At 63.2% G+C, this 57,671-nt stretch carries 43 protein-coding genes (2 of these 43 running past the window's edge); 15 read left to right on the top strand and 28 right to left on the bottom strand.

Translation table 11 applies throughout. The features are described 5' to 3' along the window. Positions 1 to 850 carry the 5' portion of a CHASE2 domain-containing protein gene (locus EKO19_RS28585; RefSeq protein ID WP_157995477.1) on the bottom strand. 437 nt of this gene lie to the left of the window's left edge, so only the first 850 of its 1,287 coding nucleotides appear in the window; its start codon is at positions 848 to 850; its stop codon lies off the left edge, out of view. A 106-nt stretch (positions 851 to 956) separates the two neighbouring features. After that, positions 957 to 2,450 (bottom strand): M23 family metallopeptidase, encoded by a 1,494-nt coding sequence (locus EKO19_RS39585; RefSeq protein WP_175597231.1) that lies wholly within the window; start codon positions 2,448 to 2,450, stop codon positions 957 to 959. Between the two features lie 167 nt (positions 2,451 to 2,617). On the opposite strand from EKO19_RS39585, the gene EKO19_RS28575 reads away from it, so the two are divergent. The 6 genes from EKO19_RS28575 to EKO19_RS28550 all read left to right on the top strand — a co-directional run bounded on the left by EKO19_RS28575 (position 2,618) and on the right by EKO19_RS28550 (position 10,060). Beyond that, on the top strand, positions 2,618 to 3,736 hold the full coding sequence (locus tag EKO19_RS28575; protein ID WP_175597230.1) for a pentapeptide repeat-containing protein: 1,119 nt from the start codon (positions 2,618 to 2,620) through the stop codon (positions 3,734 to 3,736). Between the two features lie 8 nt (positions 3,737 to 3,744). Continuing rightward, entirely contained in the window at positions 3,745 to 4,455 is a 711-nt protein-coding gene (locus tag EKO19_RS28570; RefSeq protein ID WP_129780791.1) for a hypothetical protein, read from the top strand. A 406-nt stretch (positions 4,456 to 4,861) separates the two neighbouring features. After that, a complete protein-coding gene (locus EKO19_RS28565; RefSeq protein ID WP_129780790.1) occupies positions 4,862 to 6,028 on the top strand; it encodes a hypothetical protein in 1,167 nt (388 codons plus the stop codon). A 17-nt stretch (positions 6,029 to 6,045) separates the two neighbouring features. Next, on the top strand, positions 6,046 to 7,494 hold the full coding sequence (locus tag EKO19_RS38950; RefSeq protein WP_217705670.1) for a cell wall hydrolase: 1,449 nt from the start codon (positions 6,046 to 6,048) through the stop codon (positions 7,492 to 7,494). A gap of 9 nt (positions 7,495 to 7,503) precedes the next feature. Continuing rightward, entirely contained in the window at positions 7,504 to 9,267 is a 1,764-nt protein-coding gene (locus tag EKO19_RS28555) for a peptidoglycan-binding domain-containing protein (protein WP_129780789.1), read from the top strand. Between the two features lie 31 nt (positions 9,268 to 9,298). Further along, complete coding sequence (locus EKO19_RS28550; protein ID WP_175597229.1) at positions 9,299 to 10,060, top strand: M15 family metallopeptidase; 762 nt, start codon at positions 9,299 to 9,301, stop codon at positions 10,058 to 10,060. 17 nt (positions 10,061 to 10,077) lie between these two features. On the opposite strand, the gene EKO19_RS28545 is transcribed toward EKO19_RS28550, so the two are convergent. The 5 genes from EKO19_RS28545 to EKO19_RS28525 form a co-directional block, all read right to left on the bottom strand. Further along, entirely contained in the window at positions 10,078 to 11,679 is a 1,602-nt protein-coding gene (locus EKO19_RS28545; RefSeq protein ID WP_217705669.1) for a carboxylesterase/lipase family protein, read from the bottom strand. Positions 11,680 to 11,729: 50 nt separating this feature from the next. Continuing rightward, a complete protein-coding gene (locus EKO19_RS28540; RefSeq protein WP_129780786.1) occupies positions 11,730 to 13,004 on the bottom strand; it encodes a spinster family MFS transporter in 1,275 nt (424 codons plus the stop codon). Beyond that, on the bottom strand, positions 13,001 to 15,004 hold the full coding sequence (locus tag EKO19_RS28535; RefSeq protein ID WP_129780785.1) for an acetoacetate--CoA ligase: 2,004 nt from the start codon (positions 15,002 to 15,004) through the stop codon (positions 13,001 to 13,003). The genes EKO19_RS28540 and EKO19_RS28535 overlap by 4 nt, the downstream gene beginning before the upstream one ends. A gap of 7 nt (positions 15,005 to 15,011) precedes the next feature. After that, complete coding sequence (locus EKO19_RS28530) at positions 15,012 to 17,234, bottom strand: TonB-dependent receptor (RefSeq protein WP_175597228.1); 2,223 nt, start codon at positions 17,232 to 17,234, stop codon at positions 15,012 to 15,014. Between the two features lie 129 nt (positions 17,235 to 17,363). Beyond that, a complete protein-coding gene (locus tag EKO19_RS28525) occupies positions 17,364 to 18,488 on the bottom strand; it encodes an AraC family transcriptional regulator ligand-binding domain-containing protein (protein ID WP_129780783.1) in 1,125 nt (374 codons plus the stop codon). 134 nt (positions 18,489 to 18,622) lie between these two features. Between EKO19_RS28525 and EKO19_RS28520 the strand changes: the two genes are divergently transcribed. Further along, positions 18,623 to 19,486: an alpha/beta fold hydrolase gene (locus tag EKO19_RS28520; protein WP_129780782.1), complete on the top strand. Its 864-nt coding sequence runs from the start codon at positions 18,623 to 18,625 to the stop codon at positions 19,484 to 19,486. A 132-nt stretch (positions 19,487 to 19,618) separates the two neighbouring features. Next, entirely contained in the window at positions 19,619 to 21,889 is a 2,271-nt protein-coding gene (locus EKO19_RS28515) for a TonB-dependent receptor (protein ID WP_129780781.1), read from the top strand. A gap of 51 nt (positions 21,890 to 21,940) precedes the next feature. Here the strand turns inward: EKO19_RS28515 and EKO19_RS28510 are convergent, their stop codons facing one another. After that, positions 21,941 to 23,275 (bottom strand): serine hydrolase domain-containing protein, encoded by a 1,335-nt coding sequence (locus EKO19_RS28510; protein WP_129780780.1) that lies wholly within the window; start codon positions 23,273 to 23,275, stop codon positions 21,941 to 21,943. A 163-nt stretch (positions 23,276 to 23,438) separates the two neighbouring features. Here EKO19_RS28510 and EKO19_RS28505 point away from each other — a divergent pair, with 163 nt between their 5' ends. Both EKO19_RS28505 and EKO19_RS28500 read left to right on the top strand, forming a co-directional pair. After that, complete coding sequence (locus EKO19_RS28505; protein WP_129780779.1) at positions 23,439 to 25,766, top strand: TonB-dependent receptor; 2,328 nt, start codon at positions 23,439 to 23,441, stop codon at positions 25,764 to 25,766. Between the two features lie 60 nt (positions 25,767 to 25,826). Further along, entirely contained in the window at positions 25,827 to 26,507 is a 681-nt protein-coding gene (locus EKO19_RS28500; RefSeq protein WP_129780778.1) for a GntR family transcriptional regulator, read from the top strand. A gap of 39 nt (positions 26,508 to 26,546) precedes the next feature. Here EKO19_RS28500 and EKO19_RS28495 read toward each other — a convergent pair whose 3' ends face one another. From EKO19_RS28495 to EKO19_RS28465, 7 genes are all read right to left on the bottom strand, one after another. Beyond that, a complete protein-coding gene (locus EKO19_RS28495; protein ID WP_129780777.1) occupies positions 26,547 to 27,599 on the bottom strand; it encodes a hypothetical protein in 1,053 nt (350 codons plus the stop codon). Between the two features lie 223 nt (positions 27,600 to 27,822). Continuing rightward, a complete protein-coding gene (locus EKO19_RS28490; protein WP_129780776.1) occupies positions 27,823 to 29,544 on the bottom strand; it encodes an AMP-binding protein in 1,722 nt (573 codons plus the stop codon). Between the two features lie 7 nt (positions 29,545 to 29,551). Next, the gene (locus EKO19_RS28485) at positions 29,552 to 31,999 is read right to left on the bottom strand and encodes a TonB-dependent receptor (protein WP_129780775.1); all 2,448 of its coding nucleotides are present in this window, start codon (positions 31,997 to 31,999) and stop codon (positions 29,552 to 29,554) included. A 17-nt stretch (positions 32,000 to 32,016) separates the two neighbouring features. Beyond that, positions 32,017 to 32,553, bottom strand: coding sequence for a DUF1254 domain-containing protein (locus EKO19_RS28480; RefSeq protein WP_129780774.1), 537 nt, complete (start codon positions 32,551 to 32,553; stop codon positions 32,017 to 32,019). Further along, positions 32,550 to 33,140 carry a DUF1214 domain-containing protein gene (locus tag EKO19_RS28475; RefSeq protein ID WP_129780773.1) on the bottom strand — a complete coding sequence of 197 codons (591 nt, stop codon included), beginning with the start codon at positions 33,138 to 33,140 and terminating at the stop codon, positions 32,550 to 32,552. Before EKO19_RS28475 ends, EKO19_RS28480 begins: the two co-directional genes overlap by 4 nt. Further along, positions 33,137 to 34,699 carry a carboxylesterase/lipase family protein gene (locus EKO19_RS28470; protein WP_129780772.1) on the bottom strand — a complete coding sequence of 521 codons (1,563 nt, stop codon included), beginning with the start codon at positions 34,697 to 34,699 and terminating at the stop codon, positions 33,137 to 33,139. Before EKO19_RS28470 ends, EKO19_RS28475 begins: the two co-directional genes overlap by 4 nt. A gap of 38 nt (positions 34,700 to 34,737) precedes the next feature. Further along, complete coding sequence (locus EKO19_RS28465) at positions 34,738 to 35,496, bottom strand: GntR family transcriptional regulator (protein WP_129780771.1); 759 nt, start codon at positions 35,494 to 35,496, stop codon at positions 34,738 to 34,740. Between the two features lie 324 nt (positions 35,497 to 35,820). On the opposite strand from EKO19_RS28465, the gene EKO19_RS28460 reads away from it, so the two are divergent. Continuing rightward, positions 35,821 to 37,926 (top strand): PAS domain-containing hybrid sensor histidine kinase/response regulator, encoded by a 2,106-nt coding sequence (locus tag EKO19_RS28460; protein ID WP_175597227.1) that lies wholly within the window; start codon positions 35,821 to 35,823, stop codon positions 37,924 to 37,926. A gap of 202 nt (positions 37,927 to 38,128) precedes the next feature. Here EKO19_RS28460 and EKO19_RS28455 read toward each other — a convergent pair whose 3' ends face one another. The 8 genes from EKO19_RS28455 to EKO19_RS28420 form a co-directional block, all read right to left on the bottom strand. After that, positions 38,129 to 39,769, bottom strand: a complete 1,641-nt coding sequence (locus tag EKO19_RS28455; RefSeq protein WP_129780769.1) for an N-acyl-D-amino-acid deacylase family protein — start codon at positions 39,767 to 39,769, stop codon at positions 38,129 to 38,131. Between the two features lie 6 nt (positions 39,770 to 39,775). Continuing rightward, entirely contained in the window at positions 39,776 to 40,102 is a 327-nt protein-coding gene (locus tag EKO19_RS28450; protein ID WP_129780768.1) for a LysR family transcriptional regulator, read from the bottom strand. 11 nt (positions 40,103 to 40,113) lie between these two features. Continuing rightward, complete coding sequence (locus tag EKO19_RS28445; protein WP_129780767.1) at positions 40,114 to 41,310, bottom strand: serine hydrolase domain-containing protein; 1,197 nt, start codon at positions 41,308 to 41,310, stop codon at positions 40,114 to 40,116. A gap of 2 nt (positions 41,311 to 41,312) precedes the next feature. Next, the gene (locus EKO19_RS28440) at positions 41,313 to 42,554 is read right to left on the bottom strand and encodes an amidohydrolase family protein (RefSeq protein ID WP_129780766.1); all 1,242 of its coding nucleotides are present in this window, start codon (positions 42,552 to 42,554) and stop codon (positions 41,313 to 41,315) included. Next, a complete protein-coding gene (locus EKO19_RS28435; protein ID WP_129780765.1) occupies positions 42,551 to 43,942 on the bottom strand; it encodes an amidohydrolase in 1,392 nt (463 codons plus the stop codon). The genes EKO19_RS28440 and EKO19_RS28435 overlap by 4 nt, the downstream gene beginning before the upstream one ends. Positions 43,943 to 43,948: 6 nt before the next feature. Next, the gene (locus tag EKO19_RS28430; protein WP_175597226.1) at positions 43,949 to 46,693 is read right to left on the bottom strand and encodes a TonB-dependent receptor; all 2,745 of its coding nucleotides are present in this window, start codon (positions 46,691 to 46,693) and stop codon (positions 43,949 to 43,951) included. 69 nt (positions 46,694 to 46,762) lie between these two features. Then, complete coding sequence (locus EKO19_RS28425; RefSeq protein ID WP_129780763.1) at positions 46,763 to 47,836, bottom strand: FecR family protein; 1,074 nt, start codon at positions 47,834 to 47,836, stop codon at positions 46,763 to 46,765. Beyond that, positions 47,823 to 48,362: an RNA polymerase sigma factor gene (locus EKO19_RS28420; protein ID WP_129780762.1), complete on the bottom strand. Its 540-nt coding sequence runs from the start codon at positions 48,360 to 48,362 to the stop codon at positions 47,823 to 47,825. Before EKO19_RS28420 ends, EKO19_RS28425 begins: the two co-directional genes overlap by 14 nt. A gap of 178 nt (positions 48,363 to 48,540) precedes the next feature. On the opposite strand from EKO19_RS28420, the gene EKO19_RS28415 reads away from it, so the two are divergent. The 3 genes from EKO19_RS28415 to EKO19_RS28405 all read left to right on the top strand — a co-directional run bounded on the left by EKO19_RS28415 (position 48,541) and on the right by EKO19_RS28405 (position 51,923). Beyond that, the gene (locus EKO19_RS28415) at positions 48,541 to 49,638 is read left to right on the top strand and encodes a dipeptidase (RefSeq protein ID WP_217705668.1); all 1,098 of its coding nucleotides are present in this window, start codon (positions 48,541 to 48,543) and stop codon (positions 49,636 to 49,638) included. 108 nt (positions 49,639 to 49,746) lie between these two features. Continuing rightward, positions 49,747 to 50,787 carry a serine hydrolase gene (locus EKO19_RS28410; protein WP_129780760.1) on the top strand — a complete coding sequence of 347 codons (1,041 nt, stop codon included), beginning with the start codon at positions 49,747 to 49,749 and terminating at the stop codon, positions 50,785 to 50,787. Beyond that, positions 50,784 to 51,923, top strand: coding sequence for a DEAD/DEAH box helicase (locus EKO19_RS28405; RefSeq protein ID WP_129780759.1), 1,140 nt, complete (start codon positions 50,784 to 50,786; stop codon positions 51,921 to 51,923). The genes EKO19_RS28410 and EKO19_RS28405 overlap by 4 nt, the downstream gene beginning before the upstream one ends. A 4-nt stretch (positions 51,924 to 51,927) precedes the next feature. Here EKO19_RS28405 and EKO19_RS28400 read toward each other — a convergent pair whose 3' ends face one another. The 3 genes from EKO19_RS28400 to dbpA form a co-directional block, all read right to left on the bottom strand. Continuing rightward, positions 51,928 to 53,187, bottom strand: coding sequence for a DEAD/DEAH box helicase (locus EKO19_RS28400; protein WP_129780758.1), 1,260 nt, complete (start codon positions 53,185 to 53,187; stop codon positions 51,928 to 51,930). A 29-nt stretch (positions 53,188 to 53,216) separates the two neighbouring features. Beyond that, entirely contained in the window at positions 53,217 to 54,383 is a 1,167-nt protein-coding gene (locus EKO19_RS28395; protein WP_129780757.1) for a hypothetical protein, read from the bottom strand. Between the two features lie 122 nt (positions 54,384 to 54,505). Beyond that, positions 54,506 to 55,876 (bottom strand): ATP-dependent RNA helicase DbpA, encoded by a 1,371-nt coding sequence (dbpA, locus tag EKO19_RS28390; protein WP_129780756.1) that lies wholly within the window; start codon positions 55,874 to 55,876, stop codon positions 54,506 to 54,508. 55 nt (positions 55,877 to 55,931) lie between these two features. Here dbpA and EKO19_RS28385 point away from each other — a divergent pair, with 55 nt between their 5' ends. After that, positions 55,932 to 56,492: a DUF1415 domain-containing protein gene (locus tag EKO19_RS28385; protein WP_129780755.1), complete on the top strand. Its 561-nt coding sequence runs from the start codon at positions 55,932 to 55,934 to the stop codon at positions 56,490 to 56,492. A gap of 20 nt (positions 56,493 to 56,512) precedes the next feature. On the opposite strand, the gene EKO19_RS28380 is transcribed toward EKO19_RS28385, so the two are convergent. Continuing rightward, the gene (locus EKO19_RS28380) at positions 56,513 to 57,262 is read right to left on the bottom strand and encodes a 3-keto-disaccharide hydrolase (RefSeq protein ID WP_175597225.1); all 750 of its coding nucleotides are present in this window, start codon (positions 57,260 to 57,262) and stop codon (positions 56,513 to 56,515) included. A 102-nt stretch (positions 57,263 to 57,364) separates the two neighbouring features. After that, positions 57,365 to 57,671, bottom strand: the end of a protein-coding gene (locus EKO19_RS28375; RefSeq protein ID WP_129780754.1) for an AAA domain-containing protein. It continues 4,286 nt past the right edge of the window; only the last 307 of its 4,593 coding nucleotides appear in the window; its start codon lies off the right edge, out of view — the gene reads right to left on this strand; its stop codon occupies positions 57,365 to 57,367.

Genomic DNA, 57,671 nt, shown 5'->3' with positions numbered 1-57,671 from the left:
GCTCGTGCGCGGGGATCGAACGAAACGGCGCGCATCGATTGGCCGCCTCGTCGTCGATCTCACCCAGCGAGGTGATGATCCGCAGCGCGCGTTCCCAAGCGATCGTCGCCGGGCGTTCCGAAACATTGCAGGCAGCTTCCGCCCCTCCGACCGTCGGCCACCTGAGCAGCATGGGCGTCGTATCCGGTTCCGTCGGAAGTTTCGGGCACCGCCTGCTCGCGCAGTAAGTATTGGCGAGCTCGAGTGCCACGGTCGGTCGGGCATTTCTGTCTTTGTCCAGCTCCCACAAGGAGTACGCGCCTTCACGCCGGCTCAGATTCGTTTCATTGACGACGAACAGATCGCGCACGCGTGGCGGCGGGGCGAGCACGGGATGAGCGGCCGTCCCATTGCCGATGAACACCGGGACCGGACCAGGAATTTCCGCGCCGTCCAGACTGACGCCTCGCCGCAACGCTTCGGCCGCCGCGATCACCTCGGCATCGGCACCGTCATTGCTCAGCGAGGTATTGAGAAATACAGCCGTTGCACCAATCCGGCTCGCGGCATTGAGCAGTTGCACGAGGTTGCGCGGCGGGACTTTACTGAAGTGGCTGACCTGCCAGCGTCTCAATGTTTCTTCGTCGATCAGAATCAGACCGATCCGGTCGCGCGCGGCTGCCGGATAGAACGGCGCTGAAACATAGTCGTAGCTGTCCGCTACCCCGCCGCCCAGCAGCGTTTCATAAGCGAACAGCAGCAGAATGAGCAATGCGAACAGCACGCCCCGCTGCGATCGCTCCTTGAGGAAAGCGGCAGCGGAGGACGCGCCGGCGATGGACTGCACAGAGGTTCCCTGAGCTTGCGCCATCGCCCTCTCCCTGTCATTTTTTTGAAATATTCCAGGACGCGTCCGAGATTGCGAAATGGAATCTATTGGCTGGCGCGGCGCACTGTCAACGCCCGCTGTGGCGAGCTCACTTCTTTTCGAACTTGACGATCTCCCCATCCGCCGGGATCGCGAGAGTGCGCGTCTCGGACTTGCCGAGCTGCGCCTTGATCTCCTCGCCTTCTATTTGCGTAGAGCCCTGCACTTCGAAGCTGGGCAAGGCATAGGGAAAGCCTTCGGCCGCCAGCGGCTCGGGAGAATTGGACAGGTGGAAATGCAGATGCGGCTCGGTGGAATTGCCGGTGTTGCCGACCAGACCGATCACCTGGCCGCGGCGGACTTTGTCACCAACTTTGACCCGCAGCGAACCCGGCTGCAGATGCGCGTAGAACGCATACAGCCCGCCACCCACGTCGAGCTGGACGAAATTGCCGCCGACATTCGCGAGCGTGATGGGCTGAGCGCGCGAGTCGATGCCGGGCACATTGTTCGGAATACCATCCAACACCGCCGCGACGACGCCATCGGCGACGGCCAATGCGTCATGACCGAAGGCGTAGTAGTTCTTGTTGTCTTTCGGATCGCCGCTGTAGGTCTTGCCGTCCTTGCCCACCTGCACCCAGTCGATGGCAAAGCGCTGCGCGATGGCGGCGTGACCGTCGATCGGGATCAACGCGCGACGGTGACCGGACGTATTGGAGGGACCGTTGGCCGCCACCCAGTGATCGCCGCTCAACGGCGCGCTGATCAGCAACGAATTTCTGGCCACCGCCAGCGGACGCAGCTGGACGTCGAGCGCCTCCGGGTAGTCGCCCAGTTTGACCTTGAAGCGATTGCTCAAGCGGGCCGGCGCGTCCTGCAATCGATCGAAGGTGACCCAGACGAAAATGACCCCGGCCTGCTGCGCTTCCAGCAGCGTCTTCTCATTCGCCTTACGCGGCATCATGCCTTCGAGATCGGCCTGGCTGAATCTCGCCAGCACTCGCGAGCCGTCGTCCGCATCGATCACTTCGAGAGAGGACAGCGACAGATCCCACTGGCCCATGTTGGTGACATGCAGCTCGTAAGCCAGATGTGCCTTGCCTCCCGCGCTGAAGGCGGTCGGCGCGAGCGGCACGTTCACATCCATCGCGACGGTGAACGGCTTGGTGGTGGGGCCCTTCTCCCTGGCCGGGGCGGCCGTCTGCTCGGCAGCACTGCGCTTGAACGATAACGGCTGCTCGGGCACGCCCTTTTGCCGCCAGGTGCCAGTGATGCCATCCCCGCCGGCCTCGAGCTTGCCTTGATACACCCCGCCCACCGGCTTGACCTCGAAACGAATCGAGTCCGCCGTCAGGGCGAGCGCATCGGCCGAAAAATTGGCGCCCTGTTCCACGCTGCTCATGGCAGCGACATACTCGCCGCCACTCAGTTGCTTCACAGTGAGCACCAGGTGCAGCCTGGCATTGCCGCCGCCCAGCTCGCCGGCCCAGACACCGACCAGCGGATTGCTCACCGCCGCCTGCACATGGAATGTCCAGGCGGAAAGCAGACTGGCCAGGGTAAAAACCGCCCCCCACAGGTGGGGCCGACCGGAATACATGGGTACTCTCATCTTGAGACTTCCGCGCAATGTGACGTATGACACTTCAGTCACATCCTACCGCCTTCGGAGGTCGCCGAGGTGTCGCGACGCAAGTAACGCGACTGCGGCCTGCAGTCCATATAAGATGTTTCGCGGGGATCATAAAAGGACGTATGCAGACGCCCATGAAGAAGAACACCCTCGCCTTCGTCAGCTTCCTCGGCATCCTGGTAGTCATCGGGGTGGCACATTTCCTTCTCGATCGGCTGGGCGCCGGCATTCTGAGCGCCGTACTGCTGGCCGCGTGGCTGCTGTGGTTCGTTCCGAAGTGGCAGGTCGACGGTCACGCGGCTGTGATCGCCCCGGAGGATCGACCCGAAACCGAAAATGAGTTTCGGCGCACGATGGTGCAGTTGGTCGGCGGAGCCGCGGTGCTCGCCGGTCTGTTCTTCACGTGGCAACAGCTGGTCGCGACGCGCGAAACGCTGCAGCTCGCGCAGTCGGGGCGAATCAGCGATCGCCTGTCCCGGTCGATCGAGCAGTTGGGCAACGTCAGCATGCACGTACGCTTGGGCGGGCTGTATGGTTTGCAGCGGGTGGGTATCGAGTCCTCGCACGATCGGGCCGTGGCCCGGGAGATCCTGGCGGCATTTGTTCGCACCTCACGCACCAAACCTCCTACGGAAGCAGGCGGTTGCCCCGCGACGGAACGACCGAGCGCTGAGAATCGCTGTGACGACCTGTCGACCGGCGGCTGCGAGGACGTACGAACGGCGCTGAATCTGGTCACCGCTCTGAACAAGGAGGCCGCCGACGGTGCCGCCGTCGACCTTGCTCGCGTCGACCTTCGCTCGTTCTCTTTGCCCGACGTGGCGCTCCCCGGCGCGATCTTCTCGGATGCGTGCCTGCGTCGGGGCAACTTCGATCGCGCCGACATGAGCGGCGCGAGACTCAATGGCGCGGAGCTGATCGCTTCCTCGCTTCGAAACACCAAGCTGTCGGACGCCAATCTCTCGTTCCTCGCGATCGCCACGACCGACATGTCGGGGGCGCAACTGCAGGGCTCCGATCTCACCGGCGCGGAGATGAACCAAGTCACCCTGACCGGTGCGAATCTTTCCAAGACGAAATTGATCAATGCGATTTTGAGCAGCGTCGGATTGAAAGATGCGGTGCTGACCGGGGCGGATCTGCGCGGGGCGAATCTCGGGGATGTCGAAGGATTGACCAACGATCAACTGCAGGGGACGACCATGGACGATACGACCATCCTTCCGGCCTACCTCAGCGGCGCGGCGCGCTAGGCACGATCATGGACAACAGTCGTCGCAACGTAATACGGCTCGGCGCGTTGATGTTTCTGTCATCGACTGCGTTCGCCGCCGGGGTGGAGAAAAAAGTCGCTCAGGATCTGGTCAGCGTCTTCGTCGATCAAAGCGGCACCGAGGCGCAAGGCGACTGGGTGATGGGCGTGCTGCTCGTGAAATCGCCCAAGGCCCAGGGCGCGGTGATCCGTGCGGCGCGCGCCAGAACGAACTTTCGACGCGACATCAAATTTCAACGGTGCGACCGGCGCCGGATACCGTTCGTGGAGACGCTGTTTCCCGCTGTGGTCGCGGATCAGAGCCTGTTGTTCTGGCCGTTTCACGTACGACCCGTGCAGGAGACGGCGTCCATGGAACGTCAGTTGGCAGGTCACCTCCGACGTATGCTGCACGCCTTTGGGGCCAGCGGCGCGCGAGAGTTTGTCATGCGTGCGTCCAAGAGCGACGTTGTCGCAGCCTATCTGCGAGAGGAATTCCCGACCGCTTCGCACAGCGTGTCGACATCCGCGCTCAAGCGACACTCGGATCACGACGACCTGTTGGGACTGACCGACCTTCTCACCGGATCCGCGCGCAGACTGTTGAAACTCGAGACGTCCCAGCCCAAACCCAATACCAAAGATCTGATTGCCCGCAAACTAATGTCGACTATACAAACGAAGGGAAACGATGCGCGCGTGCGCCTGATAGAACGTTAACAAGAGAGGAGCAGGGCCGACGCGCCGTAACAGACGTAACATAGCTACGATGAGGACGCGTCGACCCGCGAGCGCATCTTGTCACCTGAGTGACGAGTTGGCAAACCAACGGCGGCGGGCGGCCTGTCAAAATTTTCGACGAACCAAACGTTTCGTCGCAATGTCAGCCAAGAAACATTTGCAGCGGAGCGCGAACCTGTTACTTTGTAGATAAAACAAAGGGACGATACGGTCACCGCCGCGGTGATCTCGCAATCGTCGACAGGGAGAGCACATGAGTGCGGCGTCTTGGCGATGGCCCCTGGACCGAAGGCGAATCGCGAGCAGTCCGCGGGCTGCAGTGCGATTTGTGACAATTCTAGCGGTCACTCTGAGCCTCGGCGGATGTGCCGCGTTCAGACCCCAGGTGTTTTCCGATAGCCTGCATCCCAACAAGAAACAACCTGACACCGGGATTCCCAAAGACTTTGCAGGCGTGGAACATGACATTCTGTCGGTGCAACGCCGTTACATCGGGTCGGTCGCCAGTCTGTCGCAGCTGTCGGCGGGCACGAGCGCCGCGCTGATTGGAATATCCGCATTCGGGCTGTTCAAAGGATTGACGGACGGCAGCAGCAAGGACATCGCCGCCGCCGGTGTGCTCGGCACCGCGACCTGGGCAGTCGGCACCACTTTCACCTCCAAGCCCCGCCAGAGAATATATCTTGCGGGTGCCGCCGCCCTGGGCTGTGCCGTCAGTACCGCCAAACCCTATGACAAGACCACCGCCTGGCAGGACGAGCTCAACCGCGATTTAAAGGCCTCGGCGCTTGCATCCGAAGAGTTGCGCAACTGGCAAGAGAAGTACGCTCCGCTCACTGTCACAGTAACGCTGGAGGCAATCCAGGCGGCGGTTCCGCAAACCGAAGAGTGCAAAAAGCCGGTGGAATGCCCGGAACTCAACGGCACTACGTTTCGAGTCGAGGGCGCAAAGGTATGCGAGCTGCTGCGCGCCGATCGGGAAAAGAAATGCGCGCCACGAGGCGGACGCAAGCAATCCACGGTGCCGCCTTCGCCCGAGCTCATGTCGGCGTACGAACGAGCGGGCCTGGAGCGGACTCGCGTGAAGGCGGCGCTCGAGACTGCCCGTGAGACAGCGAATTCCGTGCGCGAAGCCGCGACCAATCTGTGGAATCGATCGGTACAGATCCAGACCCAGGTCAGCAGTGAGGTGCTCTCGACCGAACCGGATGCCGACACCGTGCTCAACACGGTCAAGGGCCTGTCCGACAGGATCATCCCGCCACCGGACGTGTGGAAGGCGCAGAGCGGTTACAAATCTTCCAAGATGGGCCCCTCGCCGAAAGAACAACAGGCCATCGCGGAGCTCGAACCCCTGCTGATCAGAAGCTTCCAGGCGCGTGTGAATGTCGAAAGCAAAGTGGCGCAGACCCAGCCGAGCCGTGACAACCAGGGAATCGCGGCCTGCAGGTTCGTGCCGCCTTCGACCCAGCAGAATGCGGCGGCCGGCACGCAAACGCCCGCCACCGCCGGGACCGACCAGTCCCTCGCCCAGGACACGATTCCGAACTGAGGCGGAAGATTTCGCCCATGCCGACACGCTTCGAACATTTGCGAGCTCTGCGACAGCAGCTGACTCACGTGATCTCGGCGGGCGCCGAGGCGCAGGCGCAGGCGCAGGGACGTGCCATCGGGCTGCATGGCGAGGTCTGCGGCGACCTGCATTGGTTGCAACAGTCGGTCGATCGAACAACCATTGCCAGCGGCTGCGCGCTGACCCTTGGCTTCGATGACGACTGCGCCGGACATCGATTGCCACGCACCTTGCTGTCTCCATTGGATGGCTCCTCCATACCGGTTCGTTCCATTCGCGGGGGGTTCGCCGGCCGCTCGCACGCCGCGTGGGTGCAAGTCCGCAACGTCTCGCATCCTTCGACACCGCCGTCGTTCGGCACTCTTGGCGCCATCTTGAGGCACCGTGACGATCCGAGACGATTGTTTGCTTTGACCGCCGGCCACGTACTGGCCGCCTCCGCAACCACTCGAGCCCAGGACGAAGTCTCCCTCGACGATGGCAACACGCCGATGCACGGCCGGCTGTTCGACTGGGCGCCGAACTTCGGTCGGGCTCAACCCGAAAGCAGCATCGATGCGGCGCTCGTGCAGATCGACGCGTCGGAACTGCGGGAACTGAATCGACAACAGGACGAATGGCCGCGCGGCGCGGTCGATCCGTTCGGCGATCATCGACTGCAGTTGCGCACTCAGGGCCAGATATTCCATGGCCACAGCCAGCAGTACATGTCCTGCCGCCTGTCGGTGGGCCGGATACAACCCATCGTCTATACCATCAAGGACGCACTGTGCTGGAGCGCCACGCCCGGATTTCGGGGCGGCGACAGCGGCGCTCCCATCTGGAGCTCGAACGACGAGTTGGTCGGAATCCACGCCGGCTCGGCTCCCGATGGCGCCGACCGGAACGCGGTGGCGATTCCCATTGGACGCATCTTGCGATGGGCCAATGCACGAGTCGTGTGTCGAGGCGAAGAGCTGATCCGCCCTCCGGTCCCGGTCAGCAGCGAGACCATGTCGGGCAGTGCGATCGATGCGCCGACGCCGGAGCCTGCCGACGAGCTCAGCGCTCTCGCGAAGACGATGTGGGGCGAGGCCCGCGGCGAAGGCGCCGAAGGAATGAGCGCCGTGGCTCACGTGGTACTCAATCGGGTCGCGCGTCAGACGTATTGGGGCAAGACCGTCGCCGCAGTCTGTCTGCGTCCTTACCAATTCAGCTGCTGGAATACCGACGATCCGAATCGGTCGCAGCTGCTGAAACTCACATCGGCGAACGGCATCTACTCGCTCGCACTACAGCTCGCACAGCAACTCCGGGATCTGGATCCAACGGAACGTGCGCGACAGGATACGACAAGCGGCGCAACTCATTATCACGCTCGCACCATCACGCCGCCGCGCTGGGCGCGTGGACGCACACCCTGCGCCCGCATCCGCAATCATCTCTTTTATCGCGACATCGCCTGAGGCCGCCGCATGGACAGCAGAATCATCGACGTCGCCATCGGCCTGGTCCTGGTGTTCGCGCTGACGAGCCTGCTGGTTGCGACGCTGGTCGAAGCATTCTCCACGATGCGCAAACAGCGGGGCCGCGTCCTGCGACAGGCCATCGCTTCGTTCGTCGGCGACAACTCCACGTTCGCGGAGCAGCTGTTGAATCATCCGCTGATCGTGTCGCTCGCCCCCAGCCCGGAGACCGACGCGAATCGCAAGCCGTCGTACATCAGTGCCGACGTCATGGTCACATCGCTGCTATCCCAACTGACCGCCAGCTACTCCGGCGGGATCCGCCCCTCCTCGCCCGCCGAACTGGTGTCGGCGATCACGACCGGCGGCGTGGCGGCGGCCGGCATCCCCGCGCCGACCTCTTTCGCCACTGGCCTCGCGAGCCTGCTGCCCGGTGTCGAGAACGACTGGCCGGCTTATGAGAAACGCCTGCAGGCGTGGTTCGACTCGGTCACCGAACGTTCCACCGGCTGGTACAAGCGCTGGACTCAATCCTGGCTGTTCATCATCGGCCTGCTGGTTGCCGCGGCGGTGAACATCGATCCGCTCGCGATCGCACCTCACCTCTGGAACGATGCAGCGTCGCGCGAAGCCATTGCCAGGCTGGGTGTGAGCGTCAGCGAGCAGTATGAAGCATCGAAGGCGACCGGCACCGAGCAAGCGACGGCCACCGGCCGCAATCAATCTTCATTGCCACCATTGACCAGCCTGCCGCAGCGAACCGATGCGACCGAGGCGGTGGCTCGCGACTATGCGAGACTCACTCAATCGATGTTCGTCGCCATCGAAGCGACGGAAGGTCGGCCCGACGCCATCGAACCCCGGGCGCGTTTGCGCATCCTTCAGTATCTCGATGAACTGCCGGGCCATCTGGATCGCATCCGGATGCGCGACGATGCATCGAGCGCCTACCTGAGCAACCGTGAGAATTCCAGCGCACGCATCGACCAAACATTGGATCAGCTGCGAACATTGATACCACGACGCGAAGCCTATGCTGAGACACATCGTCAGCGCGACGCGCTTGCGTCGAGCATCGCTGTCGAGCGCGTTGCGCTGGCGGCACGCAATGGCGAGCGCGATTTGCAATGCGCGGAGTCCGAGGATCCGGCGGTCAAATCTCTGTGCGTGCGGCTGCGGGACCTGGACAAGCTCAAGGAGACCGGCCTGCCGATCGGCTGGTCGGACGCGGTACTGTCCAATCTGCGCGACCCGAAACCTTGCAAACCGTCGACGGACCATAAGAAACAAACGACCGACTGCGGCCAGTCTCGCACCGGGCAACTGGCCTTGATGTTGCTGGGCTGGATCATCACCGCCATCGCCGTCACGCTCGGCGCGCCGTTCTGGTTCGATATATTGAGCAAAGTCGTGAAGCTGCGCGGCTCGGGTCCCCGCATCGATGGCGACACCGAGCAGGCCAAAGCAAAGCCGTCGGTGAACGATCCATCGACGGCCACCGCTACCAGCATCGCCGCGACCAGTCGCGTTCCCATGAGCGACGCTCTGAATCCGGCCGAAGCGGGCCTGCAGGAACACGAGGTGCGTCGTATTCAGCGCGCGCTGTCGATGCCCGACATTGCTGTCAGCGGTTATTTCGATGCGGCCACGCGCGCCGCCATCAATCAATGGCAAAGCGACCACGGGCAGGACGCCACCGGCGAGTTCACTCAAGCGCAGATCCAGGAGTTGCTGGGGCTGGCGTCGGGAGCGGGGGACGACTATGTCGGCTGATCCGATTCGAGCGCGGTTCCAACCGACACAAATGTTTCGCGTCAACGTGAAACTGAATATTCGCTCGGCCGCGCGCTTGAGCGCGGCCCGCATCGGCCGTGCCGAGCCCGGCACCCGACTGGAGATGCAAGCCGCCCTGCCCGGCGACACGATCAACGGTCAGGGCCAATGGTATGAGCTGATCGCGGGCCAGGGTTTTGTGTGGGGTGGCGGTGTCGTGCGCGACGTCCCGCCTCCCACGCAGCCCGCCGAAGCGGCCGGGCCGGCGCCGGCGGTGAATCGTCGTGCCGACCACACCATCCTGCCGCTGAGCACGACCGACCTGATGAGATTCTTCGGCCAGTTTCGTTTCAGGGAGGCGGCGAAAAAAGGCTTCATCGATATCGAACCGGAATGGATCCGCGAGAACACCGAGCTGATTCCGGTCCCGGCGCTCGCCCAGCTGGACTTTCCAAACATCCGCGTTCACAAGAAAGCGGCCCGGCACTTCGCCGCCGTGTTCGACGAAATCGCCAAGGCGGGCCTCTCCGATCTGCTGCTCAGTTGCGCCGGCACTTTCGTACCCCGGCACATCAGCCGCGACCTCGACAAGCCGCTCAGCTCGCACAGCTGGGGCGTCGCCATCGATCTCAACGCGGAATGGAACGGCTACGGCCAGCGCCCCGCGGCCCGCAACACCCCCGGCTCGCTCCAGGACGTCGCGCCCATTTTCGCCACATACGGCTTCGCCTGGGGTGGCCACTTCGGCACCCCCGACGGCATGCACTTCGAACTGGCGCGCAAGGACGTTTGAACGGGCGGGCAACTCGTCTATTCAGTGGCACAGTGCGCCACCGGCCCCGCGATCACGGGCGCAATCGAACCCGAGCGCCAGTTCCATGACTGCGTGCCGCCGGCCCGACGGCGGCACATGATCTGCTCGTGCAGCTCGAACATGCCGGGCATGAACTGGCTCGACAGCTGCGGAGCGTCGCCGAAAGTCATATATGAGCTGCGCGGTGCGAACGGCGCCCACGACGGCCCATTCGTCGCTGACGGTTGGCCGTCACGCGCGAAGCTGGTCCAGTAATCGAGGATGGCGCCAGCGAGCTGTCGCTCGCCGGTCGTGTTCGGGATCGCCGGCCAGCCGGCGGGAGTGGCATCGAACGTCCCGAACACGAACGGCACTTCGCTGGCATGAAACGCCGTGAGATCCATTGCTGCCGCGTTCGGATAATCGTGATCGAAGTAATAAAGAAAGGAGCGCTGTCCGAGGGCGGCCTGCTTCCGTACCAACCGCTCTGAAGCCCAGCCGAACACCACATCGCGCGTGGCGGCCAATTGGGTCTTGTCCAAATCCCGTGGCGGATAAAGCCGGAGATATTCGTCCGCAAGGTCGCCGTAACGAGCCCTCACATCATTCGCATAGACCGATGCGCTGGCTGGAGCAGGAGGCAACAGGAACCGAAGACCGCGAATCTCGCCACTGGTGAATCCAGCGATCAGCGGCACCGGCGCCTGCTCGCCGCGATCGAATGTATCGACGAGTTGTCGCGGAAGAATCTTGCCATCGATCGTGCCGTACGGCGCGTACCCGGCCACGGCAGTCGCATCGACGAGCTCTCGCGCGCCCATCGCCCGCATTTTCGCAATGCTGGAAGCACCGAGCTTGGTGGCGAGCGCGGCGCCGATGCTCTCGGCCGACTGCTCCTCGTATCGTGCCTGTCGCAATTCCGGCATCGTGAACAGATAACCGCTTTGCACGATTGCCCGCTCGAAGAGACCGTGCGCCGCCGGCGATGCCAGCAGATACTCGACACTCAAGGCCCCGGCCGACTCGCCAAATATCGTGACATTGCCCGCGTCACCGCCGAACGACGCGATGTTCTCCCGCACCCAGCGGAGCGCGGCGATCTGATCCAGCAATCCATAATTTCCAGAAACATCGTCCGCCGACTCCTTGCTGAGCTCGGGATGGGCGAGATAGCCGAGAACACCCAGACGGTAGTTGATGGATACGAGGACGACGCCTCGCTGGGCGAACTCGCGTCCCGAGTACATCTTGGACTGTGCCGAGCCCCAAATGAGAGTGCCGCCGTGAATCCAGACCATGACCGGGGCATTGCGCGCATCGACAGGCGCGGTGACATCGAGCGTCAGGCAGTCTTCATTCATCAGCACTTTCGGACCCCGGTTGTACGGGCCTGGTGCCATCGCAGGCTGCACGCACGCCGCACCGGCCTGCTGGACCGTACGAACTTCGTTCCATCGAGGCATCGGCGCAGGAGGACGCCAACGACGCTCGCCTGTAGGCGGCAACGCATAAGGGATCGCGCGAAAAACATTCGCATCTCCCTCGCGCACACCGCGCACGCTACCAGCCGGCGCGTTCACAACAGGCGACGCCTCGTTCGTCTCAGGAGCGGGCGGCATCGAGCAGCCGCAGAGTCCCATGAAGGCTGCGACCAAAAGCGACCGAAAATTCATCGCGCACGTTCTCCTGTGAGCGTTTGGGACCGGATGATTCGATGGGCCAGTGTGAGAAACAGCAGGGCCGCGATCAAATACATCGGCGACAGCGCGAAGAACGCAGCCTGCAACGCATGAGCTCCGTGGTCCGGGCGAAAGAAGTCGCTCGCCATGCCCACGTAAGTCGGCCCCAAGCCCAGACCGATGAAGTTCATCACCAGCAGCAGCAACGCCCCCGAGATCACGCGCTGATCGGGATGCACTTCGCCTTGCACGAACGTCACCGTCGCCGACAGAAAGAACGAGTTCAGGAACATCGGAGCGCACAGGAAGATCAGCGCCAGCGGCCAGTGCGGCGCCCAGACGAAGCCGAGAAAGAAAGGCAATGCGAGCACCAGCGAGATGGCCGGGATGACGGCATAGGCCGCCTTGGTGCGGGCGCCGAACCGGTCGATGAGCCGGCCGGAAACATAAATGCCGGCGCTCATGCCCACACCCACCACCAGCGCATACCAGATCGCAACCTCGCTCAGTTGCATGCCCTTCTCACGCATCAGGAACAGCGTGGCGAAATTGCTGATGCCGTAAGTGATGAAGTTCGCGGCGCCACTCGCGATCGATGCCAGCAGCAGGATGGGGTTCGAGAAGAATCGTGCGATGGTAGCAACGAAACCGGGGCCCGGAGCGCTGCTCGCCGCTTCGTGTCCGCCACGTCTCGGCTCGGGAACGAGGAGATAAACGACAACCGCAGTGACGACGCCGACGGCGCCGATGACGTAAAACGGGATTCGCCAGTCGAAGGCCGCGGCAAGCGAGGCGCCGAATGCCACGCCCAGCGCGGACCCGAGCGGCGGGCCTAAATTGAAGATCGCCATCGCGGCGCCCCGCCGTTCACGCGGGAAATAATCCGAGATCACCGCGTACGACGGCGGCACTCCACCCGCTTCGCCGACTCCAACCGCCATGCGCGCGATGACCAATTGCCCGTAGCTGCCCGCCATCCCGCACGCGGCGGTCGCCCCGCTCCATAGCGCGCATGCAATCGACAGCACCTTCATGCGGTTGGTGCGATCCGCCAGCCAGCCGACCGGAATGGCGATGAAACAATAGAACAGCGCGAAATAGAAACCCGTGATCCGGCCCAGCTGACTGTCGCTGATCTGCAGCCCGTCCTGGATGGGCTTGGCCAGAATCGAGATCAGCTGCCGGTCCAGGAAGTTGAGCACATACACGAAGCACAACATGCCCAGGACCACCCCGGGCCGCACGGGGCGCGCAGCCACCGTCATGCTCCCCGCTCCTGCCAGGCTTTCGCGCGCACCGCATACCACGGAATGATCTCGGGATTGGCGATCGCATCCAGATTGAAAACCTTGGCCATGGGCCAACCCTGGAACAGACGTTTGACCGGCAGCTCCTGCTTCTTGCCCGTCAAGGTGCGGGGAATGCCCGGCGCATGAATGAAACGATCCGGAATGAAGCGAGGCGACAGCGCCGTGCGGATGGCCGATGCCATGGCCGATTCGAGAGCCGCATCCAGCTCGCGCCCGTCTCTCGGGACCACGAACATCAGCAGCTTGCTGTCGCCCTGCCCGTCTTCGATATCGATGACCAGACTGTCGAAGACCTCGGTCAGATGTTCCACGGCGGAATAGATATCGGCGGTGCCCATGCGCAAGCCGTGACGATTGATGGTCGCATCGCTTCTGCCGGTAATCGTGCAGCTGCCATCGCGCTCGATCTGCAGCCAGTCGCCGTGCCGCCAGATTCCCGGCCATTCCAGAAAGTACGACGACCGGTAACGACTGCCGTCCTCGTCGCCCCAGAAGTACAGCGGCATGCTCGGAAACGGCCGAGTGCACACCAGTTCGCCCACTTGCTCGAGCACGGGTTGCCCTTTTTCATTCCATGCTTCCACAGCGGCGCCGAGATGGCGGCATTGAAGCCTGCCCGGCGTGGCGGGCAATTCGCGATTGCCCGAGAAGAACGCGGCGGCAATGTCGGTGCCGCCACTGATATTGCACCACCAAATCTCTGAGCGACCGATGGCGGCAAATTGGTCGGTGCCCCAGCGCTGAACATCCACCGGCAAGGGCGAGCCGGTGCTGCCCAACGCGCGCACCGCGCTCAAATCTCCAGCGTCGCTCACCGTGATATTCGCCTTGCGACAGCTGTTGAAAAACGCGGCGCCCGCGCCGAACCAGGTCACCCGATGACGCGCGACGAATGCCCAGAGCGTCGTCCAATCCGGTTTGTCCTTGGCGCCGCCGGGCGAGCCGTCGAACAAACAAATCGTCGTCCCCGCCAGCAGTGCCCCGACCTGCTGATTCCACATGACCCAGCCGGTGGCGGTGTACCAGTGAAAGCGCTCGCCGAACGAATCGGGCGAGTAGCTGGCGCCCAGGTCGAGATGCAGCAGGCCTGCATAGGTCGAGACGATGACGCCGCCGTGGCCATGCACGATGGCTTTGGGCAGGCCGGTGGTCCCGCTCGAATACAGAATCCACAGCGGATGATCGAACGGCAGCCATTCAGGCTCGAACGCCTCAACCTCATCGTCCGTTCGTGACAGCGCCGTCGCGAGATCGTTCGAATTGGGAACGAGCGCTTCGCCATACCCGGTCTGGATGACGAACAACGCCACCACGCTCGGCAACTCCCGCCGTATTTCGGTGACGGTGACACTGCGATCCATCGCTCTGCCGCCATAGAACACGCCATCGACGGCGATCAGCGCTTTAGGAGACGTCTGTCGAAAACGCTCCAGCACGGCGGGCGTCCCCATGTCGGGCGAGCACACCGTCCAGATTGCGCCCACGCTGGCGCAGGCGAGCTGTGCAATCACGGTTTCGGGAATGTTTGGAAGATATGCAGCGACCCGGTCGCCACGACCCACGCCGTGACGACGTAATTCCAACGCGAGCGAAGCGCTACGTCGTTGCAGTTCCTTCCAGCCGATCTGCGTGACGACGCCGCGCTCGTTCTCAGCAACGATGGCGGGCAGACCGGCGGCTTCGGCACGCTCGACATGACGAAAGACCTGGCGCGCGTAGTTGACCTGCGCGCCTTCGAACCAAGTGGCGCCTGGCATCTCCAGGCCGTCGACCACAGCGCCGAAGGCGGTGGACGACTCGATCTCACGATAATCCCAGAGACTGCGCCAGAATCCCGCCAGGTCCGTGGTCGACCACCGCCACATCGCCGCATAGTCCGCGAACGTGAGACCGTATTCGCGGGCCAGCCAGTCCCGATACAGCCGCAGCTGCGGCGTCGATTCATCTTTCAGCATGAGCGGTTTAGAAACGATGGCTGAGCGTGACGCCGTACTGACTGGGCGCTCCCAACTGCCCGACCCGGGCGGGCACGGTATCGCTCGCCGACGTGAGGGACTGACTCACATAACGCTCATCGAAGGCGTTACGAATGAAAGCCGTCAGCGACCAGCGCGCGTCCATGGTGCCGATCGACACGGAGGCATTGAGCAATCCGTAGGTGCCTTGGGTATTGAGTGGATTGTTGAACAGATCGAAATAGATTTCGCTCTGCCACTTGTAGTCCGCCCGCGCCACGATCTCCAAGGCGCTGGAGATCGGCAAGCTGTATTCGCTCGACACGCCGAACTGCCACTGCGGCGCCTGCGGCAAGCGATTGCCGGTCAGATCCTGATCGCCGCGTTCGGGATAGATCGGATCGATGCTGGTGAAGTGGCCGAACTCCGCATCGAGCCATGTCGCCGACGCTCTCAGCCGCAAGCCGCGGAATGGAATCGCTTCGAGGTCCAGCTCCACGCCCGAGATCGTCGCGGAAGCCGCATTCTCGACCCGCGGGTATCTCACATTGGTCTGCGGATTGATCCGGAACAGCGTCTGCTGCAGGTTGGTGTAATCGGAGTAGAAACCGGTCACGCCCATGCGCAGCGCCCGATCGAGGAACGAGGCTTTCAGGCCCGCTTCGTAGTTCCAGACAAACTCCGGATCGAACAGATTCACGGGCTGGGACACGTCGCCGAACGTATTGAATCCGCCGGACTTGAAGCCGCGCGACGCGCTCACGTAAAGCAGCGTGTTGTCGTTGGGAACATAGTCGATGACGAACCGCGGCGTGAACGCACCCCAGGAATCGTCGGCGGTTCTGCGAACCCTGGCGCCGATGATGTTGGCGTCCATCACGAAGTCCTTTTCATCGATCGTGTAGCGTCCCCCCACGGTCACGCGCAGGCTGTCGGTCAGCTGATGCCGGAGTTGTGCGTAAATCGCATAGGAATCCAGCTTCTCGACCGGGTCATAGTTGAACGCGCCGATCAGCGCCGGCGGAACGCTCAGCACCAGCGGTTGGCTGGACTCGCCATTCATATAGAACGCGCCGGCGACCAGGTCGGTCCTGTTGCTCAGGTCCGCGGTCACTGTCAGGTCCTGCGTGAACTGATTCACGTGGATGCCAACGTACGGGAAGTCCGAGAAGTCGCCGGTGGTGCCGTCGTTGTCGCTGTCGGTCAGCACCAGATCATGCTTGATATAACCGGTCGTCGATGCGATGGCGAAGCCCGGACGCACGTTCCAGTTCGCGATCAGAATCGATTTATGGCTTTCGGTATCGCGCTGGTCGCTGCGATTCATGTACACGACCCGATTCTCCAGATCGTTCCGCGGCAGTCCCAAGACTTCGACGATCGTCGGCTTATCGGGGCGCGCACGGCCCAACACAGTTGCGAAAGCGGGATTGCCACGATCGCGCGTCGCTTCGAAGATGGCGCGCACAGTGAAGTCGTCGGTAACTTTTCCGAGCAACGACGCCCTGACCTGCGACAGATCGGTATCGTTCTTGTCGATGCCCAGAAAATCGTTTCTGAGCCAGCCGTCGGCTTCTTCTCTCTGAAAAGCGACGCGGGCGATCAGTCGATCGGAGATGAGCGGCGCGTTCACGAACCCTCGCACACCCCAGCGTTCGTATTCGCCCGCGGTGAGCGCGATCGAGCCGGCGAGCTCGTTGGTCGGTTGATTGCTGTAAACGTTGATCGCGCCGCCGGTGGCGTTGCGCCCTTCGAACGTGCCTTGCGGTCCGCGCAGTACCGCGACTTGCGAGACGTCCAGGAATGTCCCGTCCATCATGAAGTGATTGAGCAGCGGCACGCCGTCCTGTGACACCGTGACGCCGGATTGGCTGCCGATATCCTGGCCCGCCTGACCGATGCCGCGCACGGCGATGAACACATTGCCGAAGCGTTCACCGAATTGCAGGCTGGGCGTGAGCTGGACCAGCTCGCCGACGCTCGTTACGCCAGCCTCCTGCAGGGTATCTCCCGAGATCGCGGTGATCGCGATGGGAACGTTCTGCAATCCTTCGCTACGCCGCTCGGCCGTAACTACGATGTCTTCAATGACCGTCTCGGTCGGTGCACGCCGCGTTTCATCCTGGTTTTGAGTCTGTGCTTCGGCGCTGAGCCCGAACCCGCAGATCAGCGTCGAAGCGCCCAGGTACAGCATTCTGCCGCGCAGCTTGGCGGTGCGATTCAGTTTCATCCCGTCCCCCTCGTTCTGAGTTCGTCTTAGGGCTGTTCGCCAGCCTCTAGCGTTGCGCAGGAGGATGCCACCGGCCGAAAAAAAGGCCATGGCAGGAGTGACAGACCGAGTTGGCAGAAGTGACCAGGCTTACGAGATGCGGCGCTCTTTGAGCAAAGCCGTGGCGGCGGCGACCTTCACCGGATCCGCGATGTACTCGGCACGATAAGCGGACGGCGTCATGCCCGCCCAGGCGAAAAACTTGCGAGAGAAACTGCCGGGCTCGCTGAATCCCAGCACCAGACCGATGGCGGTAATGGGCACATCGCTTGCGAGCAGATACGCACTCGCAAGCTCGCCTCGCAAGCGTGTCCTGATGTCCTGAAAACTATGGCCTTCGAGCGCCAGGTCGTGGCGCAGGCGTCGCGGCCGGGTGCGCAGGCGCGCCGCCACCACTTCGATGGGCGCGGACCCCAGCCCCGCCTTTTGCAGATCGATCAGCACCTGCTGGGTCTTTTCGTGCCAGCTCAAGCCATGGCCGGGTGAAGCGAACCAGTCGGGCTCGCTCGAATAATATTCTTCGTATTCCGAAATCGAGCCGTGCACCAGCCGCACCGTCAGGTCGCTCCAGCTGTAACAGAGCGCATCGACCGGCGCATTGAAGGTCACCGGACAACCGAACAGCGCAAATCGATCGAAGCCGTTCGCCTGCACCGGGCGGGACCCTTTGACAGAAACGCCGCGCAACGCCAGAGGGCGGCCGATCAGCCAGCTGAACATCTGATAAATCCAGACGAATCGGATCCACACCAGGATGTCGCGCTCGACGCCGGCGATCGTGTGGTACTTGCAGATGTGTTGCAGCCCGGAGCCGTGCTCTTCCTCGATCCAGGGCCCCACGTCGGTGGACATCGCATCCGTGAACCGGATGCTTACGCGCAAGGCCTCACCGAAAGTCGCACAGTGCAGGAAGGACAGCATGCGCTCGGTCTCGAGCGCCAGCCGGCAGCCCTGCCCCAGAAAGCCGAGGTACACATCGTCGATCGAGCTTTGGATCTGGCGCACCAGCCGAACCAGCGACCGGCCATCGATCGCCGCATCGGCATTTCCATAAACCAGCGGATCGATCGAGGCACCGCGCAGGATGACGAGCGGGTCGCGCCCTTTGAGCACGGCCCCTTGAAGCAAGGCTTTGACCGCTTCGCCATCCAGGCCACACGTTCCCGTCCCTGCATCAGGATCGGTCGCGAGCCCAGCATCCGGCTTGTTGAGCATCAGTGAGTTCTGGTTGGCCGACCACCCGGCCGGCCGATTCTCACTCAGGCTCCGCACCCCTTCAAGCTGCTGCCGCGGCGACTGCGCAGCCTCGAGAGCAAAGTCGGAATTTCGAAAGGCTGCATAATGCGCCCATGAAATACCTGTCTGTGTTGCTGCTCTTGCTGGCAGCGCCGTCCTCTTTCGCCGCCGGTCCCAGCGACCGAACGCTGAGCGTGAACGGTGTCGAGCTGCATTTCCGGATCTATGCCGGCGACGATCGAACGATACTGCTGGAGGCCGGCTCCGGATTGAATGCGGATACCTGGAACGAAACGGCGTCGCTGCTGGCCGAGGCCACTGGCGCAACAGTCATAAGTTACGACCGTGCCGGCATGGGCTCGAGCAGCTTGCCTCGCGACACCTATGATGTGTACGAGGAGGTGGCCCGCTTGCACGCCGGGCTGTACGAGTTAGGTCGCACGCGGCAGTTGATTCTCGTCGGTCACTCTTACGGCGGTTTTCTGATCCACCTGTTCGGCAACCTGTATCCCGAGGCCGTCATCGGTCTGGTCTATGTGGATGCCAACACGGCACTCGGCATCGATGGAATCGGCGGCGCCGCCGTCGTCGCCGGGCCGCGGATCAAAGCCAACGACGTTCCCAATCCCACCAAGGAACAACAAGCGGGCTTGCGCCTGTCCCGCGCATTCGCGGCGACACTCGAAACCGTGCGGCGCTATCCGCCGCTGTGTGGCGTGCCGGTCGCGGTCATCTCTTCGGGAAAGTACGCCTCGAGTGTCAGCCCTGCTTTCATCGCCGGATGGCGTCGCGGTCATATCGATCTGGTCGACCGGACCCACGGCAAATATTTCATTGCCCAGGATGCCGGCCACATGGTGCACAAGGACGACCCCGGCATCATTCGCGAAAGTACCGCGCTGGTCGCTGCGGCGGCAGGCCGTGCCAGGCCTCGCATCGGCACTCTGTCGCGCGCCTGCGAACCGTTCGATTGGTAACGCGCATCTAATTGACAATTTCGATTGCCTGATTCGTCAAGAGCGCGAATCGGCTTGCGCATAGGATCGAATCCGGAGCGCCAACGCCGGCTGCCCGACAGATTGCCAACAACATGAACGGGGAGTGCGCGAGTGGAGCAGTATAAATTCACGTGGACGGCCGGCGCGTTGCTGATGTCTCAAGTGGCGCTCGCACAGCAAGCACCCGAGTCGACCGCTGTCGACACGCTCGAAGAAATCGTGGTCTCCGCAACCAAGCGGGACACGCTGCTTCAGGAAACACCGCTGGCGATTACCGCGATTTCCGGAGATGCGCTGGAACGGCGCGGCGCGCAGAGTCTGGAAGATTTCTTCCGCGAAGTGCCCGGCCTGGTGGTGCAAGAGGGTGAGACTGGCGGTGGCCGCGGCCGCATGTCCATTCGTGGCGTGCGCTCGCAAGGCGAAGCGACAGTTGCGATGTACTACGGCGAAACGCCCATCGTCGGTTCGGAAGGAACCGCTGCCGATCCGGGCGGTCGCACCGGCGATCTGGCCGTTTATGACTTGCGGCGTGTCGAAGTGCTGCGCGGTCCGCAGGGAACATTGTATGGCTCCAGTTCCATGGGCGGCGCCGTGCGCTACATTTTCAACGATCCCGATCCGGAGGCGCTGTCGGGCCGCGTTCGCACCGAGGTGTCCTCGACCGAACACGGAGGAGTCAACTACGGCGGAGCGGGCATGTTGAATCTGCCGCTGACCGACCAGCTCGCGCTGCGCACCGTCGGCACCTATACCTATCGCGAAGGTTATATCGATCAGCTCGCGTTGCGGCTGAACGATACCAACGACATGGAACAGTACAGTGTGCGCTCCTCGCTGCAGTACACGCCGACGGACACGCTATCGCTCACTCTGATGGGCATCCACCAGGACTCGCAGCTCGATGATGCGGCGTTCTATCGAGTGGCGCTGGGTCAGTTCAATCACAACTGGCCCACGCAATACAGCTACGATGAACAGTTCGACCTGCTCAGCGCCGTGGTGAAATGGGATCTGGGGCCAGCGCAGCTGGTGTCCGCCTCGTCGTGGCAAAACTCCCAGACCGAGCGCACGGTGGATGCCACCGCTACGATTTTATCGTCGCTGGCCGCTCCCACGACGGCTTGTCGAATCTATTTCAACTTGACCGCGCCCGCCGCATGCAGCACCGCACAGCGCGATCAGTATCTCGCCTATGCGGCCAGCCGATCGCCAGGGCTGTTCTATGCCGTCATGGACACCTCGGTATTGACGCAGGAACTGCGCTTGAGCTCGAGCGGTGACGGTGCGTTTCAGTGGAGCATCGGCGGCTACTTCGAAGATCGCGACGACGATGTCGACAGTTACGTCGTGCGGGCCGACGCGGCCACCGGCCGCTTGATCGAGCCCCTCGATGTGACGGGCCTCAGATACATCGCTACGGACTACCGGCAGTGGGCAGCGTTCGGCGAAGGCACTTACGAATTCGTCCCCGGCTGGTCGGTCACCGCGGGTCTGCGCTATTACGATTACACCAAAACGGTGGCCGGCGAGGTTGTCACACCGAGCGCGCCGACGTTTCAGGCAGCGAGTCCGTACACGTCAACGACCACGGGCGAGTCCGGCATCGTCGGCAAATTCGGCGTCAATGGCCAGCTGACCGACGACTTGATGGTGTATGCCACGGCGGCGGAAGGCTTCCGCCCCGGCGGCACGAACAACACTCCGAACATTCCGCAGGATCTGATTCCCTTCGAGGCGGACAGTCTGTGGAGCTACGAACTGGGACTGAAGACTCAGTGGCTGCAGGACAAGCTGGTCGTCAACGTCGCCGGCTATCGCATCGATTGGGACAATATCCAGGTGTCGACGCGCACCGCCGACAATGTGTTCTCGTTCATCACCAATGCCGGCGCCGCACGCGTCTACGGCTTCGAGGCGGAGAGCAACTATCGGCCCACGCAACGCCTCACGCTCGGCGCCACGTTCAACGTCATGGACTCGCATCTGACGGAGGATCAGATCAACTCCTCCTCGCTCGCCTCCGCCACCATCGGGCGCGCCGGTGACAAGATTCCTTACGTGCCGCGTTACAGCGGCTCGGCCTCGATCAGCTACCTGCTGCCGTTGAGCGGCATGGACCTGATCGGTTCGGCGGACTACAGCTACACCGGCACTTACTCGAACACGTTCCGGAGAACGGCGTCGACCTACCGGCGCATCGGCAACTACTCCATCCTCAACCTGCGCCTGACCGCGGAGTTCGGTCGCTATAGCGTGGCGGCTTTCGTGAAGAATGCGACTGACGCCAATGAGCCGGTGTTCAGCGACGGCACGACACTGGCCGTCGCGCCCTGGCCACGTACCGTGGGCGTGAGTTTCGAAGCGAGCTTCGGCGAGCGTTAGTTCGCCCCCGCAGGATCGGGCGTGCTCGTGCGAAAACGCACGAGCGGGCGCTCAGAGCAGTCGGTAAACACGCTCGCGCAACTCGTCACGCAACGGGTGCACGCCGGAGGGCAGCTTCTGGGTCATGAACACCACGCCGAAGGAGCGGGCGCGATTCACCCAGAACGTGGTGCTCGCGGCGCCACCCCAAGCGTATTCGCCGAGTGAATCGGAGCCGTCGGCTCGATTCGGATCGAGCATCACCGATCCGCCCAGGCCGAAGCCGAGCCCCTTGACCTCCCCACCCAGGCCAAAGCGGGCCGCGGTCGACAGCGGCTCGGGTCCGAGTTTTCCGGCCAGTTGATCGGTCATCATCGCGTCGACGCTCGCGGCTCGAAGCACGCGCACGCCATCGAGTTCGCCCGAGTTCAACAGCATCCGCGCAAATCGACAGTAGTCCGGCAGTGTCGAGAACAAGCCGGCGCCGCCCGTGGGAATGACATGATCCGTACCCCATGCGGGAATCTGCTCATCGGCCATTCGCTCCAGTCCGTCCGAGCCGATTCGATATAGAGCCGCAAGCCGCGTGCGCTGCGCCGCTGAAACCTGGAATGCGGTGTCGCGCATCCCCAATGGTTCCAGCACCTGCCGGCGCACGTACTCGCCGAAATCCATACCCGACGCCACCTCGATCACACGGCCGGCCACATCCAGCGACGTGCCATAGATCCAGCGCGTTCCGGGCTGCGCCGCCAGGGGAATCTGTGCAATGGCTCGCGAGAAATCCGCCAGTGTCGAGATCTTTCCCGATCGATACCACTGGCCCGCGATCAAACCGGCCTGTTTGTACAGTTTCGCCGTGGGCTCCAGGCCATCGTTGAAACTTTCGCTCAAGCCCGCCGTATGCGTCAGCAGGTGTCGCACGGTAATGGGCGTACGGGCCGGCTCGGTGACAACCGTTTCCCCTTCGAATCTCACAAATACCCGCGGCTGCGCGAACTCGGGCAGGAAATCCGCGATTGGCCCATCCAGTTTCACGAGGCCGCGCTCGACCAGCGTCATCATCGCCACGGTCGTCACCGGCTTTGTCATGGAGTAGATGCGATACACCGTATCCAGGGCGATGGGGCGACTGCTTTCGCGGTCCGCCATCCCCTGCATCGCTGTGACCGGAGCCGCCTCGGACAGCACCTGCACCGCCGCGCCGGAGACCCAGCGCCGTTCGATGATACTCGCGAGCCAATCCTGCAGCGCCCGTTCGAGCGATGCACGCCCACGAGGCGATTCGAGCGCCGCCGGGAAGCTCCTCGCCGTCACCCAGGGAGCCAGCAGGCCGCCCGCCAGATACGCCAATGTTCGTCGACGACTGATGAGGCCGCCGCTCGGGCCGCGCTTGCAAGAGGTCATGTCCGCTCCGGTCGCTGTTGCTGACAGTAGATCATTATTGTTGACAATCTATAGCATTGTGCACAATATCGCCAACACCGCCACCGGCTGTCACGAGCGTTTCCGGTGAGGCACAAAGGCCGCGCCACGCAGCGCGCCGTTCATTTCAAATTGGGGGAATGCCATGTCCGCTCACCCGCTCCGCGCGCGCATCAACAAAACCGCCGCCGTGGTGCTCGCCTCGTGTGCACATGTGTCGTTGGCTCAGGCTCAAGTCGAAGAGGTCGTGGTCACGGCCCGCTTCAAGGAGGAAAGCCTGCAGGACGTCGGTGCCAGCATCCAGGCAATGGATGCAGCGGTACTGGCGCAGGAAGGCGTGGAAGATTTCGAGGACATCGCCCGCCGTTCCGCGGGTATCAGCTTCATCGATCGCGGCCCGAATCAAAACGACGTGAGTATTCGCGGCATCGCCAATGGGACGGCTGCACGCCTGGCTGATCTGGGCAGCTCAGGGCCTCTGGTCAGCCAGTTTCTCGACGACATCCCGGTCGCGGCTGCCACCGCCAGCCAGCGGGACTTCAACTATTTCGATTTCACGCGAGTGGAGATTCTGCGCGGCCCGCAGCCGACATTGTTCGGCGAGGGCTCGGTCGGCGGCACCATTCGTTATTTCACCAATCAGCCGGATCTGGGCGCCGGAACCTTCGATGACATGGTGATGAAGACTTCGATCTCCGGCACCGAGGACGGCGGCACGAACTACTCAGTCTCGGCGGCGGCCTCGGCCATCGTCGTGCCGGAAAAGTTCGGCCTGCGTGGCGTGGTGAACTATCGCAAGGACGATGGTTTCATCGACAATCCGCGGCTCGGCCTGGACGACGTGAACGACTACGAGGCCAAGAGCGGCCGCGTGGTCGCGCTGCTGCAGCCGACCGACGCGGTCGAAGTGCGCCTGATGGCGTTCGTGGGCAGAGACGACCTGGGCGAGACCAACGCAGTCGATCCCAATGTCGCACCGGATCGGCTGCGCTACAGCTCACCCGTCGACGGCCACGGCTCGGATGACTTCGAGCTGTACACGGGCAAGCTCGCACTGACGCTCGGCCCGCTCACGGTGTCGTCGATCACCGGCTGGTACGAGCGCGAACGCACCGATCGATTCTATGACGCGCAATCCTCGGCCGCCTTCGGCACGTTCACGAGCGCCCCGCTGACGGGCATCGGCGTCTCCGGCGCGACGGATGAAAGCTTCACGCAGGAATTTCGCCTGGTCTCCGATCTGGAGGGACCGCTGAATCTGACCGCGGGCCTGTACTATCAGGACGCCGACTTCGCGACCCGCCTGGTCACCGAAGCGGCGGAACTGCCGCCGAACACCGTCTCCGGCACACAGACGCTGCTGATCGATCAGGGCAACACCGTGGCGTCGGAACAATATTCCGCCTTCGCCGAGCTCACTTACGAGATGACCGACCGCGTCCGGCTGATCGGCGGCGTGCGTTACGTGAGCGAAGACATCACCAATACATCCACCAGCTCCCGAGTGGCACAAGGCACCGGCGGCAGCGCCATCACGCCGCCCTTCATCGTCAGCGATGTGAATACCCTGGCAAGCACCTCGTTCGGCCTGCCGCTGCGGCAAACGTTCGAGCTGAAGAAATGGCTGCCTCGCGTCGCTCTCGAGGTCGATCTCAGCAACGATCATCTGTTGTATGCGCTGGCCTCGACCGGCGTACGCAACGGCAATCTCAACCCGTTCACGTCCGCGTTTCAGGGCTCGGCTGGCAACCTCGCCCGCTTCGAGACGCTGCGCTCGTTCGACGAGGATGAAGTGCGCTCCTATGAGATCGGCGCCAAGACCCGCTGGCTGCAGGGCGATCTGGTGGTCAACGCCGCCGCGTTCCACACCAGCTATCGGGATCCGCAGATTCTGACCTCGACGCCGCTGGTGCTCACCGTCAATGGACCGGACCAGCGCATCGTGGGGCTGGAGCTGGAAACCAACTGGCGCGCCACCGACGCGATCGATGTCTATCTGAACACGACTTATCAGGATGCGGAGTTTCGCGGCAACGCCGTGCTGGGCAACCGAACCCTGCTCGCGTCGCTGGGCGTTCCCTACGATCTGCGGGCCGGCAATCGCCCGGTCGGCGTGCCGGAATGGGCCGCCGCGATCGGTCTCAACCTGCGTCAGCCGGTCGGCAACCGTCTCGAAGCCATCGGCCATCTCGCCTATCAGTATGTGGGCGCGCGCCACGCCACCAATCAAAACTTTCCGGCGAGCGAACTGGACGCGCAAAGCTTTCTCAACGTGCGGGTCGGCCTGCAAGGCGAGCGCTGGTCGTTGCAGGCGTTCGTCGACAACGCGCTCAACACCCTGGAGTTTCAATCGCTCGCCGGCAACAACGCCGCGGTGTTCCGAAACGCCGCCGGCGAGCTGGATTTCCGTCCCACGGCCGCGGCGGTCAATCGCCCCCGGACCTACGGCGTGGAGCTGACCCTGCGATATTGAGCAAATATCGCACTATGCGAGAATGCGTGCAGTCCTGGCCCTGAACCTTGCCGCACGCATATGCCTCAACCGCAAACGCAGAACGATGCGCCGTTGTCCGAGCGCATCGCCGCCGCCATCGTGCAGCGGATCAACAAGGGCGAGCTCAAGCCCGGCGACCGCATCTACGAGCAGGCGCTCGCCGATGAGTTCGAGAGCAGTCGCGGCCCGGTCCGCGACGCGCTGAAAACCCTCAGCGCCAAGCACTGGATCGAGCACATCCCGAATCAAGGCGCCCGCGTGGCGGCGGCTACCGCCACACCCTCGCTCGAAACCACGTTGATCGCCGCGGCCATGCTGGGCCTCGCCTGCCGCTTCGCCGTGACCAAGGCGAGCGATGCGGAAGTCGACGAGTTCCTGAACCGTGTAAAACTCGTGGCGCAACTTGGCAACGATCCGTCCAGCAAGAGCGAGCGCTTCACTGCCGCGACTCGCGACGCCGGCTACTATGTGATTTCGCTCGCCGACAACCGGACCGTCGATGACATCGTCGGACCTGTGCCACGCAGCGCTCTATCGAGCTACGGCACGCTCGGCACGGCGACCAGAGAAGCCCGTGCCGATGCCACTCGCCGTTGGTTGGAACTCGCCACCGCGTTCAAGATGCGCGACAGTCTGCGTGCCGAGGCTGCGGGACGCGCCATCATCGAAGGGGCGCTCGAACGGATCATTGCCGCCGAGCTCACCAAAAAGAAGAAATGAGCTGCCGGCGCAAAACGCACCGGCAGCCCTCGCACTGGATCAGGAGCCGAGGAATGCCGCGCGGATGGCTCGCCCGCACGGGATGGTATCGTTGAACTCGCCTGCCTCACCTTCCGTTGCGACGATGCCGTAGAACTGCTCGTCCGCGGTGATCCACGGATAGAAGCCGAACGCACCGGGACTCGAATGAGCGCCGTCGCCCACCGACAGCGTCTTGCCGTTGGACAACGTGCCGCCGGTGTTGTCTTCGATCCAATGATGTAGCGAATAATGGAAGTCGACGCTGCCGAGCGGCGTGCAACCGGTCAGCCCGGCGGCACAAGGATACGTCGCCACCGGCGTGTGGTTCAGATGCCCCGACAGCACATACGTGCCGTTCATGATGTTCTGCAGGAACGTCGCGTAGTCGGCGGCGTTACCGCTCAGGCCGCTCGACAACGGCAGATTGGTGTAACTGAAGCTCGGACCGAGATTCAGATAGCCGTCCACTTCGCTGAACAGAGTGTTGCGCGTCTTGTTGCCCAGATTCAAATGACTGGAGCTTTTCGCCACGTACTGACCGTGGCCGCTGTTGTAATAATAGTTGCCGGCGGCCGCCGCGTCGTAGTTTTCGTTCTGCCCGATGGTGAAACAGCCCGAGACGGTCAAGGAGTACGAACAAAGCAGATCGTTGAGATTGGTATAGCCGAGCTTCATGTCCAGGGCATCGATGATCTCGGCACCGCTGGTGCCGGTGGGCAAGCCGTTATATCGCTCCAGCACGTAAGCGGCGAATACCCACTTCGATGCCGATGCCAACGGTACCGTCGTGGTACGGGTGTACGTCGGTGTACCGGCACCGCCATTGCGCTGGCCGCTGACGATGGGCGCACCGCTCGCCCCGCCTATCTCCCAATAGAAAGGTGCCGCATCGGCACAGACTGCGCTGTTCGCCGCCGCCGTTGCCGCGGCGACATCGTAAGCAAAGCAGAACGCCGGCCCGCTCAGGCAGCCCGTTCCCACGATCAACGTCAACGTCCGGCGCAGCGTCCGGCCTGCAGCAGCCTGTTGCCGAACGCCGCCACCCATCGAACCCGATATCCGTGTGTTCATGAAATCCCCCTGACCATGTGATGTTGAAACGTCATGTCATCGGCCCGATGAATTGTGCACAATTAAATCATATGGTCAACAACGTACATGCCGTGTCGACAATGCAGGGCAGACTGTTCCGGGCAGAAGATGACTGCGGGAAAACGCCTGTTTCGAAGCAACGCAGGACGGCGTGGGCGAGGTGGCTCACTCCTCGCCGGGGAGGCGGCGCGCGGCAGGCGCCTCAAACGCGATAACGGTCGCTCGAGTACACCTGCTCGACCAGCTCGCGGCGATTGTCGAGCAGCTTGCGCACGTTGATCGTGCCTTTGGCGGTCAACTCACCGGCGGCCGGATCGGCGGGCCGCTCGCACAGTGACAAACGAGCGATGCGCTGAGTCGCTCCCGGTCGCTGCGCATTGAATTCGCGGCACAGCTGCCACAGCGCTTGCAACGACGCCTCATCCCGATGCGGCGACCACACCAGCGCCGCCAGTTCCTCGCGATTCTCGCCCACGACGATCAGATCCGACGCCAGCGGTCGCAATTTGTCGAGCAAGGCCTCGCGCAGGCCGCCCGCGCGCACCCAGGTGCCGTTGGCAAGCTTGAAGTCCTCCTTGATCCGTCCGGCGAAAAGCAGCCCCTCATCGGGCTCGCCGGGCTCCGCGAACTGCACAGCATCGCCGGTGATGAAGAAACCTTCGTCGTCGAAAACCTCGGCGCGCGCCGTCTCGCCATATCCCGCAAAAATATTCTCACCGCGGACCCGGCACTCCCAGCGGTCGCCGTCGATGCGTATCAATTTCATTTCTACGCCGGGCGGCGGCAACCCCAGCAGATCGGTACGATCGGTGCGCCAGTACACCAGCGCCAGCAAGCCGCAGGCTTCGGTCATGCCATAGCCGCCGCCAAAGGCAATCCGTTCGCCGCAGACGCGAATCGAGACCGCTTGCAAGCGGGCGACCAACGACGGACTGAGCGCCGCGCCACCGAACGAGCACATGCGCACGCGGCTGAAGAATCGGCGTGCAAATGTTTCGTTCTGCTCCAACGCCTGCAGCAGTAGCGGATACGCTGCCGGCACCGAGCTGAATTCAGTGGGACCGACATCCGCCAGATTCTCCAGCGTCTTCTCGAATCGCCCTGGCAACGGTGCGCCGGCATCGATATGCAACGCCTTGCCTCGCATCAGCGCGGCATGCACATTCACGTTGCCGCCGAATGTATGCGACCAGGGCAACCAATCCACCGTGACGCCGGAATGTCCGTTCGGCAGCTGCGCGGCGACTTGATCCAGCATGGCCGCCGCGCTCACCAGCATCCGGTGAGTCAGCCGAACCGGCTTGGGGGCGCCCGTGGAGCCCGAAGTAAAGAAGATCTTGGCCGTGTCGGACGGTTGAATCGTCTCGCGCCGGCTGGCCAATGGCGGCGCGATGACATCCCCCTGGGCACGCTCCGCTATCAGACTCAACGGGACACATCTGCCGATCCCGAGGCCCTGCACGGCGAGTGCATCGTCATGAATGAGCATCGAGACTTCGGCCGCCGCAGCGAGCTGGCTCAATGCCTGCGCGCCCTGCGGATGCGCGAGGTACGCGGGCGACAGCGGCACCACGACGGCACCGAGCGCAAGCGTCGCGAAGTTGGCGATCGCGTGGTCGATGCTGTTCTGGGCCAACAATCCGATGCGATCCCCCCGCACCGCCCCGCGCCTCTCCAGCGCCGCCGCCACTCGTTGCACGCTGTTGAGGAACTCCGCGAACGTGATCGAGCGCCAGCCGGCGCCGTCCCTTTCGGCGAGAAATGTTTTGTGCGCGTACTGATCGCAACAGCGCTCCAACATCGCCAGCAGGTCGGCATCGAGCACCCGCAGCTTCTTCGGATGCCGCAGGTAGAGCACCCCGCCGTGGCCGCTGACCTCGACCTCCGGCGGCTTCATCGCGATCGCGCGAAACGGAACTTGCATGGCCGGCTCAGTAAGTCATGCTCAGTTCCACACCGTAGGTGCGGCCGTCGCTCCAGAAATTGTTGCCGCCGACGATGTTGAGCAGATAGCGCTCATCGCCGAGGTTCCGGCCGAACAGCGAAACCTTCCAACGATCGCCTTGCAGACCGAGGCGTGCATCGAACAGCGTGTAGCCTTCATAGTCGCGCGCGTTGTCCGGATTCTCGAAGCCGCCGTCCGCGGTCTGCGCGCTGACGCCGCCGAACATGCTCAACGCAGCCGACACGGGTGCCGTGTACGCAAGATTCAGCGTCGCCTGGTAATCGCGCAGGCGCGGCACGTCGTTGCCACCGAGATCGAGTCGATCCGGCACGTTGTCACCATTGATATCCAGCAATGCGCTGGCGCCGTCCTTGAACTTGCCTGCCTGGCTGGACAGCGCCAACGAGGTGATGAGCCGGCCCGGACCGAGCGGGGTCACGTTGCGCAGCTCGAGCTCCCCGCCGTAGACATAAGCGTCGCCGGCGTTCTGAAGAATGAAGCCGCGCGCGGTGGCACTCGGCGCGCTGACCACTTGCACGTCGTCGGTGACGACATAGAACACGGCCGCTTCGCCTTCGATCGCGCCATCGAACAGGCTACCCTTCCAGCCCACTTCGAACGACGTCGCTTTCTCAGGTTCATAAATGAGCGTGCCGCCGAAATCGCTGCGCACCGTCGTGGCCGCCGGATTGGTGTTGAAACCGCCGGGTCGATCGCCCGTGGCCACGCGAGCATAAAGCGTCTGCTCGTCGGTCACGGCATAGTGCACGCTGGCGGCGGGCGTCCAGAACGTCCACTCGCGATCCTGATCCATCCGCACCGCCTCCAGCCCCGCCGAACATTGCGTCGAGTTCAACCAGGGCGGACAGAACTGCACCGGCGCCGCGGTTCTCGGGCCTGTGCCATCGGGATCGATCGCGACCGGCGCCAGCATGCCCGCCGGCGGCGCGCCCGCGCCGAAATATATCAACGGATCTTCGGAGTAACGCAGGAAGCCGAATTCCTTCCGGTCCCGCTGCACGCGCAACTCCAGCCCGAGTTTCAATCGCTCGGTCATCTGCCAATCCATCGAGCCGAACAGCGAATACGACGTGAGGTCCTCGGAGAACTCATCGTGCAACATCGCAAGCCGGGCCGCGTTACGCACGGTCGCTCCCGTGGCCGCAAGCGTTCCAGCCTGGCCGACGAAGCATCCCGGCGTGGTCGGCAACAGGCCACCGGTGTACTGCGGGCAGAAGTCGGGATCGTTCATCACATCGCTCTGCGACCACAGTCCTTCGACGCCCACCAGCCACGACACCGGACCGCTGGTCTGCGACACCAGATACAACTGCGCGCCGGTCCGGCTGTAGTCTTCATACTGGGCGGAGGTGTAATCCGGGCCACCAACCGCTGCGCCGGGCGTGACATCGATACTGGAATGTCCCGCGTAGTGATCGACGTCTTCGTTGCTTCGCCCGCCATCGCGCGTCACAAAACTCACTTTGGCGGACAGCGTCGCCCAAGGCAGCGTGTAGTCGGCATTCAACATCGCATAGTGCTGTTCGATGTCCGCGCCACCTTCGCGATTCATATCCGCGCGACGATAGGGCCCCGGATCGAGCACCGAGCCGTCGATGCGAGTGGCGCGTTGGCCGAGATTCGCGAAGGCGGGCGCCAGCGCATCGTAGTATTCATAAAACGCGCCCAGCACGAACGCATCCGTGACGTTGAAATCCAGCACGGCACGGGCACCACGATAGCGCTGTGCATCCAGCTCGTGCCCGGTCGTCTCGTTGACGACGAAGCCGCCGTCCTGGTCGTTGTAAAGCGAGGCGATGCGCAACCCGACGCGTTCGCTCAGCGGCAGATTCGCCACCGCTTCGATGTCGCGACGATCGTTGTTCGCCGCGCGTACCGTCCCACGCAGCTGCAGCTCATCCCCGACTCGATTGGCGACGATGTTCACCGCGCCGCCGACGGAATTGCGACCGAACAAGGCGCCTTGCGGACCGCGCAATACTTCGATGCGATCGATGTCGAACACATCCATGCGCGACAGCGAGCGGCCGCCGAAGCCGCCGCCGGCGTTGTACATGCCGTCGCGGAACAAACCGGTCGCCGTCTCCGAGAAGCCGAGCCGGCCGCTGCCCTGGCCGCGAATGGTGATGTCGTTCAGATACTCCGGGCCCGAGGTGACCAGCGTGGCACTGGGTACCTGGCGCAGGTAATCGTCCGCGCCCTCCAACACCAGCGATTGCAGCATCTCCTCGGTGATGGCGCTGGCGGCCACCGGCACGTCACGCAACCGTTCCTCGCGCCGCCGTGCCGTCACCATCACTTCCTCGAGGGAAGTCAACCCTGCATCGTTCGGCGAACTCTCGGTCGCTTGCGTCAGCGTCGGCATGGTAATAATCAGCGTGGCCAGCGCCATCGCAGCCTGTGGCTGTCTCATTGCATCCCCCGGATGATCTACTGAAGCTGTTTACTGGATGTCGTCGTGCAGACATCGCCTTGGCGTGCCGCTGCGGCCAGATCGAAACGTTCCTGCGTCGGTGCGACCCGACGCTGCAGAATGATGCCGCGCCGGCTCGGCGACTCGACCACGAGCCGGGCACCGGCCGGATGCGCAGCGCCTCGTTCGATCAGCATCAAATCGACACCCTCGGGTGCCTGGCGGTCATTGATCACGAAGAAGTTGTCGCTGTTGTGCTGGAACATCGAGACCGACATGTAGTCATCCCAGGCCGCGACAGTGACGTGCACCGGCCCGTCCTTCAGGTCATACACGCAGGCCGAATACGCAAGATCCGGCGAGGGCCGCACCACGTTGCGCGATTTTTCCGAGGTACGCCCCGGATGGCTCCATTGATTCACGATCTTGCCGTGCCGGGAGATGCGATCCATGGCCGCGTCCATCAACACGTAGGGTGCCGCGAACACGGTGCCGAGATGCGTAACGACGGCCACCGGCAGCAGCACCGACAGAAATTTCACACTGGCTTTCATGACACCGCCTCACTGCAGGAAACGCGGCGAATCTTCGGATACGGAATGCTCGACGCATCCTCGCGCGCGCGTTCATCGGGGTTGTACATCCGCAATGCCAGGTTGAATTCACCGGCGTTGCGCGTGGAAATCCAATTGGCAGCACCGGCGCGGTCGGCCGCCACGCGAGTGCTCCACTGCCCATCCGCCTGAGTCTGGATCTGCGACGCGTCGACCGAGAAGGCGGCATCGCCATTCACCGGCAGATAGTCGTCGCCCGCGTAGACGGTGATCGACCACCAGCGCGTCGGTAACGCGACACCGGACAGTTCATACACACACTGCTCGCGCAGCGGTTCGTCGTGATCGTCGACGTAGCGGTGGAAATAGATGGTCTCGGAGCGATTCAGTGCCAATAGACCGATCTTCGCGATGATGCCGCGCGTGTACGGATCGGCGGCGGTGGAGCCGGCATCCTCGTTGCCGAACCAGTGATCGTGTTCGAACTGACCGAGCAACTTGCCGTTGCTCAATACCATCCAGGCGGAACCGAATCCAAGGACCACGCCCAGCACGATGGCCGTGAGGTACAGCGCAACTGATTTCATCTGAATTCTCCGGCGCTCTTCATGTGTAGATCGGTGTGATAGTCGAGCGCGTTCTTGCGAAACTGCGGCACCACCTGCGTCGCGACCGCGAACTTCAGCAATTCGTCGGTCTCAGCGCGATAAGCGGGCCAGCTCGGCGCACCGTCGCAGACCGGACGACCTTGCTTGGCGAACGCGACCCAGCAGGCGCTGATCATCCTGGCCATCGCCTCGTCGCGCTTGGATACGAACGCGCGCAGCGCCGGGATGCGATCGAGCGTGCCGAAGACATAGGGAATTTCGGCCGCGTGGTTCGCGCCGATAGCCCCGCGTCGCGCCTCGAGCGTGTAGTCGAAGTGGTAGAGCCAGGCCGGCGCGCCCGACTCCATGCGTGCCGCGATCCACCGCGCCGGCGCGCCAAATGAGGAATCGCCGAAAATCGCCTGTGCCAGCGCATCGTCGCTGTGAGACTCACTGTAGATCGCGCGCAGCTGCTGCAACTGATCGGGCTCGAACATCTTCAGAATCGCGGCCGGCGGCGCGCCCGAGGCATCGAGCAACGAGGCTTCATGACTGTTCCAGCCGATGATGAGCGGCACATCGTGGGCCTGGCCGCGAGCAAACATTTCGGCCGGACTGGCGGTCACCAGGGTGCCGTCGACGAACGGGCCGAAGTTGAGCAGCGGCGCGACCTTGACGGCTTCGTTCAATTGTTCCGCCGTCAACTTTCGCAACTGCTCCGCCGTCACCGCCGCCGTGAGACCGACGGAACGCACGGCAGCGACGCCCTCCTGCTCCTTCTGCGAGCGATTCAATGTGCGCTGCCAGCCTCCTCCGGATTCCACGATGGCCTTCGCGAACAGCCCTCGCGCGGCAGGATTGGTCAGCAGGTACAGCGTGCTGGCGCCCCCCGCCGATTCACCGAACACAGTGACATTGTCGGGATCGCCGCCAAACGCCGCGATGTTCCGTCGCACCCAACGCAGCGCGGCGATCTGATCCATCAAGCCGTAGTTGCCGCCCGCTTCGTCAGCCGCCGCGCTCAGCGCCGGGTGCGCGAAATAGCCGAACAGGCCCAGGCGATAGTTGACGCTCACGAGCACGACGCCTTGTTTCGCAAGCTGCGTGCCGTCGTAGAACGGCAGCGACGCCGCGCCGAAACGATGCGCGCCACCGTGCAACCACACCATCACGGGTGCAGTGCCGGTCGTGCGAGGCGTCCACACATTTAGAAACAAACAATCTTCGGAGGAACTCTCGGGCGCTGCGCCCAGTCCGTCCGGCCGGCGGTCGTTTGCAGCGCGCGCCGGCTGGCTGCACGCCGCACCGAAGCTGGTTGCTTCCTTGATTTCCCGCCATGCATCCGCCGGCTGAGGCGCACGCCATCGCAGCTCTCCCACCGGCGGCTGCGCGTAGCGAATGCCACGAAAGACTCGAACGCCTTCGGCCTCGATGCCTCTGACCGGGCCGCGCTCGGTGGTTACGACAGAGGTCGGCGTCCCGGACGCATACGTCGCGCCACTCGCCAATCCCCAAGCGAACACCACGGCGACACTCCACGCGCCCGCGCGATGGCCCATTCCGCCCCCTGAACATGCACTCGATAATTGTGCACAATCTACGAGGAGCGTTTGCTTGTCAAGCGGCGCGGCTTGCGCGTCGTGCCGGCCCGGGGTGCGTCGGGCTGTTGCTCTTCCAGGCGAATCCGGGGAATCAGGAAGCTGCGGGTGAGCGCGACGATCTCGCGGGCGATCTGCTCGGCCTTCTCCCCCTTGCGGGCTTTTACCGCGGCCACCAGTTCCCGATGCATCACGACCGACTTCGACACCAGGGCGCGCACGTCGAAATCGAAAAAGCGGTGCTGCCAGAACGCCAGATTGCCGACGCGCACCAGCATCTCGTACGCCAGATGGCTCGAGCTCCATTGCGCCATTTTCCGTCCCAACTCGAACGTAACGGCGATGCGCTCGCTCAGCTCATTGCGTTCGGCGGCGCGCTCGCTGGCGGCCAGCAGCCGGTCGACGACCGGAAAATACTTCTCCGGCAAGGTTTCGGCGGCGATACGCATGCCGACCCCGTACAGCACTTCGAGCAGGTCCAGAACGTAACGGGTGTCGTCCGCCGACAGCCTCAGTACCTGGGCGCCGCGCCACGGCCGCACCTCGATGAAGCCCGCGCGGGCGACGTGGCGGAATGCGTTGCGTACCGGCGTGCGACTCACGCCGAAACGCTCGGCGATCTCCTGCTCGCGAATCCACTGACCCGGCAGATATTTGCCGGTCACGATGTCCTTGATCAGTCGCTCCGCGATGACCGTGTCGTGGGGCAAGTCACGATCGCTGCTGAGCTGGTCCTTGGCACTTACCTTTTTTGGCATGAGTATCCCGGGTCTGGAGGCACGAATAGCGCACAATATTCCGCACCGTGGGCGTTAGTCCAGGCCGGCGTCGCGCCCGGAGCCAGCGACGGACTGCCAGCGCGGCCCGTGAGCACTGTCACATTTCGTACTACCGCGCGTTGACAGCTCATCCCCGGAAAAATGAGACGCACGTTCCGCATTCCGCAGCAACCAGTGCGTCGCTTCACAAAGCGCTCGCGCGACTCTGGACAGTGATAACGCTACCTTGCCATGGTCGGGCCGGGCAATGGAAATGCGCCGCCATACGCAGCGGCGCCGAGCGACGCTACAGGGTGGAAGCGCATGGTCGACCAACAAACATTCCTATGGAGCCTGGCGGGACTGGCCAGCGCCTTCTGTCTGCCCATCGTTTATCTCATGGTCAGGCTGCGGACGGTTCAGCGCACCGGCGACGACCGCCAGTCCGGCGAGCGCGCGCTGCTGCGTACGGTCATAGACAACATTCCCGACTTCATCTATGCGAAGGATGTGAACGGCCGTTTCCTGGTGGCCAACATCGCGGTCGCCCGCAATCTCGGCATGACCCCGGATCAGTTGCTGGGCAAACATGACTTCGATCTGTTTCCACGCGAGGTGGCCCAGAGCTTTCACGACGACGAGCAGGCGTTGATCCACTCCGGCACGCCGCTGGTCGATCGCGAGGAAGTCGTGACCGATGCCGCCGGCCAGCCGCACGATTTTCTGACCAGCAAGATTCCCGTGCTCGATGACCGGGGCCAGGTGACCGGACTGGTCGGCATCGGCAGGGATATCACTTTGCGCACGCGCATGGTCGCCGAAATGCGCGCGGCGCGTGAAGCCGCCGAAGCTGCGAATCGCTCCAAGAGCGAATTCCTCGCGAACATGAGCCACGAGATCAGAACGCCCATCAACGGCGTGCTCGGCATGGCGGAGCTGCTGCTCGATACCTCGCTCGACCATACACAACGCGATTACGCACGCACCATTCACGAGAGCGGCAAAGCGCTGCTGACCGTCATCAACGATATCCTGGATTTTTCCAAGATCGAGGCGGGCAAGCTCGACCTCGAACAGATCGACATGGATCTGCGCAGTACCGTCGAAGACGTCGGCCGGATGATCGCGCTCCAGGCGCATCGCAAACGGCTCGAGCTGGCGCTGGACATCGATCCGGAACTGCCGCTGGCGGTCAAAGGCGACCCCGGGCGCCTGCGGCAGATACTCACCAATCTCGGCAGCAACGCCCTCAAGTTCACCGCCGCGGGCGAAGTGGCCATCGAGGCCAAAGTAGTGGAATCGAACAGCACCGGCACACTGGTCCGGTTCGAGGTTCGCGATACCGGCATCGGCATTCCGGCGGATCGCATCGAGCGTCTGTTCCAGCCGTTCTCGCAAGTCGATGCATCCACCACGCGTCAGTTCGGTGGCACGGGCCTCGGCCTGTCCATCGTTCGCCGGCTCACCGACCTGATGGGCGGCAAATGTGGCGTCAGCAGCGTGCCCGGCAGCGGCTCGACGTTCTGGTTCACGCTGCGTTTTGCGCCGGCGGACCAGACGGTGCAACCTCGAACCACCACGCCGCTGACGCTCAAGGATCGTCGCGTCCTGGTGGTGGACGACAACCAGACCAACCTCAAGATCCTGGCCGGCCAGATGGCTCGTTGCGGCGTGCTGGCTACATGCGTGTCCTCTGCTGGCGTCGCTCTCGAAAGAATGCGCATGGCCGCGGCCGCAGGTCTGCCATATGAAGTTGCGCTACTCGATCACGACATGCCCGATATCGATGGCTCGCTGCTCGGCGCGCTCATCAAGGAAGACCCTGCGATCAACTCTGCGCGGATCGTGCTCCTCACCTCCTCCGGCCAACCCGGCGAAAGCTCGCATTTCTCGCGCATGGGATTCGCGGCGTACCTGCTGAAGCCCGTCAGCCACGGCGATCTGGTGGACACGCTGATGATCGTCCTCGGCGCCGCGCCCGACGATCGGGACGCGCCCAAGCCGCCCATCGTCACTCAACACGAATTGCTGGCCATGCGAGCGCGGGAGAAGCGCATGCACGTGCTGCTCGCCGAAGACAATCTGGTCAATCAGAAAGTCGGCGTGAAGCTGCTCGAGAAAATCGGCTGCACGGTCGAAGTCGCGACCAACGGCAAGGAAGCGGTCCGCGCCTGGGAGAGCGGTCACTTCGACGTGATTCTGATGGACTGCCAGATGCCCGAACTGGATGGCTACCAGGCCACGCAGCAGATCCGCGCCCGTGAATCGGCCTCGCATCGCACGCCGATCATTGCCCTCACCGCGCACGCCATGAAAGGCGCCGACGAGGAATGCCGGGCCGCGGGCATGAACGATTACATCACCAAGCCGATCGATAGCGAGTCGTTGCGGGCTTGTCTCGTCCGGCACGCGAGAACCCGGGAAGCCTGAACTTCGGCAACGCCTACCGGCCCTTCTGCCCGGCGATCCACCGGTCGATGCGCTGATCGAGCAGATCGAGCGTCATCTGGCCGCGGCCGAGGATGGTGTCGTGGAAGCCGCGTGGTTAAGGCTCGCCTTGCAGCGGTTAGCGGTCAGTTCAGAACAGAGGCGGGATGGGGATCCTCTTCGGACCCACCGCTAACCGCTGCGGCTAATCCCGGTGGCGCTTCAACAATTTTCCGTAGCGTGCCGGGACCGGCTTGCCGTTGTCGAGCGCGACCTGGCCGTTGACGAGGATGAAATCCACGCCGCTGGGAGCCAGCTTGGTGTCGATGTACGTCGCGCGGCTGTGCAGCTGGCCCGGCGACAGCACCACGATGTCGGCCCTGCGTCCCTGCGCGATCACGCCGCGATCGTCGATGCCCATGATATCGGCCGCCAGCCCGGACATTTTGTAGACAGCCCGCTCCATGCTCATCTTCGGCGGCGCGCCGACATAGTCCTCCAGCACTTTGATGAATGTACCGGCACCGCGCGGATGTCCCGAAGTCGGCGAGCCGTCGGTGCAAAAGCCGACTTGATCGGCGCCGATGAACAGACTCTGCACGGTCTCCGCCATCAGGAAGTGAGCCTGCTGCGGTCCGTAGAAGCCGATGTCGTCGATGATCACCTTCTCGTACGGCTTGCCCAATCGCCGTGCAACCTCCGACAGTCGCTGGCCCGCTAACGGTCCGCTGGTGAACATGATGGCCTGCGCGCCATTGCGCTCTTCGACGCGCTTTCGCAGATGGGCTTCGAGCTCGGCGCGACGATTCTTCACCGCCTCGTTGTACTGTTCCTCGGTGCGCGCCCAATCGGGATACAGAAAATGCAGCGAGCTGGCGCTGGCGAGGTACGGATACACATCGCCTGTGACCCGCCGCCCACCGACGCGGGCACGCGCGAGCTGATCGAGCACGGCTCGGCCCTCTTCGGCACGCTGCCCGGCGACGATCTTGAGGTGCGACACGTGAACATGCGCATCGATCTGCAGCAACTCGTCGATGGCCGTACTGATCTTGTCAAAATCCTCCGAGCGCATGTGACTCATGACGATGCCGCCCTGCCGGCCCACCGTGTCACCCAACGCCTTCTCTTCCGCCAGCGACGCGAAGCGGCCCGGCATGTATTCCAATCCGAAGCTCATGCCGAACGCACCGGCGGCGAGATCGGCCTGTAACACTTCCTGCATTGCTGCCATCTGCTCCGGCGTCGGCACCGGCTCATTGCCGACGCCCGCGATCAAGCGCAACGACCCGTGGCCGGAGAGCGCCGCCATGTTGACCTCGCTGCCATGAGCTTCGGCGCGTCGCATCCATGTCGTCATTGCAATGGGCTTCTCCGCGTCGAAAGACCCGTCGTTCCCGGACGAACGGTCAGCGCGATCCGCGCGCCACTGAGCCAGAGTCGGCTCTGGAAAACCTTCATAACCCGCGCTGCCACCGTCCTGCCCGAGCACGACCGTCGTCACGCCCTGCGCCAGAAAATTGTTGAACGACTGCTGCGTCGGTTCGCCGTGCGCGTGCAGGTCGATGTATCCCGGCGTGACCACGTTGCCGGCCGCATCGATCGTGCGACGTGCTTCGATTGTCCGGCCGGCCGTGGCGCCAACGTAAACGATGGTGTCTCCGGATACCAAAATGTCCGCGGTGAAGCGAGCCTGGCCGGTGCCATCGACGATCGTGCCGTTGCGGATCCAAACGTCATAAGTCTTGCTCGCCGATTCGGCCGCGTGTCCCGCCTCGTTCAGCGCCAGCAATCCGGCCATCGATATGATGAAAAGCGCACGGCGCGCGAGAAGGTTGGTTTGCATGCTCACTCATCGCCAGGTTGAAATTTGAGATCCAGACACTCCGCCACGCGCACTCGAATACATCGCGGCCGACGCTGTCGCAATCTGTCGAATGGCCGGCGTAATGGCGCCCGCATAGGCGCGCCCGGCACCGGTGAGCGTCACGCCCCGGGCCTGACGCACGAACAGCTCCACGCCAATGAACATTTCGAGCAGCTTGACGGCGCGACTGACGGCGCCGGCGCTGACACACAGTTCTCGACCGGCAGCGACGAAACTTTCATGTCGCGCCGCTGCTTCGAAAGCCCGCACCCACAGCAGCGCAGGCATGGGAGTGACGGCGTGTCTGGTCATACCGAGCACGTCTAATCGAACACCTGCAGCGCCAGCGCCATGACCTTCTGAAACGCGCTGACTTCATCGTGATCGATGCTCGGACCGTGGCTGGTATTGATTGCGCCAACCACGCCCCGGCCGGAAGCCGGATCGAAAAAGAAAAACGACAGGAACCCGCCCTGACTGCCGGTATGGCCGATGACCCGTTGCTGGCCGCGTTTGGAAACAAAGAAACCCAGACCGACGCTGTCGGTGCCCTTGACCATGTCGGCGGACGCCGATTGCGGCTGCCACATCTCCTCCAGCGTCGAGCGCTTCAGCACGCTGTCGTAGCGCTGCTGCAATTGAGCGTCGCCGCCGCTCGCGCCGGTCAGGAAGCCGATGTAAGTCGCGACATCCGTCAGTGGCGCGTTCCAGCCGCCGTTGGGGATGGTGATACCGGGATTGAATTCACCGCTGAGATCGTCGACGGAGTACTTGCCGGCCGCGTCCTTGGCGACGTGGTAGCGATGCGAGCGATGGCTGGCAAGGTGTGGCGGTGTGGTGTTGAAGTAACTGCGTGTCATGCCCAGCGGCGTGAACACATTCTTCTGCACGTAATATTCCCAAGGATCGCCGGTGAGATGTTCCAGCGTGCGGGCCAGATAGATCCAGGACGGATTGGAATAACCGAACTGGCTGCCGGGCGCGAACTCGATTTTCTGATACGGCATCATCGCCACCAGTTGCTCCCAGCTGGTGGGTTCGAACGGCTGCCAGGCATCGTCGGTGCGGTACGGCCACGTCGGCCCCTGGAATCCGGCGGTATGCGTGAGCGCCATGCGGATGGTGATGTCGTCCATCGATCCGAACGAGTTGTGCATGCGTCGCAGCTCCGGCACGTGTCGCGTCAACGGATCGTTCAACGTCAGCAGGCCGCGATCGCGCAGCTGCATCACCGTGATGGCATTGATGGTCTTGGTGTTCGAGGCCCAATGAAACAGCGTATCGGCATCGACACGCCGGCCGCTGGCCCGGTCGGCGAAACCGAAATCCCGCCGCGACACGATGCGGCCCTGTTCCACCAGCGCGATACTGCCGCCGACGTTGTGGTCCTCGGTCAGTTTGTCGTCGAACACGCCGGTCAGCTGCGTCCACGCTTTGGGCAGCTCGCGCTGTGACGCCGACGACGCCGCGCACACCGCCACCAGCACGGTCGCGACCATACATTTGATTGAAGCCTTCATGCTCAGGGACTCCGCTTGAGATAACGATCCAGCAGTTCGCTCTGACGCGAGCGCATTTCGATGGCACGGCCTTCGATCCAGACCTGCTCGGCGACACTGGTCACCTCGAGCGGATCGGCATTCCACAACACCAGGTCGGCGGCTTGCCCCACCGAAATGCTGCCGCGGGTCGCGCCCATGCCGAAGATTTCGGCCGGTGAGGAAGTCACGGCCTGCAGCGCCGCTTCCCACGGCAGGCCATGTGCCACCGCATTGCCGGCCAGCTGTCGGATCTTGCGTGCGTTGTGGACTTCGCCGGAGGAGAACGCGATACGCACGCCGGCTCGATGCAACAACGTTGCGTTGTCGAATCGCGCCCCGAGTTGATTGAAGCCCTCGGGCAGATTGGTCAATGGATTGAGAATCACCGGCACGCGAGCGCGCGCGAGCTCGTCCGCGACCAGCCAGGCTTCGGCGCCACCACTGATCACCGGCCTCATGCCATTGCGCTGAGCAAACATCACGAGTTGCCGAATGTCAGCGGCGCGATCGACGTTGAATACCACCCGGCCGCCGCGAAGGTACATCGCCAGCGCTTCGCGCCCGGCGGGCTGCATCAGCTGGCGCCCGCTCGCGTTCTTGCTGCGAGCCTCCCGGATTGCCTGTTCGAACAGCATGTACAACCCGGCGCCGCTGCCGCCCGACTGCGCGCTCGCACCGTTCCAATTCACAAACAACGTGCGGCTGTCTGCGAGCGTCGCGTCGAAACGTCCGTCCAACGTCAGCGCCGCACCTTGACCCGACATGATGCTGTCGCTGCTCTCGGGAGCCAGCACAGTCCAGGTCAATCCTTCGATCCGCGTCACTGGAATCAACAGGGAGCGTGGATTGAATGCGCGAGTAACGTCGAATTCCGGCCGCCACTGCTGATCCCAGGCAGGAGCGCCAAAGCCGATGCCGGCCTGCACCGTATCCTCCACGCCCCAGATTTCGATCGCGCCGAGGTTTGCCAGCCCGGTATAGAAACCAGGAGTGAGCGGACGATTGCGCCCTTCGACGATGATCGTTCCCGCAGCGGGGACGAGTCCGGCACCGACGGCGGCGATCTTGCCATCGCGTACCAATACATCGGTATTCTCGAGCGTGCCTGGCGTTGCCGCGGTGTGAACTTTCGCGCCGCGAATCAGCATGTCTGGTGCGCCCAGCGCAGCGGTCGCGAAGAGCAGGACGGCAACTGCAGCCGCGATGACTTTGTGAAAGGTCATGGCGCGACTCCATCGAAAGGCTGTCCGAGCATGAAATCGGAGCGCGGCTGATGCGGTCCGTTGCGATCGAATGCCACCGCGCCATCGATGAATACCAGGTCCGCCAGCGCATACACGCTGAATGGATCACGGTTCCAGATCACTACGTCGCCCATCTTGCCCGGCTCGAGCGTACCGATGCGGTCTTCCAATCCAAGCGCTTTGGCCGCATTGAATGTCAGCCAGCGAATCGCACGCTCAGGAGGAATGGCGAGACCGGCGCGCACGCCCCGTGACATTGCCTTCGCCGCTTCCTGGTTGAGGCGCTGAATACCCTCCGCGGAATCCGAATGCACGATCGCGCAACTGTCGGCCGGCCGATCCACCAGCGCGATGTTTTCTACGATGCCGTCCAGGGCCTCCATCTTGAAGCCCCACCAGTCGGCCCACAGCGCGCCACACACTCCGCGCCGGGCCAGGCGATCGGCAATTTTGTAGGCCTCGACACCATGATGAAACGCGGCCACCTTGAAACCGAACTCGTCCGCGAGGTCGAGCATGGTGACCATTTCGTCGGCGCGATAACAATGGATATGAACGCGGATCTCGCCGTCGAGCACGCCCATCAACGTGTCGTTCTTCAGGTCGCGCGGCGGCGGTTGCGGTGGCATCGAGTCCGCGGTTTTCTTTTTCCGGTACTGAGCGAGCTCGCGCTCATACTTTTGCCACTGCCGCCGATACTCCTGCGCACTCAGAAAGGCCTGCCGATAGCCGGCCACGCTGCCCATGCGGCTCATCGGCGACTGTCCCTTACCACCGTAGTGCGCTTTCGGATTCTCGCCGCAGGCCATCTTCACCCCGTACGGCGCCCCGGGAAATTTCATCGCCTGGGTGCTCAGCGCCGGCACGTTCTTCAACACCACCGAACGGCCGCCGATGAGATTGGTCGAGCCCGGCAGGATCTGCAGCGTGGTCACACCGCCCGCCAGCGCCGACTGGAAGCCGGGATCCTGGGGCCAGATCGAGTGCTCGGCCCACACGTCCGGCGTGCTCGGATTGGTGATTTCGTTGCTGTCGTTGTTCGCCTTTACGCTCGGGCTCGCCGCCACGCCCAGGTGCGAATGGACATCGATGATGCCCGGCGTGACCCAGCGGCCGCGCGCATCGATGACGCGCGCATTCGCCGGGGCTGGCAGGTCGCGGCCCACTGCCTCGATGCGGCCTTGGGCGATCAGCACGTCGCCGTTATCGATGCGAGTGCCAAACCCGGTGAGCACGGTCGCGCCGCGAATCAACACCGGCGAGCTCGGCATCGCCTGATAGGTGGAGGGATACGGATCGGCGGCGAAACCGACGGACAGCGCCGCCTGACCAGCAACCGCAGCTGCCAGGCATAACATCCATTTCATAGCGGTCTACCAGCGCTTGGTGACGCGGGCGGTGATGAAGCGACCCATCGCATCGGCGTTGAACACGTCGAAGCCGATCGGCTGAGCGAAGGCCGGCGCGCTGGCGAACGGCGGATCTTCGTCGAGCACATTGTCGATCCCCAGCGAGATCTTGGTGCCGCTCAGCAGCGTCCCGTCGGCGCGACCGAACTCGTAACTCACATTGAGATCCAGCGTGGTCCAGGCATCGATGGACTGGTCCAGCAGCTGGCTGTCGTTGATGTAGCCGTCGGCGTAGCTCACGACCACCGTGCTGGTCCAGCCGCCTCGCAACCAGGTCAACAATGCCCGCGCACGCCAATCCAACGGCTGGTTGTAGCGATCCACTTGATCGAAGGTGGTCGAATCGTGGGTCAGCGAGGTCAACAGCTCCCGCAGATGGGTCACGTTCAGATCGGCCGAGAACGAGTGGTCGCCCAGCCGCCAATTGTGCGCCAACGTCACATCGAAGCCACTGAGCTGCGTGCGCGCGGCATTCTTCTGTCGCATATCGAGCGCATAGCGTATCCCGGTCGCACCGGTCTCGAGGTAATCGAAAAACGCATCGCCCTGTGCGAGCCGCTGCTCCAGAAACGCCTGCGCGGCGGCATCGTCCGCCAGATCGGTGATGAGATTGCCGTAGTCCGCGCGTCGCGACAGCGCGCCGTTGTCGTACGGCGGCTGCGAGATGCGATTGGTGTAGTCGGTCTCGAAGTAGTTGACGGTCAGCTCGGTGCCCGCCCACGCTGCCGGGCGAAACGTGAATCCGAGCGATAGATTCTTCGACTCTTCCGGCAACAACGGCGCACTGCCCGAGAGAAAGAAGATCGGCACCGGATTCTGCCCCTGCCCGCCGGGCGCATCGATATAGTCCGTGTAGATCTCCACGCCCCGCGCAACGTACGCCTTCTCCGCCACGCTCGGCGCTCGAAACGAAGTGCTATAGGCCGCGCGCAGATCTAGCCCTTCCACCGGTGTCCACACCAGGCCCAGTTTCGGATTCGAGGTGCTGCCGAAATCGGAATAGTCGTCGCGGCGAGTGGCCAGCGACAGGTCGATGCGCCTGGCGAACGATATGTTTTGAGCCGCACCGATCAGCGGCACGTACAACTCGGCGAACACGGCAGTCACATCACGCGCGTCGAGCGCCCTGACTTCGAAGCCCACCGCCGGCACCACGCGAACACGCGTCGAACGCAGATCGTCCTCGCGATACGATGCGCCGACGGCGAGGCGCACCTTGCCCGCGGGCAGCGCGAACAACGCACCATCCGCCTTCAGGTCCAGCGACCAGGTCTTGAACGTGTCGTGATAGTCCTTGACCAGCAGTGCGTACTGACCGGTCTGCTGGTCCAGATATTCGAAGCCGGATTGGGTCGCCACCTGGGCGACGGTGGTATCCAGCGAGATGCGCCAATCCGCGAACGCGTCATAGCCCAGTCCCACAGTGGCACTCCACTGATTGGTGATGGGCGAGGCCGTGCCGAGCACGGGTGAATCGACGGTCGAGTCCTTGGTCCGGACTTCCTCGTACGAGTACAGCACGTTGCTGCTCAAGTCGAGCGTCTCGGTAAAGCGCTGATCCAGCGCGAACAGCAAGGTGCCGAGACGACGATGCGGCAACAGATAAGTGGGACTGGCCGCGCCCGCCTCGACGATAAAGTCACGATCGGCAACTTCGAGCGGCTCGCGCTCATATAACTCTCCGACGACCAGCGCGTTACCGCTCGCCCACTTCGTGCCCAATGTCTGCGAGACGCGCTTCTCGTCCGTGGTTCCCGCGTCGTCCGAGCCATATTGCAAGCCGGTCTCGGCACCTTCGAAATCCTTGCGCAGGATGATGTTGACGACGCCGGCTACAGCATCCGCGCCGTAAATCGCCGAGGCACCGTCAGCCAGAATTTCGATGCGCTCGACCGCCGTCAACGGAATCGTGCTCACATCGACGAACTGCCCCTGCGCGGAAGGCGCGACTCGCCGGCCATTGATGAGCGTCAGCGTGGCGACGCCGCCCAGGCCACGCAAGTTGAAGCCGGTGCCGCGATTCAAGTTCTGGCCCGAAAAGAAAGCCTGGCCGTAAGGCGCCATCTCGCTGGCGCCGGCGGCACCGCCCTTGAAGTTGATGGGCAACGAGTCCACCAGTTGCATCATGTTGGAATAGCCGGAACGCTCGATGTAACCGCGGTCGAAGATCATCATCGGCGAAACATCGTTGGTCACGCCGCGGATGTTGGAACCGGTGACGATCACTTCATCCAGCGTCCACGCTGTGTGCGAGGCAGGCTCGGCACTACGCTCGCCAGCTGAGGCGCTGCTCTGCTCCGCTGCCGCTGTGTCGGTGCTAGCCAGATGCATCCCATACGACGCGGCACCCGACTCCATCGCCGTGGGCGAACCGGCGGTCGTGATCGATTTGACTTCGGCATTGCGGGCGCGAATTGCAATGACGCCCGTACCGATGCGTTCGAACGTCAGGCCGCTGGTGCTGAGTAGAATGCTCAATGCCTCTTCGGCAGTCAGCGTCCCGGATACCGGCGGTGCGGTTCGACCCTCGGCAATCATGGTGAAATAGGCGATCTGCAAACCGGTGCGACTCGCAAACTGTTCGAGCGCTCTCGACAGCGTGGTGCCTCGGATGTCGAACTGATAAGTCGGGCGGTCGGCGCTGACTGCCGCATTGGCAACCAGCATCGCTGTCACTACCGCGGCGAGCCGCGAAGATCTGTTATTCATTATTGGCCCCATCGACGGCACGCGAATGCGCCGTTCCTGATGACAGGACGGGTGCAAAATCGGGATCGTCTACCGTCGCGGCACAAGAATGATCTCATTGCCGGTGGGCTGCGCCGGCTCGATCACTCCGGAATGTTCCAGAAAGCTCACCAATGCCTGCGGCTCGGCGGCCGCGAATACGCCACTCAGCCGTTGATTCGCCAACTGAGAATCTCTCAGCACCAGCTGCACGCGGTTATAGCGATTGAACTCCGCCACCATGTCCGCCAGGGTACTGCCGTCGAATACGAGCTGACCGCTGCGCCATGCGGTCGCCGTCGCGGAATTCTCGATTGCCACGGTGCTGATGCCACGATCGGCAACGTCGGCGCGCACGCCGGCGGAGACGCGCTGAGCCTGGGCCAGCAACTCGGCGGGCGGTCTTTCACCGGACTCTGTCTGCAACACCGCGACCTGACCTTCGATGACGGTGATCGACGTATGCTCGGCTTCCTGTCGCACGACAAAGGCCGTGCCGACAGCCTGCGTGATGGCCCGGCCGCTGACCACACGGAACGGACGCGCGACGTTCTTGGCAACTTCGAACAACGCCTCGCCCTCCAGCAGCCGCACCTCACGAGTCTGGTCGGTGAACGCGACTCGAATCCGGGTGTGAGTGTTGAGCACGACAGTGGAACCATCGTCGAGCTTCACGGTGCGCTGCTCGCCGACGCCGGTGCTGTAGCGATGTTCCCATTGCGACTCGAACCAGCTCACGCCGACCAGGGCAGCAATCACAGTCGCGGCGAATGCGATGCCCAGAGCGCGCATGGGCGATCCGCCACGCACTTCGACTCGATCGGACGCGACCGCCGCTCTCTTTGTAACATCGAGCTCGACGACGTTGGCATCGGCCTCGGCGAGCAGCGCCTCGACATCGATCCGCCGCGCCGCGTCCACGCCGCGCAGCTCAGCCCAGCTGCGATCGATGCTCAAGTATTCCTTCAAATGCTCGGGCGAGCGCTTCAACCAGGCGACGAACTCACGGCGATCGTCGATCGACACCTCGGCGGCGGCCATCACCACGGCCCATTCCGCTGCTTCGTCGAGAACCGCCCGAATGCTCCTGGTACGGCCGGCGCGCATGGCGTTATCGTCCCTCATTGTTCGGATCCATCCCGATCTCGCGCAGTTGTTCGTGGCATTCGGCGAGCGCGCGCGCCAGATGTTTCTTGACCATGCCCACCGACAGATTCACGCGCGTGGCGATCTGCTGGCAGGTCATGCCATCGCGCCGATGCATGAGCAGAATCGACTGGCGCTTGGGACTGAGATTGCCGACGATGCGATCCAGATGATGCAGGCGGTCGACGCATTCCAGCAGCTCGGCGGGATCGCTGCTCTCCGCGATCAGCGGCTCCAGCCCCTCATCGGAGTGTTGCAGGCGATTGCGTGCCAGCATGCGCCACTCGTGCACCGCATGTGCCGCGAGGTGGATGACGAACGAGCGCGGATTGCGGATCAGGCTCACATCATCCAGACGCAGCAGGCGCAGGTAGACCTCCTGCGCCAGATCCTGCGCCAGGTCGCCGTGCCCGAGCCGGGAACGCAGGAAACGCAGCAGGTCGTGACCCACGGTCGTCACCAATTGCTGGAACCATTCGCGGCGTTGTTCGTCCGGCTGCGACATCGATCGGGCCAACCTCGATCTGCCTGGGTGCTGTGCCTGTCTATGAAGCGACGGATCGAGCCGAGCGATCGTCTACCGTCGCCGGAAATTTATTTGTTCCGGGTAGACTACCAGTTGCGCCGGCCGGTCTCTTGACGCTATGAACAGACGCGAATTCACCGCCGCCGGGGCGGCCGCAATGGTTACCTGCCTGTCACCGGCGGCTGGCGGCGCCGAGCCGCAGCCCCACCGCAAGTGGGCTCCCTTCGCCACGACCCTCGCCATCGACGGTTCCGCCGGCATCGGCCGGTTTCCCGGCCGAGAGGACGGCTCGCTGGACGAGCTGGACCTCGGCGACGCGCGCGCCTCCGGCCTCAGCGCCGTCATCCTGACACTCGCGCCCAACGGCTTTCCCCGCTACGGCGAAGTGGCGGACGCTCGCGTCAACGAACAACTCGCCTACTGGGAAGGAAATCTCACCCGGCATCCGGAGGCATTCGCCCGGATCGCCACCGGTGCCGACCTGGCGCGGGCGAAACGGGACGGCAAGGTCGGCCTGATCCTGGGCTTTCAAGACAGTTCGCCGATCGGCGAGGACCTGGAGCGGGTGGCAATGTTTCAACGGCGCGGGGTGCGCGTCATCCAGCTCACCCACAACCCCCGCAACCTGGTCGGCGATGGCTGCATGGAACCGGGCAATGCCGGTCTCAGTGCGTTCGGCCATCAGGTCGTGGAGCAATTGAACGCCCATCGCATTCTGGTCGACGTCGCCCATGGCGGCCGCCGCACCACCGCCGAAGGGATCGCCGCGTCGAAAGCACCGGTGCTCATTTCGCATACCGGCTGCGCCGCGCTCGCCGATGTGCCCCGTTGCACCACCGACCAATCGTTGAAAGCCATGGCCGATCGGGGCGGCGTCGCCGGCATCGTGTTCTGGCCCTACCTGAGCCGCAAGGAACAGCCGACCAGCGAGCATGCGATCCGCCACATCGAACATGCGATCAATGTCTGCGGCGAAGATCACGTCGGCATCGGCACGGACGGCAGCATCTCGGCGGTGAACCGCACAGCTCAGTTCGAGCGAGAGAATCGCGAGCTGATCGCCCGGCTGGTCAAGGAGAACATTTTCGACAGCGGCCGTCCCGCGGATCTGTACTTCTTCTTGCCCGATCTCAATCATGTGCGCCGTTTCGAGACGCTCGGTGCAATGCTGAGCGCACGCGGCCACTCGGATGCGCGCATCGAAAAGATCCTGGGCGGCAATTTCGCCAGAGTCATGGCGGAGGTGTGGGGCTGAGAGCGTAGACCTCGCGCTGGCGGATGAAATCCCGGCAAGCATTTGCGCCAGTTCCGGATTACCCTCGCACCCTGAACCGCCCGCCGGGCGGCCAATCGGGGATACGGAATGCGATCGATCGGGGTCTTTGCGTTGGCACTGCTGTTTCAGCTGATGGCCGTCGACGCGTCGGCGCAGCCGGCGAGCTCGAATCTGTCCCGTCTGCTGGAGGCCGAGCTGTCGCGGCTGCCCACCCGGTCGGGCATTTACGTCAAGCATCTGGGCACCGGCGAAGAAGCCAGCGTTCGTGGCAACGATGAATTCGAAAGCGCCAGCACCATCAAGCTCGCGACCATGGTGCTCGCCTTCCGCATGGCCGATGAGCGCAAGCTGGACCTGAGCCAGCGCTACGTCATCAAGCCCGCGGACTATCGCGGCGGATCGGGCATCTTCCGGTTCCACGATCCCGGCATGAATCCCACGCTCCGGGACATCATCACCCAGATGGTCATCACCAGCGACAACACCGCCACCGACATCATGATCGCCAGGGTCGGCGGCAAGGAAGTCGTCAACCGCTTTCTGCGCGACGCCGGTTATCAGGTCTTGCGCCAGAACAACACGACGCTCGAGTTCTTCCGCCTCGGTTATGAAGCGGCCGATCCCAAATACAAAGCGCTCGAGCCCGAAGACATCTTCGCCCTGAATACCGATATGCCTTTGTTCGTCGAGCCACGTCGCGCGCTGCTCGAGGAGTTCAAGAAGCGCGCCGCCGGGAAAGACGCCGCTCAGCGCATGAGTGCCGCGTGGAGCGCCAAAGCGAACTGGTTCGGCTGGGCCACGCCTCGCGAAATGGGCCGGCTGCTCGAAAGCATCGAGCTGAATACCGCGGCCTCCAAGGCAAGCTGCGAGGAAATGAAACGTATCCTGCTCGCGCAGCAGTCCGGCATCATCAAGCTCCCCCATTATCTGACCGTTCCCATCGGTCACAAGACCGGCGAGACCGGCACCGTGACCAATGACGTCGGCATGATCTACGCCCACTCGGGCACCATCGTGATCTCGTTCTACAACGTCGAGCTCGCCGGCCCTCGCGCCGAAACCGAAGACGGTATGGGCCGCGTCGCGCGCACGGTCGTCGACTACTTCGATGGTGGCCAGCACCGATGACATTCACCGAGCTGCAGCTGGCGCCTGAACTGATCGCCGCGCTGGAAAAGCAGCAGATCAGCCAGCCCACGCCCATTCAGAGCGCGGCGCTGCCGGTGCTATTGGCCGGTCGCGATGCGTATCTGCATGCGGAAACCGGCACCGGCAAGACGCTCGCCTATTTGCTGCCGATCTTCTCTCGCATCGATACCGCGCAGGTCGCCACGCAGACGGTGATCGTCGCGCCGACTCACGAGCTGGCGATTCAGATCCATCGCCAATGTGGCGAGCTGGCACAAAATGCCGGCTGGCCGATTCGTTCGCTGCTGCTGATCGGCGGCACCTCCACCGAGCGGCAGATCGACAAACTGAAAAAGAAGCCGCACGTCGTGGTCGGCTCCCCCGGCCGTATCGCGGAGCTGCTCGCCAAGGGCAAGCTCAAAGCAAAAGACGTTCGCAACATCGTCATCGACGAGGCGGATCGGCTGCTCACCGACGAGAGCCTGCATGCCGTTCGCGCCATCGTCCAGGCCGCGCCGCGCACCCGGCAGCTGATCTTCGCGTCAGCGACGCTGGAGAACCAGAGTACGGCGATCGCCAAGGAGTGGGCGCCGGAGTTGCTGATGCTTCAGGCAGGCGCTGCGCCGGTCAATGAAAACATCGAGCATCTCTATTTGATCTGCGAGGAGCGCGACAAGCCCGATGAGTTGCGCAAGCTCTGGCACGCGCTCGCACCGGAACGCGCCATCGTGTTCGTCCATCGCAACGAGCTGGCCGAGCGAATCGCGCTCAAACTGGCGCATCACAAAATCCCCGCCGCCGACCTGAATGCGGCGCTCTACAAAGAGGATCGAAAGCAGGCGCTGGATGGTTTTCGAAAAGGAACGATTCGAGTGCTGATCGCCTCGGACATCGCCGCACGCGGTCTGGACATCAAAGGCGTCACCCACGTCTTCAACTTCGACGTGCCCACGTTGAGCCAGGGCTATCTGCATCGCGTGGGTCGCACTGGTCGCGCTGGCTCCAAAGGAGTCGCGGTCACATTGATGACTGAGATCGAAGCACGGCTGGTTCGCCGCTACGAGGAAGAACTCGGTATCGACATGCAGGGCGTGCGACTGCGCGAAGGCAAAGTGTTTCGGCGCGAGCGCGATTGACGCCCTATTTCAAACCGCGCTCCCGCAGTTTGTCTTTCTTGCTCTTGCGCTTGCCCTTGATCCCACCGGTCGACGCACCCGGCACAGGCGCGACCGGCGCCGCGGTTTCCACCGGCTCGAATCCAGGAACGATCTCGCGCGCCAGCGTCATCCGGTGTCGCTTTTCGATCAACCGGAAATGCGACTCGGTGCTCGCACTCACGAAACTCACCGCCACACCCGACTGACCGGCACGCCCGGTGCGACCGATCCGGTGAACGTAATCGTCGGTGGAACGCGGCAGATCGTAATTCACGACGGCAGGCAAATGAGTGATGTCGATGCCGCGGGCCGCGACATCGGTGGCCACCAGAACTTGCAACCGCTCCGCTTTGAAATCCGCCAACACCTGAGTTCGCGCCCCCTGGCTGAGCTCGCCATGAAACGCTTCGGCGTTGATGCCCGCACGATGCAATTTATCCGCGACGTGCTCCGTCGAGTATTTGGTGGCGACGAACACCAGCACCCGACTCCAGCCATGCTCCCGAAGCAGCCGAAGCAACAACTGAGTGCGACGAGGCGCGTCGACATGGATGGAGCGCTGAGTAATGTCCGGCACGGTCTCCGGAGTCGAGGGAACATCGACTCGCAACGGATCTCTCAGCAGAATCGCCGCAAGCGCGTTGACCTCGGGCGGAAACGTCGCGGAGAACAGCAGATTCTGACGGCGCTCGGGCAACGACATCAGCACCCGCGACAGCTCGTCCGCAAAGCCGAGGTCCAGCAATCGATCGGCCTCATCGAGGACCACCGTGGCCACGGACCGCAGACTCAACGCGTTGTGCTCCAGCAGATCCAGCAATCGGCCCGGCGTCGCCACGACGATGTCGGCGCCGCCTCGCAACGCCATCATTTGCGGATTGATGGACACGCCACCGAACACCACTGCCACCTTGACGGGATCGGGCAGATAGCGCGCGTAGGCTTCGAACGAGGCGCCGATCTGCGCAGCCAGCTCGCGCGTGGGCACGAGAATCAGCGACCGAACGCGCCGCGGCGTTTCGCGCCCGGCTTCCGAATGCCGTTGCAGTATCGGCAGAGCAAACGCAGCCGTCTTGCCCGAGCCCGTATGAGCGCAGGCCCAAACGTCCCGCCCGCTCAGCACGCCGGGGATCACCGCACTCTGAATGGGGGTGGGCGCGCTGTAATTCTTCTCGGCGACGGCGCGAACGATTTGCGGACACAGCGCGAGGGAAACAAAGGTCGGGGGCGTAGCGACGGTCATCCCGCCATGATCGCACGCACCCGCGCCGATCAGAAGATCGCCTTGAGCAAATAAGTCGCGACGTCGTTGAGCGAGAATATCGTCAACAGCAGCGGCACGAACGGCACGGCCGAGACGGCCACCAACCTCCCCACATCCCTGAGGCTGAAGGGCACCAGGCGCGTTTCACGCACCACAGTGAAACTATTGCCCAGATCGGCGAGCGACTGGATATCGCTACTACCGAGCAGCGGTTCGTCCGGCGGCGCGCCGCCCTGGATCCACTTGCGATGAAATTCGTTCGTATACCGGCTGACCAGCCGACCGAACTCACGCGCCGTATTGCGCTTGGCCTGCACCAGGTGAGGCGTGAACACAGTGAGCGGCAGGAGCGTCACGCCGTTGAAGAAGACCAGGAAGCTGAGCATCTGTACCTTGAAGCTCAGCAGATCCCGGCCCGCAAACAGGATCTGGCTGGCAATCAGCCCCGCAAGCAATGCGCCCTGAGCCAGCAGCACCAGCGCGAATGCGTTGATGCTGACCCCCAGAAAGCCCAGACCGGCGGCCCGGTCCGCGTGGCTCGCCAGCAGGCGCAGCGGCAGCCGCGCCACCTGAAACAGGAACCGGAACCACAGAAAAAAACGAAAATACCAGCGCAGCAGCACGAACTGGAAGATCGGCACGCTGACGAACATGTTCCAATAGCCCGCGGCGGTGAGGCGCGCCGCTCCCCCCTCATCGCTCGCGTACCAGCTCGTCACGTTGAGCGCGATCTCATGACGCCACAGCCACAGGCCCAGCGTATAGACCAGTGCCAGCAGCGCCAGCTCGATGATCGGCGAATTGCGCAGACGCAGGGTCGAGTCGATGGCGGCGCGAAACGCCGGCAGGTCTTCGGGCGCGATGATGTCTCGCTCCACGAACTGATTCACCACGAAGCGGATGCGCCGATGCACGACGATCTCGGCCGCGATCAGCAACGGCAGCGCAATCAGAAACCGGACGTGCGTCTGGATGTCTTCGACGAAGGGAATCGGCACCGTATTGCCGAACGCAGTTCCCTGCAGCGTGGACAGCAGCAACAGCGGCAGCCACGCGACGGTCGCAATGACCAGCATCCGCCGGGACAACAGCTCCAGTGCATTCCCGGACAGATGCGTCCGCAGGTACATCTGATATAGCGGACCGCCGAGGACCAGCGAGAAATCGGGCTTCACGGCAGGAGGGAGCGATGATCTGTGGACGTTGCGGTCCTCGCAGCTTGCCCCTGGCGCATTGCGAGCGACTATCGGGTTTTCGCATCCGTCGGCGGCGAGGCAGTGCCGCCGCGCTGACCGGGTCAGCCGATCTTCCGGATCCTGAAGGTTCGTCCCTTGATCTTGCCGGCGCGCAATCGCTGGATGGCGAGGTTATGAGAGGCTCGCTCGATCGCCACGTAGGTGCGGGTAGGAAACACATCGATCTTGCCGACGGCGGTACCCGGCAGCCCGGCGTCGCCGGTCAACGCACCCAGCAGATCGCCGGGGCGCAATTTATCCTGACGCCCGGCATCGATCGCCAATGTGACGAACGGCGCGGCCCAAGGTTCGGCATCGGACAGCGACGGCAACGCGTCCCAGGTGAGCGCTTCGCCCAGCCGCGCTTCAATGACCTTGGCTCGCGTCATTTCGCGCGGGGAACAAAGACTCAGAGCGATGCCACGGCGACCGGCACGCCCGGTGCGGCCGATGCGGTGAAGGTGAGTATCGGCATCGCTGGCAATGTCGAAGTTGATCACCATGGCCAGATCCGCGATGTCCAACCCGCGTGCGGCGACATCGGAAGCCACCAGCACTGTGCAGCTCCGATTCGCGAAACGCACCAGCATCTCCTCGCGGTCGCGTTGATCCAGGTCGCCGTGCAGGGCCAGCACCGAGAAGCCGCACTTATATAGATCTTCGGCAACGGCCCGCACTTCCTGGCGTGTGTTACAGAACACCACCGCCGACTCCGGCCGATACTTCAACAACAAGGATTCCAGCGCATGCAGTTTCGATTCGGGATCGACTTCGAAGAATGTCTGCTCGATCAGCACCTCGTCCGGATCGCTCGTGACCGTCACGTCCACCGCCTCGCGCTGGAACTCCCGGCTGATCTCGCGAACCGACTTGGGAATGGTCGCCGAGAACAGCAGCGTCTGCCGCTGCTCCGGCGTGGCCTGAACGATGGCGTCGATCGCATCCGCGAAGCCCATGTCGAGCATGCGATCCGCCTCATCGAGCACCAGCACCTTGAGGGCTTGCAGCGGCAACGCCTGCTTCTCGATCAGCTCCAGAATGCGGCCTGGCGTGCCGACCACGATGTGAGGTTCGTGCGCGAGCGAAGCCAGATGCGGACGCAAGGGTACGCCGCCACAGAGAGTCAGCACTTTTACATTCGGAATGAAACGCGCCAGCCGCCGGATTTCACGACTGACCTGGTCCGCGAGCTCCCGCGTCGGACACAGCACCAGGCCTTGCAGCCGGACGGCCGACGAGTCGAGCGCCGACAACAAGCCGAGCGCAAACGCTGCAGTCTTGCCACTGCCGGTTCGCGCCTGCGCCACCACGTCGCGCCCGCCAAGAATGGCCGGCAGGCTCGCCTCCTGAATCGGAGTCATGTCCGCGTAGCCCGCTTCCGACAACGCCCGCTGCAAGGGCTCGATCAACGTCAACTTGGAGAATTCAGTCATCCCGCCATGATCGCACGTATTACACTCGCCGCTCACCCCCGAACCGAAGTCCTCCTTGAACACCCCGAACGGCATCCCGTCCGACGAGCAGGTCATCGCGACCACCCGCACCTGGCTCGAACGCGCGGTCATTGGCCAGCAGCTGTGCCCTTTCGCGGCCGCGCCGTATCGACACGACCGCGTGCGCTTTTGTGTCAGCTCGCAGCGCTCGGCCGACGGGCTGCTCGAGGACCTGGCTCGTGAACTGCAACTGCTGCGCGATACCGACCCGCTCCAGTGCGAGACCACCCTGCTCATTCATCCGCAGGTGTTGACCAATTTCCTCGACTACAACGATTTCCTCGACGTCTGCGACGCCGCCGTGGCGGAGCTGGGCCTGGAAGGCGAGCTGCAAGTGGCCAGCTTTCATCCCAACTACCGATTCGCCGGCACCACCAAGCAGGACATCACCAACTTCACCAATCGCTCGCCCTACCCCATGCTCCATCTACTGCGCGAGGCCAGCATCGCGCGCGCCGTAGCGACCTTTCCGGGCATCGAGGACATCGGCCCGAAGAACATGGAAACATTGCGACGACTGGGTCATGAAGGCTGGCGTCGTCTGTGGGTCGATTGAGGCTCAGTCGGCGCCTCTCCTCAGAGCTTCCGCAACCAGATATTACGAAAGCGCACTTCGTGCGAATGATCCTGCAGGCGGATGGGCATGTCGCCGTGAGCTTTGTAGACCGGTGCGCCGATGTAAGCGGTGGCGCCTTTCAATGAGACATTGTTCTGGATCAGCACGCCGTTGTGGAGCACCGTCATCCGCGCCGGCGACTTCACCGACCCATCCGAAGCAAACCGCGGCGCCGTGTAGATGATGTCGTAGGTCTGCCATTTGCCCGCCGGCAGGTTCGCGTTCACCAGCGGTGGATATTGTTTGTAGATGGCGCCGGCCTGGCCATTCACATACGTTTTGTTCTCGAACGTATCGAGTACCTGCACCTCGTAGACGTCCTGCAGAAACACGCCGCTGTTGGCGCGATCCTGACCGACTTTGTCCGGCGGCAATTGGGGCGCATACCATTCGACGTGCAGCTGCACGTCGCCGAAGCCGGCGCGAGTTTGAATATCACCGGTGCCCGGTGCGACCACCAGCTCGCCCTGCTCCACGCGCCACTTCGCCGGCCCGCCGTCCTTTTCGCTCTTCCAGGCATTCACATTCTTGCCGTCGAAGAGCACGACCGCGTCCGAAGGCGGCGCGCCCGCTGTCGCACCCGGCGTCACCTTCACCGGTACCGGCGACCACACTTCGGTGGCCTTCGGATCACCGGCAGGCGCAGTCGCAGCCTGCGCGCTCAGTGACAAGAAGCTCGCGAGCAATGGCAGAAGTCCCGGTCGATACATTTGCGCCCCCGATCAAGGACTGGCGTCGAGACGCCAATGGGGCCTTGTACCACAGGAGTCGGCGTGAGCGTCCCGGTTATTTTTGCAAACGGCCCTCTGACACTAGGGCTGGCGACCGAACCTTCGGCGCGGCCTGGCCGTCTTCTTGGGCTCGGCATCCACCGGACCGCCTTCGACCGCCGCCAGCGGCGCGGGCACCATTGGCCGGCCCGTCATTTCCTGGAGTTCTTCGACCAGCGATTTCGTGGGTGTTTCCTCGACCGGAGCAACACTCACTTGCTCCGGATCCACCGGTTTGATGCCGAGCTCTTCCAGGCGATCGAACACACGACGCAATGCCGAGTCCGGATCCCGATAGAACGCACTGCCTCGGATGCGCACGAACTCCCAGCCCAGGCGTTCGAGCACA

The sequence above is a fragment of the Peristeroidobacter soli genome, assembly GCF_004138485.1.
Lineage (GTDB): Bacteria > Pseudomonadota > Gammaproteobacteria > Steroidobacterales > Steroidobacteraceae > Steroidobacter > Steroidobacter soli.
The sequence above is the reverse complement of the archived record's forward strand: the minus strand, read 5'-3'. Positions and strand labels throughout refer to the sequence as shown.

Excerpts from the sequence above, each read along its gene's own strand:
- EKO19_RS39585 (WP_175597231.1), bottom strand. The coding sequence starts at position 2,450 with ATGTATTCCGGTCGGCCCCACCTGTGGGGGGCGGTTTTTACCCTGGCC.
- EKO19_RS28575 (WP_175597230.1), top strand. The coding sequence starts at position 2,618 with ATGAAGAAGAACACCCTCGCCTTCGTCAGCTTCCTCGGCATCCTGGTA.
- EKO19_RS28570 (WP_129780791.1), top strand. The coding sequence starts at position 3,745 with ATGGACAACAGTCGTCGCAACGTAATACGGCTCGGCGCGTTGATGTTT.
- EKO19_RS38950 (WP_217705670.1), top strand. The coding sequence starts at position 6,046 with ATGCCGACACGCTTCGAACATTTGCGAGCTCTGCGACAGCAGCTGACT.
- EKO19_RS28555 (WP_129780789.1), top strand. The coding sequence starts at position 7,504 with ATGGACAGCAGAATCATCGACGTCGCCATCGGCCTGGTCCTGGTGTTC.
- EKO19_RS28550 (WP_175597229.1), top strand. The coding sequence starts at position 9,299 with ATGTTTCGCGTCAACGTGAAACTGAATATTCGCTCGGCCGCGCGCTTG.
- EKO19_RS28545 (WP_217705669.1), bottom strand. The coding sequence starts at position 11,679 with ATGCCGCCCGCTCCTGAGACGAACGAGGCGTCGCCTGTTGTGAACGCG.
- EKO19_RS28540 (WP_129780786.1), bottom strand. The coding sequence starts at position 13,004 with ATGACGGTGGCTGCGCGCCCCGTGCGGCCCGGGGTGGTCCTGGGCATG.
- EKO19_RS28535 (WP_129780785.1), bottom strand. The coding sequence starts at position 15,004 with ATGCTGAAAGATGAATCGACGCCGCAGCTGCGGCTGTATCGGGACTGG.
- EKO19_RS28530 (WP_175597228.1), bottom strand. The coding sequence starts at position 17,234 with ATGAAACTGAATCGCACCGCCAAGCTGCGCGGCAGAATGCTGTACCTG.
- EKO19_RS28525 (WP_129780783.1), bottom strand. The coding sequence starts at position 18,488 with ATGCTCAACAAGCCGGATGCTGGGCTCGCGACCGATCCTGATGCAGGG.
- EKO19_RS28520 (WP_129780782.1), top strand. The coding sequence starts at position 18,623 with ATGAAATACCTGTCTGTGTTGCTGCTCTTGCTGGCAGCGCCGTCCTCT.
- EKO19_RS28510 (WP_129780780.1), bottom strand. The coding sequence starts at position 23,275 with ATGACCTCTTGCAAGCGCGGCCCGAGCGGCGGCCTCATCAGTCGTCGA.
- EKO19_RS28505 (WP_129780779.1), top strand. The coding sequence starts at position 23,439 with ATGTCCGCTCACCCGCTCCGCGCGCGCATCAACAAAACCGCCGCCGTG.
- EKO19_RS28500 (WP_129780778.1), top strand. The coding sequence starts at position 25,827 with ATGCCTCAACCGCAAACGCAGAACGATGCGCCGTTGTCCGAGCGCATC.
- EKO19_RS28495 (WP_129780777.1), bottom strand. The coding sequence starts at position 27,599 with ATGAACACACGGATATCGGGTTCGATGGGTGGCGGCGTTCGGCAACAG.
- EKO19_RS28490 (WP_129780776.1), bottom strand. The coding sequence starts at position 29,544 with ATGCAAGTTCCGTTTCGCGCGATCGCGATGAAGCCGCCGGAGGTCGAG.
- EKO19_RS28485 (WP_129780775.1), bottom strand. The coding sequence starts at position 31,999 with ATGAGACAGCCACAGGCTGCGATGGCGCTGGCCACGCTGATTATTACC.
- EKO19_RS28480 (WP_129780774.1), bottom strand. The coding sequence starts at position 32,553 with ATGAAAGCCAGTGTGAAATTTCTGTCGGTGCTGCTGCCGGTGGCCGTC.
- EKO19_RS28475 (WP_129780773.1), bottom strand. The coding sequence starts at position 33,140 with ATGAAATCAGTTGCGCTGTACCTCACGGCCATCGTGCTGGGCGTGGTC.
- EKO19_RS28470 (WP_129780772.1), bottom strand. The coding sequence starts at position 34,699 with ATGGGCCATCGCGCGGGCGCGTGGAGTGTCGCCGTGGTGTTCGCTTGG.
- EKO19_RS28465 (WP_129780771.1), bottom strand. The coding sequence starts at position 35,496 with ATGCCAAAAAAGGTAAGTGCCAAGGACCAGCTCAGCAGCGATCGTGAC.
- EKO19_RS28460 (WP_175597227.1), top strand. The coding sequence starts at position 35,821 with ATGGTCGACCAACAAACATTCCTATGGAGCCTGGCGGGACTGGCCAGC.
- EKO19_RS28455 (WP_129780769.1), bottom strand. The coding sequence starts at position 39,769 with ATGCAAACCAACCTTCTCGCGCGCCGTGCGCTTTTCATCATATCGATG.
- EKO19_RS28450 (WP_129780768.1), bottom strand. The coding sequence starts at position 40,102 with ATGACCAGACACGCCGTCACTCCCATGCCTGCGCTGCTGTGGGTGCGG.
- EKO19_RS28445 (WP_129780767.1), bottom strand. The coding sequence starts at position 41,310 with ATGAAGGCTTCAATCAAATGTATGGTCGCGACCGTGCTGGTGGCGGTG.
- EKO19_RS28440 (WP_129780766.1), bottom strand. The coding sequence starts at position 42,554 with ATGACCTTTCACAAAGTCATCGCGGCTGCAGTTGCCGTCCTGCTCTTC.
- EKO19_RS28435 (WP_129780765.1), bottom strand. The coding sequence starts at position 43,942 with ATGAAATGGATGTTATGCCTGGCAGCTGCGGTTGCTGGTCAGGCGGCG.
- EKO19_RS28430 (WP_175597226.1), bottom strand. The coding sequence starts at position 46,693 with ATGAATAACAGATCTTCGCGGCTCGCCGCGGTAGTGACAGCGATGCTG.
- EKO19_RS28425 (WP_129780763.1), bottom strand. The coding sequence starts at position 47,836 with ATGAGGGACGATAACGCCATGCGCGCCGGCCGTACCAGGAGCATTCGG.
- EKO19_RS28420 (WP_129780762.1), bottom strand. The coding sequence starts at position 48,362 with ATGTCGCAGCCGGACGAACAACGCCGCGAATGGTTCCAGCAATTGGTG.
- EKO19_RS28415 (WP_217705668.1), top strand. The coding sequence starts at position 48,541 with ATGGTTACCTGCCTGTCACCGGCGGCTGGCGGCGCCGAGCCGCAGCCC.
- EKO19_RS28410 (WP_129780760.1), top strand. The coding sequence starts at position 49,747 with ATGCGATCGATCGGGGTCTTTGCGTTGGCACTGCTGTTTCAGCTGATG.
- EKO19_RS28405 (WP_129780759.1), top strand. The coding sequence starts at position 50,784 with ATGACATTCACCGAGCTGCAGCTGGCGCCTGAACTGATCGCCGCGCTG.
- EKO19_RS28400 (WP_129780758.1), bottom strand. The coding sequence starts at position 53,187 with ATGACCGTCGCTACGCCCCCGACCTTTGTTTCCCTCGCGCTGTGTCCG.
- dbpA (WP_129780756.1), bottom strand. The coding sequence starts at position 55,876 with ATGACTGAATTCTCCAAGTTGACGTTGATCGAGCCCTTGCAGCGGGCG.
- EKO19_RS28380 (WP_175597225.1), bottom strand. The coding sequence starts at position 57,262 with ATGTATCGACCGGGACTTCTGCCATTGCTCGCGAGCTTCTTGTCACTG.